The 54898-nt window shown below is 65.3% G+C and carries 59 protein-coding genes and 1 tRNA gene (1 of these 60 cut by a window edge); 41 read left to right on the top strand and 19 right to left on the bottom strand.

The genetic code is table 11. From position 1 onward, the window contains the following. From GQY20_RS09715 to GQY20_RS09620, 20 genes are all read left to right on the top strand, one after another. Positions 1 to 16: the 3' portion of a VOC family protein gene (locus GQY20_RS09715; RefSeq protein WP_157216895.1), read on the top strand. The gene continues 875 nt to the left of window position 1, outside the view; the window shows 16 of its 891 coding nt (coding positions 876–891); its start codon lies beyond the left edge, outside the window; its stop codon occupies positions 14 to 16. Beyond that, on the top strand, positions 13 to 894 hold the full coding sequence (locus tag GQY20_RS09710) for a CoA transferase subunit A (RefSeq protein WP_269769730.1): 882 nt from the start codon (positions 13 to 15) through the stop codon (positions 892 to 894). The genes GQY20_RS09715 and GQY20_RS09710 overlap by 4 nt, the downstream gene beginning before the upstream one ends. Positions 895 to 904: 10 nt before the next feature. Further along, positions 905 to 1702, top strand: coding sequence for a CoA-transferase subunit beta (locus GQY20_RS09705; RefSeq protein WP_157216893.1), 798 nt, complete (start codon positions 905 to 907; stop codon positions 1700 to 1702). Then, the gene (locus GQY20_RS09700; RefSeq protein ID WP_157216892.1) at positions 1699 to 2145 is read left to right on the top strand and encodes a Zn-ribbon domain-containing OB-fold protein; all 447 of its coding nucleotides are present in this window, start codon (positions 1699 to 1701) and stop codon (positions 2143 to 2145) included. The genes GQY20_RS09705 and GQY20_RS09700 overlap by 4 nt, the downstream gene beginning before the upstream one ends. Then, on the top strand, positions 2142 to 3323 hold the full coding sequence (locus GQY20_RS09695; protein ID WP_157216891.1) for a lipid-transfer protein: 1182 nt from the start codon (positions 2142 to 2144) through the stop codon (positions 3321 to 3323). Before GQY20_RS09700 ends, GQY20_RS09695 begins: the two co-directional genes overlap by 4 nt. A 127-nt stretch (positions 3324 to 3450) precedes the next feature. Continuing rightward, positions 3451 to 4536, top strand: coding sequence for an NAD(P)H-dependent flavin oxidoreductase (locus tag GQY20_RS09690; RefSeq protein ID WP_157216890.1), 1086 nt, complete (start codon positions 3451 to 3453; stop codon positions 4534 to 4536). Further along, on the top strand, positions 4537 to 5286 hold the full coding sequence (locus GQY20_RS09685; RefSeq protein ID WP_157216889.1) for an enoyl-CoA hydratase family protein: 750 nt from the start codon (positions 4537 to 4539) through the stop codon (positions 5284 to 5286). It abuts the gene before it with no gap. A gap of 3 nt (positions 5287 to 5289) precedes the next feature. Further along, entirely contained in the window at positions 5290 to 6441 is a 1152-nt protein-coding gene (locus tag GQY20_RS09680) for an acyl-CoA dehydrogenase family protein (protein WP_157216888.1), read from the top strand. An 11-nt stretch (positions 6442 to 6452) separates the two neighbouring features. After that, complete coding sequence (locus GQY20_RS09675) at positions 6453 to 7439, top strand: acyl-CoA dehydrogenase family protein (protein ID WP_157216887.1); 987 nt, start codon at positions 6453 to 6455, stop codon at positions 7437 to 7439. Further along, positions 7432 to 8583 (top strand): acetyl-CoA C-acetyltransferase, encoded by a 1152-nt coding sequence (locus tag GQY20_RS09670; protein WP_157216886.1) that lies wholly within the window; start codon positions 7432 to 7434, stop codon positions 8581 to 8583. The genes GQY20_RS09675 and GQY20_RS09670 overlap by 8 nt, the downstream gene beginning before the upstream one ends. A 169-nt stretch (positions 8584 to 8752) precedes the next feature. Beyond that, the gene (locus tag GQY20_RS09665; protein ID WP_157216885.1) at positions 8753 to 9406 is read left to right on the top strand and encodes an LbetaH domain-containing protein; all 654 of its coding nucleotides are present in this window, start codon (positions 8753 to 8755) and stop codon (positions 9404 to 9406) included. Then, complete coding sequence (locus tag GQY20_RS09660) at positions 9406 to 10323, top strand: SDR family oxidoreductase (RefSeq protein ID WP_157216884.1); 918 nt, start codon at positions 9406 to 9408, stop codon at positions 10321 to 10323. Before GQY20_RS09665 ends, GQY20_RS09660 begins: the two co-directional genes overlap by 1 nt. A 3-nt stretch (positions 10324 to 10326) precedes the next feature. Further along, positions 10327 to 11463: an acyl-CoA dehydrogenase family protein gene (locus GQY20_RS09655; protein ID WP_157216883.1), complete on the top strand. Its 1137-nt coding sequence runs from the start codon at positions 10327 to 10329 to the stop codon at positions 11461 to 11463. Continuing rightward, entirely contained in the window at positions 11464 to 12246 is a 783-nt protein-coding gene (locus GQY20_RS09650) for an SDR family oxidoreductase (RefSeq protein WP_157216882.1), read from the top strand. It begins immediately after the preceding gene. Between the two features lie 2 nt (positions 12247 to 12248). Next, positions 12249 to 12713 carry a MaoC family dehydratase gene (locus tag GQY20_RS09645; protein WP_157216881.1) on the top strand — a complete coding sequence of 155 codons (465 nt, stop codon included), beginning with the start codon at positions 12249 to 12251 and terminating at the stop codon, positions 12711 to 12713. Positions 12714 to 12717: 4 nt separating this feature from the next. Further along, a complete protein-coding gene (locus GQY20_RS09640) occupies positions 12718 to 13089 on the top strand; it encodes a nuclear transport factor 2 family protein (RefSeq protein WP_157216880.1) in 372 nt (123 codons plus the stop codon). 4 nt (positions 13090 to 13093) lie between these two features. Next, positions 13094 to 14296, top strand: a complete 1203-nt coding sequence (locus GQY20_RS09635) for a thiolase family protein (protein ID WP_157216879.1) — start codon at positions 13094 to 13096, stop codon at positions 14294 to 14296. 147 nt (positions 14297 to 14443) lie between these two features. Continuing rightward, complete coding sequence (locus tag GQY20_RS09630) at positions 14444 to 15199, top strand: SDR family NAD(P)-dependent oxidoreductase (RefSeq protein ID WP_157216878.1); 756 nt, start codon at positions 14444 to 14446, stop codon at positions 15197 to 15199. 200 nt (positions 15200 to 15399) lie between these two features. Then, positions 15400 to 15918 carry an Lrp/AsnC family transcriptional regulator gene (locus GQY20_RS09625; RefSeq protein WP_157216877.1) on the top strand — a complete coding sequence of 173 codons (519 nt, stop codon included), beginning with the start codon at positions 15400 to 15402 and terminating at the stop codon, positions 15916 to 15918. After that, a complete protein-coding gene (locus GQY20_RS09620; RefSeq protein ID WP_157216876.1) occupies positions 15915 to 16418 on the top strand; it encodes an Lrp/AsnC family transcriptional regulator in 504 nt (167 codons plus the stop codon). Before GQY20_RS09625 ends, GQY20_RS09620 begins: the two co-directional genes overlap by 4 nt. A 236-nt stretch (positions 16419 to 16654) precedes the next feature. Here the strand turns inward: GQY20_RS09620 and GQY20_RS09615 are convergent, their stop codons facing one another. Genes GQY20_RS09615 through GQY20_RS09580 form a run of 8 tightly spaced genes read right to left on the bottom strand, consistent with a single transcriptional unit; the run spans position 16655 to position 23384 of the window. Beyond that, entirely contained in the window at positions 16655 to 17014 is a 360-nt protein-coding gene (locus GQY20_RS09615; RefSeq protein ID WP_157216875.1) for an EthD domain-containing protein, read from the bottom strand. Next, positions 17011 to 18165, bottom strand: coding sequence for an acyl-CoA dehydrogenase family protein (locus GQY20_RS09610; protein ID WP_157216874.1), 1155 nt, complete (start codon positions 18163 to 18165; stop codon positions 17011 to 17013). Before GQY20_RS09610 ends, GQY20_RS09615 begins: the two co-directional genes overlap by 4 nt. 24 nt (positions 18166 to 18189) lie before the next feature. Then, a complete protein-coding gene (locus GQY20_RS09605) occupies positions 18190 to 19284 on the bottom strand; it encodes a DUF1214 domain-containing protein (protein WP_157216873.1) in 1095 nt (364 codons plus the stop codon). 17 nt (positions 19285 to 19301) lie between these two features. Beyond that, positions 19302 to 20081, bottom strand: coding sequence for an SDR family oxidoreductase (locus tag GQY20_RS09600; RefSeq protein WP_157216872.1), 780 nt, complete (start codon positions 20079 to 20081; stop codon positions 19302 to 19304). After that, positions 20071 to 21312 carry an NADH:flavin oxidoreductase gene (locus tag GQY20_RS09595; protein WP_157216871.1) on the bottom strand — a complete coding sequence of 414 codons (1242 nt, stop codon included), beginning with the start codon at positions 21310 to 21312 and terminating at the stop codon, positions 20071 to 20073. The genes GQY20_RS09600 and GQY20_RS09595 overlap by 11 nt, the downstream gene beginning before the upstream one ends. 2 nt (positions 21313 to 21314) lie before the next feature. Beyond that, positions 21315 to 21776, bottom strand: coding sequence for a nuclear transport factor 2 family protein (locus GQY20_RS09590; RefSeq protein ID WP_157216870.1), 462 nt, complete (start codon positions 21774 to 21776; stop codon positions 21315 to 21317). Positions 21777 to 21824: 48 nt separating this feature from the next. Next, positions 21825 to 22589 carry an SDR family NAD(P)-dependent oxidoreductase gene (locus tag GQY20_RS09585; protein WP_157216869.1) on the bottom strand — a complete coding sequence of 255 codons (765 nt, stop codon included), beginning with the start codon at positions 22587 to 22589 and terminating at the stop codon, positions 21825 to 21827. 3 nt (positions 22590 to 22592) lie between these two features. Further along, positions 22593 to 23384, bottom strand: a complete 792-nt coding sequence (locus GQY20_RS09580) for a glucose 1-dehydrogenase (protein ID WP_157216868.1) — start codon at positions 23382 to 23384, stop codon at positions 22593 to 22595. Positions 23385 to 23568: 184 nt separating this feature from the next. On the opposite strand from GQY20_RS09580, the gene GQY20_RS09575 reads away from it, so the two are divergent. Genes GQY20_RS09575 through GQY20_RS09560 form a run of 4 tightly spaced genes read left to right on the top strand, consistent with a single transcriptional unit; the run spans position 23569 to position 26781 of the window. Further along, positions 23569 to 24342 carry an SDR family NAD(P)-dependent oxidoreductase gene (locus GQY20_RS09575; RefSeq protein WP_157217310.1) on the top strand — a complete coding sequence of 258 codons (774 nt, stop codon included), beginning with the start codon at positions 23569 to 23571 and terminating at the stop codon, positions 24340 to 24342. Positions 24343 to 24356: 14 nt separating this feature from the next. Further along, entirely contained in the window at positions 24357 to 25532 is a 1176-nt protein-coding gene (locus GQY20_RS09570) for a sulfotransferase family protein (RefSeq protein WP_157216867.1), read from the top strand. Continuing rightward, entirely contained in the window at positions 25529 to 25978 is a 450-nt protein-coding gene (locus GQY20_RS09565) for a nuclear transport factor 2 family protein (RefSeq protein WP_157216866.1), read from the top strand. The genes GQY20_RS09570 and GQY20_RS09565 overlap by 4 nt, the downstream gene beginning before the upstream one ends. After that, positions 25975 to 26781, top strand: a complete 807-nt coding sequence (locus tag GQY20_RS09560) for an SDR family NAD(P)-dependent oxidoreductase (RefSeq protein ID WP_157216865.1) — start codon at positions 25975 to 25977, stop codon at positions 26779 to 26781. The genes GQY20_RS09565 and GQY20_RS09560 overlap by 4 nt, the downstream gene beginning before the upstream one ends. Before the next feature lie 153 nt (positions 26782 to 26934). Here GQY20_RS09560 and GQY20_RS09555 read toward each other — a convergent pair whose 3' ends face one another. The 3 genes from GQY20_RS09555 to GQY20_RS09545 are packed head-to-tail and all read right to left on the bottom strand — an operon-like array spanning position 26935 to position 28771. Continuing rightward, positions 26935 to 27474 (bottom strand): nuclear transport factor 2 family protein, encoded by a 540-nt coding sequence (locus GQY20_RS09555; protein ID WP_157216864.1) that lies wholly within the window; start codon positions 27472 to 27474, stop codon positions 26935 to 26937. Positions 27475 to 27500: 26 nt separating this feature from the next. After that, positions 27501 to 27998: an SRPBCC domain-containing protein gene (locus GQY20_RS09550; protein WP_157216863.1), complete on the bottom strand. Its 498-nt coding sequence runs from the start codon at positions 27996 to 27998 to the stop codon at positions 27501 to 27503. A 59-nt stretch (positions 27999 to 28057) separates the two neighbouring features. Further along, a complete protein-coding gene (locus GQY20_RS09545; RefSeq protein ID WP_157216862.1) occupies positions 28058 to 28771 on the bottom strand; it encodes an EthD domain-containing protein in 714 nt (237 codons plus the stop codon). A gap of 306 nt (positions 28772 to 29077) precedes the next feature. On the opposite strand from GQY20_RS09545, the gene GQY20_RS09540 reads away from it, so the two are divergent. After that, complete coding sequence (locus GQY20_RS09540; protein ID WP_232475979.1) at positions 29078 to 29839, top strand: helix-turn-helix domain-containing protein; 762 nt, start codon at positions 29078 to 29080, stop codon at positions 29837 to 29839. Here GQY20_RS09540 and GQY20_RS09535 read toward each other — a convergent pair. Together GQY20_RS09535 and GQY20_RS09530 are read right to left on the bottom strand one after the other, a co-directional pair. After that, the gene (locus tag GQY20_RS09535) at positions 29824 to 30375 is read right to left on the bottom strand and encodes an Lrp/AsnC family transcriptional regulator (RefSeq protein WP_157216860.1); all 552 of its coding nucleotides are present in this window, start codon (positions 30373 to 30375) and stop codon (positions 29824 to 29826) included. The two genes, GQY20_RS09540 and GQY20_RS09535, sit on opposite strands and share 16 nt — an antisense overlap. After that, complete coding sequence (locus GQY20_RS09530) at positions 30372 to 30845, bottom strand: Lrp/AsnC family transcriptional regulator (protein ID WP_157216859.1); 474 nt, start codon at positions 30843 to 30845, stop codon at positions 30372 to 30374. Before GQY20_RS09530 ends, GQY20_RS09535 begins: the two co-directional genes overlap by 4 nt. 169 nt (positions 30846 to 31014) lie before the next feature. On the opposite strand from GQY20_RS09530, the gene GQY20_RS09525 reads away from it, so the two are divergent. Then, complete coding sequence (locus GQY20_RS09525; protein ID WP_157216858.1) at positions 31015 to 31806, top strand: SDR family NAD(P)-dependent oxidoreductase; 792 nt, start codon at positions 31015 to 31017, stop codon at positions 31804 to 31806. A 60-nt stretch (positions 31807 to 31866) separates the two neighbouring features. After that, positions 31867 to 32679, top strand: a complete 813-nt coding sequence (locus GQY20_RS09520) for a kinase (RefSeq protein WP_157216857.1) — start codon at positions 31867 to 31869, stop codon at positions 32677 to 32679. 6 nt (positions 32680 to 32685) lie between these two features. Here GQY20_RS09520 and GQY20_RS09515 read toward each other — a convergent pair whose 3' ends face one another. Next, the gene (locus tag GQY20_RS09515) at positions 32686 to 33459 is read right to left on the bottom strand and encodes an SDR family NAD(P)-dependent oxidoreductase (protein WP_157216856.1); all 774 of its coding nucleotides are present in this window, start codon (positions 33457 to 33459) and stop codon (positions 32686 to 32688) included. A gap of 301 nt (positions 33460 to 33760) precedes the next feature. Between GQY20_RS09515 and GQY20_RS09510 the strand changes: the two genes are divergently transcribed. From GQY20_RS09510 to GQY20_RS09500, 3 genes are all read left to right on the top strand, one after another. After that, positions 33761 to 36265, top strand: a complete 2505-nt coding sequence (locus GQY20_RS09510) for a TonB-dependent receptor (protein ID WP_157216855.1) — start codon at positions 33761 to 33763, stop codon at positions 36263 to 36265. Between the two features lie 165 nt (positions 36266 to 36430). After that, positions 36431 to 36832 carry a VOC family protein gene (locus tag GQY20_RS09505; protein ID WP_157216854.1) on the top strand — a complete coding sequence of 134 codons (402 nt, stop codon included), beginning with the start codon at positions 36431 to 36433 and terminating at the stop codon, positions 36830 to 36832. A gap of 22 nt (positions 36833 to 36854) precedes the next feature. Beyond that, positions 36855 to 37625: a hypothetical protein gene (locus GQY20_RS09500; RefSeq protein ID WP_332836086.1), complete on the top strand. Its 771-nt coding sequence runs from the start codon at positions 36855 to 36857 to the stop codon at positions 37623 to 37625. A gap of 32 nt (positions 37626 to 37657) precedes the next feature. Here the strand turns inward: GQY20_RS09500 and GQY20_RS09495 are convergent, their stop codons facing one another. After that, the gene (locus GQY20_RS09495) at positions 37658 to 38341 is read right to left on the bottom strand and encodes a TetR/AcrR family transcriptional regulator (protein ID WP_157216853.1); all 684 of its coding nucleotides are present in this window, start codon (positions 38339 to 38341) and stop codon (positions 37658 to 37660) included. A 115-nt stretch (positions 38342 to 38456) separates the two neighbouring features. Here GQY20_RS09495 and GQY20_RS09490 point away from each other — a divergent pair, with 115 nt between their 5' ends. The 6 genes from GQY20_RS09490 to GQY20_RS09465 all read left to right on the top strand — a co-directional run bounded on the left by GQY20_RS09490 (position 38457) and on the right by GQY20_RS09465 (position 48173). Then, on the top strand, positions 38457 to 40199 hold the full coding sequence (locus GQY20_RS09490) for an N-acyl-D-amino-acid deacylase family protein (protein ID WP_157216852.1): 1743 nt from the start codon (positions 38457 to 38459) through the stop codon (positions 40197 to 40199). Positions 40200 to 40409: 210 nt separating this feature from the next. Continuing rightward, positions 40410 to 42737, top strand: coding sequence for a TonB-dependent receptor (locus tag GQY20_RS09485; protein WP_157216851.1), 2328 nt, complete (start codon positions 40410 to 40412; stop codon positions 42735 to 42737). 341 nt (positions 42738 to 43078) lie between these two features. After that, entirely contained in the window at positions 43079 to 45481 is a 2403-nt protein-coding gene (locus GQY20_RS09480; protein WP_157216850.1) for a TonB-dependent receptor, read from the top strand. A gap of 14 nt (positions 45482 to 45495) precedes the next feature. Continuing rightward, complete coding sequence (locus GQY20_RS09475; protein WP_157216849.1) at positions 45496 to 46395, top strand: SDR family NAD(P)-dependent oxidoreductase; 900 nt, start codon at positions 45496 to 45498, stop codon at positions 46393 to 46395. 51 nt (positions 46396 to 46446) lie between these two features. Continuing rightward, on the top strand, positions 46447 to 47208 hold the full coding sequence (locus GQY20_RS09470) for an SDR family NAD(P)-dependent oxidoreductase (protein ID WP_157216848.1): 762 nt from the start codon (positions 46447 to 46449) through the stop codon (positions 47206 to 47208). Continuing rightward, the gene (locus tag GQY20_RS09465) at positions 47205 to 48173 is read left to right on the top strand and encodes an alpha/beta hydrolase (RefSeq protein WP_157216847.1); all 969 of its coding nucleotides are present in this window, start codon (positions 47205 to 47207) and stop codon (positions 48171 to 48173) included. The genes GQY20_RS09470 and GQY20_RS09465 overlap by 4 nt, the downstream gene beginning before the upstream one ends. Positions 48174 to 48366: 193 nt before the next feature. On the opposite strand, the gene GQY20_RS09460 is transcribed toward GQY20_RS09465, so the two are convergent. Beyond that, on the bottom strand, positions 48367 to 48810 hold the full coding sequence (locus GQY20_RS09460; protein WP_157216846.1) for a nuclear transport factor 2 family protein: 444 nt from the start codon (positions 48808 to 48810) through the stop codon (positions 48367 to 48369). 79 nt (positions 48811 to 48889) lie between these two features. Here GQY20_RS09460 and GQY20_RS09455 point away from each other — a divergent pair, with 79 nt between their 5' ends. Both GQY20_RS09455 and GQY20_RS09450 read left to right on the top strand, forming a co-directional pair. Beyond that, positions 48890 to 49837, top strand: a complete 948-nt coding sequence (locus tag GQY20_RS09455; RefSeq protein WP_157216845.1) for a haloalkane dehalogenase — start codon at positions 48890 to 48892, stop codon at positions 49835 to 49837. Positions 49838 to 49993: 156 nt separating this feature from the next. Then, positions 49994 to 50887, top strand: a complete 894-nt coding sequence (locus GQY20_RS09450) for a Coq4 family protein (protein WP_157216844.1) — start codon at positions 49994 to 49996, stop codon at positions 50885 to 50887. 136 nt (positions 50888 to 51023) lie between these two features. On the opposite strand, the gene GQY20_RS09445 is transcribed toward GQY20_RS09450, so the two are convergent. Then, entirely contained in the window at positions 51024 to 51413 is a 390-nt protein-coding gene (locus GQY20_RS09445) for a glycine zipper 2TM domain-containing protein (protein WP_157216843.1), read from the bottom strand. Between the two features lie 215 nt (positions 51414 to 51628). Between GQY20_RS09445 and GQY20_RS09440 the strand changes: the two genes are divergently transcribed. After that, positions 51629 to 51889, top strand: coding sequence for a hypothetical protein (locus GQY20_RS09440; RefSeq protein ID WP_157216842.1), 261 nt, complete (start codon positions 51629 to 51631; stop codon positions 51887 to 51889). A gap of 7 nt (positions 51890 to 51896) precedes the next feature. On the opposite strand, the gene GQY20_RS09435 is transcribed toward GQY20_RS09440, so the two are convergent. Together GQY20_RS09435 and GQY20_RS09430 are read right to left on the bottom strand one after the other, a co-directional pair. Further along, positions 51897 to 52427, bottom strand: a complete 531-nt coding sequence (locus GQY20_RS09435; RefSeq protein WP_157216841.1) for a gamma carbonic anhydrase family protein — start codon at positions 52425 to 52427, stop codon at positions 51897 to 51899. Positions 52428 to 52564: 137 nt separating this feature from the next. Continuing rightward, a complete protein-coding gene (locus GQY20_RS09430) occupies positions 52565 to 53365 on the bottom strand; it encodes an SDR family NAD(P)-dependent oxidoreductase (protein ID WP_157217308.1) in 801 nt (266 codons plus the stop codon). 224 nt (positions 53366 to 53589) lie between these two features. Here GQY20_RS09430 and GQY20_RS09425 point away from each other — a divergent pair, with 224 nt between their 5' ends. Together GQY20_RS09425 and GQY20_RS09420 are read left to right on the top strand one after the other, a co-directional pair. Further along, complete coding sequence (locus tag GQY20_RS09425; RefSeq protein WP_157216840.1) at positions 53590 to 54249, top strand: TetR/AcrR family transcriptional regulator; 660 nt, start codon at positions 53590 to 53592, stop codon at positions 54247 to 54249. Between the two features lie 233 nt (positions 54250 to 54482). Next, positions 54483 to 54567, top strand: a tRNA-Leu gene (locus tag GQY20_RS09420). Positions 54568 to 54898: the final 331 nt, after the last annotated feature.

Below are 54898 nucleotides of genomic sequence, written 5' to 3'. Positions count from 1 at the left end.
GGATTTCGGCCAGTGACTTTCGACAAGCGCACGACCGCCGCGGACGTCGTCTCGCGGATCAAGGATGGGATGACGATCGGCATCGGCGGCTGGGGCCCGCGCCGCAAGCCGATGACGCTGGTGCGCGAGCTGCTGCGCAGCCCGGTGAAGGATCTCACCATCGTCGCCTATGGCGGCCCGGACGTCGGCATGCTGCTGGCCGCCGGGAAGGTGAAGAAGGTGATCTACGGCTTCGTGTCGCTCGACGCGATCCCGCTGGAGCCCTATTTCCGCAAGGCGCGCGAAGCCGGCGGCTTCGAGGTGCTCGAGCTCGACGAAGGCATGCTGCAATGGGGCCTCAAGGCCGCCGCGCTGCGCCTGCCCTTCCTGCCGACGCGCGTCGGCCTCGGCACCGACGTGTTCGTGCAGGGCAAGTTCAAGACCGTCACGTCGCCTTATGACGACGGCGAGGTGATGCTCGCCATGCCGGCGATCCCGCTCGACATGGCCCTGCTCCACGTCCATCGCGCCGACCGGATCGGCAACATTCAGGCGCTCGGCCCCGACACCTATTATGACGAATGGTTCGCCAAGGCGGCCAAGGAAGTCGCGGTGTCCGCCGAAGAGGTCGTCGAGCGGATGGATCATGCCTATCCGGAGGATGTGAAGGCGAACATCTTCGAGCGCTGCTTCGTGCAGCATGTCGTCGAGGCGCCGCTGGGCGCGCATCCGACCTCGATGCCGCCGAGCTACGGCTGGGACATGAAGGCGTTCAAGGCCTATGGCGCGACCGCGGGCGAGGAAGGCGGCTGGGCCAAGTACATGGCCGAGACGATCGGCCCCGACGAGGCGCATTATCTGGCGCAGATGGGCGGCGCGGACGCCGTCTCCAAGCTGCCGCTCCCGATCTTCTGAGGACGACGCGATGACGACACCGGACCACAGCCTTGCCGAATTGCTGATCGTCGCCTGCTCCGAGGTGTATCGCGGCAATGGCGAGATCGTCGCGACCGGCATCGGGCCGATCCCGCGGCTCGGCGCCAGCCTCGCCAAGATCACCCACAGCCCCGAGCTGATGATGACCGACGGCGAGGCCTTCCTCGTCGAGGATCCCGTGCCGATCGGCCCGCGCGACTATGACTCGCGCAAGCCCGCCGGCTACCTGCCCTTCTCGCGCTATTTCGACAGCGCGGTCTGGACCGGCCGGCGCCATGCGCTGGTCTCGCCGATCCAGATCGACCGCTTCGGCCAGATGAACCTGTCCTATGTCGGCGGCACGTTCGAGAAGCCGAAGGTGCAGATGCTCGGCGCGCGCGGCTTCCCGGGCAACACCATCCATCACATCAACTCGATGTTCATCCCGAACCATTCGAAGCGCATCTTCGTCGAAGGCGAGGTCACCTCGGTATCCAGCGTCGGCTATAATCCGGCGCGGCGGCTGCCGGGCGCGAACTTCAGCAGCGTCGACCTGCGCTTCATCGTCACCAATTTGTGCGTGATGGATTTCGGCGGACCGGACCATGCGATCCGTGTCGTCTCGCTGCACGACAGCGTGACCCTGGACGAAGTGCGCGAGGCGACCGGCTTCGAGCTGCTGGTCGAAGGCGATCTGCCGACCACCCAGGCGCCGACCGAGGAGCAGCTCGCGGTCATCGCCAAGCTGGATCCGCACAATATCCGTGCGACGATCATCAAGGACAATCCTCCGGGGAGGCGTGGATGAGCGACGAGCTTAAGCCGGTTCTCGAGGGCTTCTTCACGACAGGCGACAAGCCGGCGCTGCTCGGCTCGCGCTGCACCAAGTGCGGAACCTATTATTTCCCGAAGCTCGAGGGCTTCTGCCGCAATCCGGACTGCGACTGCTCGCAGTTCGAATCGGTCGAGCTTTCGCGGACCGGCACGCTCTGGTCGTTCACCAACGCCTGCTACAAGCCGCCCGAACCCTATGTCGCGGCGGAACCGTTCGAGCCCTATGCGATCGCGGCGGTCGAGCTCGACAAGGAGAAGATGGTCATCCTCGGCCAGGTCGTCGCCGGCGTCGGCGTGGATCAGCTCAAGGCCGGCCTGCCGATGGAGCTGGTGGTCGAAAGCATCCCCGACCTCGTCGAGCCGGCCGGCAAGCTCGTCTGGAAATGGAAGCCGATGACGGAAGGCGGCGCAGCATGACCCAGGAAATCGCGATCATCGGCGCGGGCATGCACCCCTGGGGTAAATGGGGCCGCAAGTTCGTCGAATATGGCGTCGAGGCGGCGCGCGAGGCGCTGGCCGACGCGGGCATCAACTGGCGCGACGTGGACTTCGTGTCCGGCGCGGCGACGATGCGCTGCGGCTATCCCGGCTATGTCGCAGGCGCGACCTTCGCGCAGGCGCTCGGCTGGCAGGGCGCCGAGGTGAACACCAGCTACGCCGCCTGCGCCTCCGGCTCGCAGGCGCTTGCCGCAGCGCGCGCCAAGATCCTGGCGGGTCAGGCCGAAGTCGCGCTGGTGATCGGCGCCGATACCACGCCCAAGGGCTTCCTCGCCCCGGCGAAGGGCGAGCGGCCGGACGACCCCGATTGGGTGCGTTTCAGGGTCGGCATCACCAACCCGACCTATTTCGCGCTCTACGCGCGCCGCCGGATGGAGATCTACGGCGACACGCAGGAAGATTTCGCGCGGGTGAAGGTGAAGAATGCCGCGCATGGCTTCACCAATCCCAAGGCGCGCTATCGCAAGCAGTTCACGATGGAAGACGTCGCCGGCTCGGCGATGGTCGCCGATCCGTTGCGGCTGATGGACGTGTGCGCCACGTCCGACGGCGGCGCCGCGCTGATCGTGTGCAGCCTCGATTATGCGAAGAAGATCGGCAAGGCGAACGCACCGCGCGTCGCCGCCATCTCGACGGTGACGCCGACCTTCGCGTCGGCGGTGATCGAGATGCCGGATCTTGCGACCGACAGCGCCGTGGTCGCGGATGCGCAGAGCTTCCGCGCGGCGCTGCCCAAGAAGGCCTATGAGGAAGCCGGCATCGGCCCCGAGGACGTCTCCGTTGCCGAAGTCTACGACCTCTCGACCGCGCTCGAGCTCGACTGGATGGAGGATCTCCAGCTCTGCGCGCGCGGCGATGCGGCCAAGCTGCTGCGGGACGGTGCGACGAAGATCGGCGGGCGCATTCCGGTCAATCCGTCAGGCGGCCTCGCCTGCTTCGGCGAAGCGGTACCGGCCCAGGCGATCGCGCAGGTCTGCGAACTCACCTGGCAGCTGCGCGGCCAGTCCGGCGATCGACAGGTGGAAGGCGCCAAGGTCGGCATCACCGCGAACCAGGGCCTGTTCGGCCATGGTTCCTCGGTGATCCTGAAGCGCTGATGAGCTGTGTCCTCCCTTTCCGTCATTCCAGCGGAAGCTGGGATCGCTCTCCATTAGAAGCCGGTCGCGTGTTGAAAGCGATCCCAGCTTTCGCTGGGATGACGGCATTTAGGTCTAGGTAACCACCATGTTCGATCCGCTCGATACCGCCCTCACCCGCCTGCTCGGCTGCCGCTATCCGATCGTCCAGACCGCGATGGGCTGGGTCGCGACGCCGCCGCTGGTGATCGCCACCAGCGAGGCGGGCGCGTTCGGCTTCCTCGCCGCCGGGGTAATGACGCCCGCCGAGGTGCGGGACGGCATCGCCGCGGTGCGCAAGGGGACGGCGAAGCCGTTCGGCATCAATTTCCACATGTTCCAGCCGGGCGCGGCGGAAATCGTGGAGATCATCATCCAGAATGCGGACCAGGTGCGCGCCGTCAGCTTCGGCCGCGGGCCGGATGCGAAGATGATCGCCCGCTTCAAGGATGCCGGCATCATCTGCATGCCGACGGTCGGCGCGGTGAAACATGCCCAGAAGATGGTGCAGCTCGGCGTCGACGCGGTCACGGTGCAGGGCGGCGAAGGCGGCGGCCATACCGGCTCGGTGGCGAGCACGATCCTGCTGCCGCAGGTGCTCGATGCGGTGAAGGTGCCGGTCGTCGCGGCCGGCGGTTTCGGCGACGGGCGCGGCCTGGCGGCGGCTCTGGCCTTCGGCGCGGTCGGCATCGCCATGGGCACGCGCTTCCTGATGACCCAGGAGAGCGCGCCGCCCGCGCACATCAAGGCACGCTATGTGAAGGCCGGCACGGACGACATCGTCGTCTCGACCAAGGTGGACGGCCTGCCGCAGCGGATGATCCGCAACAAGCTGCTCGACCGGATCGAGGCCGAGCATGGCCTCGGCATCTGGAAGCGCGGCATGGAGAGCGGCCTTGCCATGAAGAAGCAGAGCGGCGCCTCGTTCGGCGACCTGTTCAAGGCGGCGCAGGGCATGCGCAGCCATGGCGGGCTCACCATCGCCCAGGCGATGACCGCTGCCGCCGCCCCGATGATGATCCAGAAGGCGGTGGTCGAGGGCGATGCCGACAACGGCCTGATGGCGACGGGCCTCGTCGCCGGCCGCCTCACCGACCTGCCGACCTGCCAGGAGCTGATCCAGTCCATCATGTCGGAAGCGCGCGAACGCATCGCGGCGCTGACCGGCGCCACCGTCGTTTCGGGAGCCGCCTGAATGCCCATCAAGACCAGCATTTCCGATCGCATCGGCGAGATCGTCATCGATCATCCCCCGGTCAATGCGCTGGACAGCGAGGGCTGGAACGCCCTGCCCCGGATCATCACCGAGCTTGGCAACAACGAAGAGGTGCGCTGCATCCTCATTCGCGCCGAGGGCCGCGGCTTCTGCGGCGGCGTCGATATCAAGGAGATGCAGGCGCATCCCGAGCGGATCGTCTATCTGAACCGCGGCAACTACCTGACCTTCCGTGCGGTGCGCGCCTGCCCGGTGCCGGTGGTGACGGCGGTGCACGGCTTCGTGATCGGCGGTGGCATCGGCATCTGCGGCGCCTCCGACGTGGTGATCGCGGCCGAGGGCGCCTATTTCTCGCTGCCGGAGGTGGATCGCGGCGCGATGGGCGGCGCCAGTCACCTGCAGCGCATGTTCTCGATCCAGAAGGTGCGCGCCGCCTTCTTCACCGGCGGCAGGATCAGCGCCGAGGAAGCCTATCGGGTCGGCGCGGTCGAGAAGCTGGTGCCGCTCGACAAACTGGCCGAGGAGGCGCGCGCCTTCGCCGGCATCATCGCCTCCAAGTCGCGCACCGCGCTGCTGCTCGCCAAGGAAGCGCTGAACGGGCTCGAGCCGCGCGACGTGGACCAGGGCTATCGCTTCGAACAGGGCTTCACCCTGGAAATGTACATGCACGAGGACAGCCAGAAGGCGCGCGACGCGTTCGTCGAAACCAAGGGGGCGGCGAAGTACTGAGCCATGGATCTGGAATATACCCCCGAACAGAATGCCTTCCGCGCCGAAGTTCGCGCGTGGATGGAGGCCCATGTCCCCAAGACGCCGCTCAAGACGCTGGAAGGCCGCGAGGGCTATGACCAGCATGTCGAATGGGAGCGCGAGCTCGCCTCCGGCAATTGGGGCATGGTCACCTGGCCCGAGGCCTATGGCGGCCGCGGGCTCGATCTCATCCGCTGGCTGATCTTCGAAGAGGAATATTATCGCGCCGGCGCGCCGCTGCGCGCGAACCAGAACGGCATTTTCCTGCTCGGCCCGACGATCATGGAATATGGCACGGACGAGCAGAAGGCGCGCTTCCTGACGCCGATGGCCAAAGGCGAGGTGATCTGGGCGCAGGCATGGTCCGAGCCCAATGCCGGATCCGACATGGCGGCGATCCGCAGCCGCGCAGTGCGGGACGGCGACCATTACGTCATCTCGGGCCAGAAGACCTGGTCGAGCCGCGCCGCCTTCGCCGACTGGTGCTTCGGCATCTTCCGCACCGACAGCGAGAGCAAGCGGCACAAGGGCCTGTCCTTCATCCTGCTGCCGCTCGACTCGCCGGGCGTCACGATCCGGCCGATCCGCCAGCTTCACGGCGAAACCGGCTTTGCCGAGATATTCTTCGACGAGGTTCGCGTACCGGTCGAGAACCGGATCGCGGGCGAAGGCGAAGGCTGGAACGTCGCGATGGCGACGGCCGGCTTCGAGCGGGGGCTGATGCTGCGCTCGCCGGCGCGCTTCCAAGCTGCCGCCAAGCGGCTGGTCGCGCTTTACAAGGAACATGCGGCGACGGCCTCTCCGGCCGCGCACGAGGCCGTGCTGCAGGCCTGGATGGATGCGGAGGCCTATGCGCTCAACACCTATTCGGTGGCGGCGACGGTGATCGCGGGCGGCCATATCGGCGCCGAGGCGAGCCTGAACAAGATCTTCTGGTCGGAGCTCGACCGCGCGGCGCACCGGGCGGCGATGAGCCTGCTCGGTGCGACCGCCGAGTTGCGCACTCTGCCCGACGGCGCCGCGAATATCTGGCAGGAGGGCTACATATTCTCGCTCTCCGGCCCCATCTACGCAGGATCGAACGAGATCCAGCGCAACATCATCGCCGAGCGCCTGCTCGGCCTGCCGCGCTGAGGAGGGCGGGGATGGATTTCCGCTTTACCGAAGACCAGCTGAACCTGCGCGAGGCGATCCGCGACTATCTGACCGGCGAGCACACGCCGGAGGTGCTGCGCCGTCTGGACGTCGAGGGCGGCCGCGATGCCGCCATCTGGGACGGACTGATCGGCATGGGCATCGGCGGCCTGCTGGTGCCCGAGGCCGAGGGCGGCCTCGGCATGGGACTGATCGAGGCCGCGATCGTCGCGGTCGAGCTCGGCCGCGCCAATGTCTCCGAGCCGATCGCCGACACCGCGCTGGTCGCCACGCCGCTGCTCGGCAGCGATCAGCGGGCCGCCATCGCCGCCGGTGCGCTGAAGGTTGCGCTCGCCCATCCGATCAATCCGTGGATCGCCGATCTGGACAGCGCCGATATGGTGCTGGCCGGCGAAGCCGCCCTGCCCGCTCCGGAGGATCCGGCCCCGGTCGATACCGTCGATCCGCTGCGCCGGCTGTTCGCGCCGATCGAATGCGCCGCGGACGACCGGCTGCTCGACCGGGCCGCGCTGATCGCTGCCGCGCAGCTGATCGGGGGAGCCGAGCGGATGCTGGAGCTGGCGACCGACTATGCAAAGACGCGCGAGCAGTTCGGCCAGCCGATCGGCAGCTTCCAGGCGATCAAGCATCATCTCGCCACCGTCGCGGTGAAGCTGGAATTCGCCCGGCCAGTGCTGTGGCGCGCCGCCTATGCTGCGCAGCAGCGCGCAGCGCGGACGCCGATCCACATCAGCCACGCCAAGGTTGCCGCCACCGACGCCGCGATGCTGGCCGCCGAGACCGCCATCCAGGTGCATGGCGCGATGGGCTATACCTATGAGGTCGACCTGCATTTCTGGATGAAGCGCGCCTGGGCGCTGGCCGGAGCCTGGGGCGACCGTGCCTGGCACCAGCGCCGCATCGAAGCCGCCGTGATCGGCGGCGGCATGGCGATCGGCCCCGAAACAACCTTCGCAAGCGAGCTCAATCATGGCTGAAGCCTATATCGTCGATGCAATCCGCACCCCCACCGGCAAGAAGAAGGGCAGCCTCGCCGGTTGGCACCCGGCCGATCTTGGCGCTATCCCGATCAAGGCGATCGTCGAGCGCACCGGCATCGATCCGAACGCCGTGGACGACGTTGTGTGGGGCTGCGTCGACGCGATTGGCCCGCAGGCAGGCAATATCGGGCGCAGCGCCTGGCTGGCGGCCGGCTACCCCGAGGCGGTGCCCGGCGTCACCATCGATCGCCAGTGCGGCTCCTCGCAGCAGGCGATCCACTTCGCGGCACAGGGCGTGCTGAGCGGAACGCAGGATCTGGTGATCGCCGGCGGAGTGCAGAATATGAACGCCATCCCGATCTCGGCCGCGATGTTCGCGGGCCAGACCTATGGTTTCGAGACGCCCTTCTCCACCTCGCCGGCCTGGAACGCTCGCTACGGCAACGAAGAGGTCAACCAGATCTACGCCGCCGAGAAGATCGCCACCACCTGGGGCATCAGCCGCCACGACATGGAGGTGTTCGGCGCGGAGAGCAACGCGCGCGCCGAACGCGCGATCGACGAAGGCCGCTTCGACAGCCAGATCGTTCCGGTCGGCGACTTCAAGATGGACGAGACGGTCCGCCGCGGCACGACGCTGGAGGGCCTCGCCAACCTCAGGACGGTGCGCGAGGGCGGCATGATCACCGCCGGCGTCTCCAGCCAGATCTCCGATGCCGCGGCCGCGCTGCTGATCGCCAGCGAAAAGGCGGTGAAGGAGCACGGGCTGAAGCCGCGCGCGCGCATCCATCACCTGACGGTGCGCGGCGACAGCCCGATCTTCATGCTCACCGCACCGATCCCGGCCACGCGCCATGCCCTGGAGAAGACCGGCCTCAAGCTCTCGGACATCGACCTGGTCGAGATCAACGAGGCCTTCGCCAGCGTCGTGCTGGCCTGGGCCAAGGAGCTCGATGCCGATCTCTCCAAGGTCAACGTCAATGGCGGCGCGATCGCGCTCGGCCATCCGCTCGGCGCCACCGGCGCGAAGCTGATGACCACGCTGCTCTACGAGCTGGAGCGGACCGGCGGGCGCTATGGTCTGCAGACCATGTGCGAAGGCGGCGGCCTCGCCAATGTGACGATCATCGAGCGGCTCTGAGCGCGATGATCTGCACTTCCGTCATGCCGAACTTGTTTCGGCATCCACTCATCGGCAGGCATCTGCCGCGCGTGGAGGACGCTGCCGCTTCGGCAGCATCCGGAACGGACCAGGGGAATGACGCCCGGTGGATGCTGAAACAAGTTCAGCATGACGAGAGGGCCGCCTGATGCCCTGCTACGCCTATCAGGGGATCGTCCCGGTGGTGGACCCGACCAGCTATGTCCATCCGCTGGCATCGCTGATCGGCGACGTCATCATCGGCCCCGGCTGCTTCATCGCGCCGGGCGCCTCGCTGCGCGGCGATTTCGGACGGATCGTCGTAGAAGGCGACAGCAGCATACAGGATAGCTGCACCATCCATGCCTCGGCGGATCGGGACACGGTGATCGGACGGGGCGCCACGATCGGCCATGGATCGATCATCCATGGCGCAGTGATCGGCGAGAATGCGCTGGTCGGCATGAATGCGGTGGTGCTCGACAATGCCGAGATCGGGCCGGAAAATCTGGTGGCGGCGCTCGCGCTGGTGAAATCGGAAACGATCACTCCGCCGCGCAGCCTGGTTGCCGGCAATCCGGCCAAGGTGGTGCGTACGCTGGAGCCGAATCAGGTGACGTGGCGCAATGACGGCCATGGCGAATATCAGCGGCTGGCGCGCGAGGCGCTGACCGACTTCGTGGAAGTGGAGCCGCTGGCGGCGGTGGAGGCGAACCGGACGCGGCTGCGCTCCGAAGCCGTCGGCGTGCGGCTGAGCGGACCGACAGCCGAGCGGCGGGAAGCGCGCGCGGCGCAACAGATGCAAAAGGGAAGGCAAGACTGATGGCAGGTATCTGCGAGGGGCGCGTCGTAATCGTGACGGGCGCGGGCAACGGCCTCGGCCGTGCTTATGCTCTCGGCCTGGCGGCCGAGGGCGCCAAGGTCGTGGTCAACGATCTGGGCGTCGGCACCCATGGCGAGAGCGGCGAGACGATGGGCGCCGCCGAGAAGGTGGTGGCGGAAATCAAGGCGGCCGGCGGCGAAGCCGTCGCCAACACCGCCGACGTCGCCGACTGGGACGCGACCAAAGGGATGGTCGAACAGGCGATCGCGGCCTTCGGCCGCCTGGACGCGGTGGTGAACAATGCCGGCTTCGTGCGCGACCGCATGTTCGTTTCCTGCACGCCGGAGGAATGGGATGCGGTGACCCGCGTCCACCTGCGCGGCCATTTCTGCACCAGCCGCCATGCGGTCGATTATTGGCGCGCGCAGCAGAAGGCGGGCAATCCGATCGACGCGCGTATCATCAACACCAGCTCCGGCGCAGGCCTGCAGGGCAGCGTCGGCCAGAGCGCCTATTCGGCCGCCAAGGCCGGCATCGCGGCGCTCACGCTGGTGCAGGCAGCCGAGCTGGCGCGCTACGGCATCACCGCCAATGCGCTGGCGCCCAATGCGCGCACCCGCATGACGATGACGGCCTTCGCCGACACGATGACGTCCCAGCAGGACGCCGCCTTCGATCCCTATGCGCCGGAGAATACCGCGCCGCTCGTCGCGTGGCTGGTTTCCGAACAGTCGAAGAGCGTGACCGGCCAGGTGTTCGAGCCGTTCGGCAGCACCATCCGGATCAGCGAGGGCTGGACCGACGGACCGACCTCCGCCGATCTCGGCCGCCGGCTGGAGCCCGGCGAGGTGGGTGAGATCGTCGAGGCGCTGGTTGCGGGGCGCACGCCGGCCAAGCCCGTCTACGGCACCGCCTGAGCCATGTCCTTCGCGCTTACCGACGAGCAGATCGCGGTCCGCGAGGCGGCGCGCGACTATCTGCGCGACAACGCCGATTTCGAACGGCTGCGCAAGACGATCGAGAGCGAAGCCGGGTGGGACGAGGCGCTGTGGCAGGGCTTCGCGCAAGAGCTTGGCTTTGCCGGCCTCGGCATATCGGAGGCGGATGGCGGCATCGGCCTCGGCCCGATCGAGCAGGCGCTGATCCTCGAGGAACTGGGCCGCGTGCTCGCGCCGATCCCCTGGTTCGAGAGCGTGGTGCTCGCGGCCGGGACGATCGCCGAGGCGGGCAGCGAGGCCCAGCGGGCCACGCTGCTGCCCTCGATCGCCTCGGGCGAGACGATCGCGACGCTGGCGATGCGCGCGCCCTCGGGCGCGGCGCTGCCCGGCGGCATCGGCCCGCGGATCAGCGGCGGGCGGATCACGGGCGAGGCGCATTATGTGCCCTTCGGCCATGTCGCGCAGCTTTTCGTCGTCGCGGCGCGGAACGACGCGGGTGAAGGCTGGGACGGCATCTCGCTGGTCGCCGTCCCCGCCGACCAGCCCGGTGTCAGCATCGAGCGCGTGACCAGCCTCGACCTCACCCGTCCCTATGCGAAGATCCGCTTCGACAATGTCGCGGCGGATGCCGGCCCCGTGCTGGTAGGCGGCGGCGCCGCGCTGCGCCGCGCTCTGGCGGCCGCTTCCGGCCTGCTCGCGTCCGAACAGCTCGGCGGCGCGGTGCGCTCGCTCGACGAGACCGTCGCCTATTCCAAGGAGCGGGTGCAGTTCGGCCGGGTGATCGGCTCATTCCAGGCGATGAAGCATCGCATGGCGGACATGAAGCTGCTCGTCGACACGGCGCGCTCCGCCGCGGACTGGGCGGCGCGGGCGATCGCCGCGGGCGGGGATTTCAAGCTCGCCGCGGCGGGCGCGCGCAGCTATTGCAGCGACGCCTATCTGGCCTGCGCGGCCGATGCGATCCAGCTGCATGGCGGCATCGGCTTTACCTGGGAACATCACGCCCATCTTTTCTTCAAGCGCGCGCGGGCCTCGGCGACCCTGCTCGATCCGCCCGCGCAGCATCGCGAGACGATCGCCCGGGCGATCATCGACAAGGCAGATCCGGAGGCCGCCTGAATGAGCCGCACTATTCCCCCCTACCCCACCGGTCACAATCTCCTGGCCGGCAAGACCTGCGTCGTCACCGCCGCGGCCGGCACCGGCATCGGTTTCTCCGCGGCCAAGCGCGCCGCAGAGGAAGGCGCCACCGTGCTGATCAGCGATTTCCACGAACGGCGCCTCGGCGAAGCGGCCGATCGCATCGCGGAAGCCACCGGTCAGCGCCCGATCACCGCGATCTGCGACGTGACCAGCGAGGATGCCGTGCAGGCGCTGCGCGACACCGCGGTGCGCGAGCTCGGCCATGTCGACATATTGATCAACAATGCCGGCCTCGGCGGCACGGCGACCGTGGTCGAGATGACCGATGCCGAATGGTATCGCGTGATCGACGTGACGCTCACCTCGGTGCTGCGCATGAGCCGCGCCTTCCTGCCCCATATGTACGAGCGCAACACCGGCGCGATCGTCAACAACGCCTCGGTGCTCGGCTGGCGCGCGCAGCATGGCCAGGCCCATTATGCCGCGGCCAAGGCGGGCGTGATGGCCTTCACCCGCTGCTCGGCGATCGAGGCGGCGGAGCACAGCGTGCGGATCAACGCCGTGTCGCCCTCGATCGCGATGCACGCCTTCCTCGCCAAGGTGACGACGGACGAGCTGCTCGCCGAGCTGTCCGCGCGCGAGGCCTTCGGCCGCCCGGCCGAGGTGTGGGAGATCGCCAACGTCATGATCTTCCTGGCGAGCGACCTCGCCAGCTACATGACCGGCGAGGTCGTCTCCGTTTCCAGCCAGAGGGCCTGACCATGGTGGCGCCCGTCGTCTTCGCCAATCCGCGCGACCTCCTCGGCAGCGAGGGCACCAAGTTCGGCCCGACCGAATGGCTCCAGATCGAGCAGACGCGGATCGACCAGTTCGCCGATGCGACCGAGGATCATCAATGGATCCATGTCGATGCCGAGCGCGCCAAGGACGGCCCCTTCGGCAAGACGATCGCGCATGGCTACCTGACCCTCAGCCTTGCCAACAAGTTCCTGCCCGAGCTGGTCGACGTCCAGGGATTCAGCCACGGCGTCAACGTCGGCACCGACAAGACGCGCTTTCTGGCGCCCGTGCCCGTCGGCTCGCGCATCCGCGCGGTCGGCGAGATCGTCTCGGCCGAGGAGATCAAGGGCGCGATCCAGTCGATCGTGCGCATCACCATCGAACTCGAAGGATCGGACAAGCCGGCCTGCGTGGTCGATACGATCAACCGCTATTATCCGGAGTAAGTTCATGCCGCTTTCGCATCAGGACATCGAGGCCCGCGTGAAGGCCTATGTCGACGCCTTCAACTCCGGCAGCGCCGAGGCGGTGGCCAATCTGTTCGCGCCCGACGGGCTGCTCGAAGATCCCGTCGGCGGTGCCTCCGCACGCGGCCATGACGACATCCTCGCTTTCTATGCGCGCAGCATGGCGATGGGCGCCAAGCTCACGCTCAGCGCACCGATCACCAGCGCGGCAGATACCGGCGCCTTTGCCTTCTACGCGGCGGTGGGCGACATGCGCATCGACGTGATCGAACTTCAGCACTTCAATGCGGACGGCAAGATCACACATATGAAGGCGTATTTCTCCAACGAGAATATGCACAAGATCGGAGCCTGACCCCATGCGTGAAGCCGTCATCGTTTCCACCGCCCGCACCGGCATCGGCCGCGCCTATCGCGGCGCCTTCAACGACACCGAGGCGCCGGTGCTTTCGGGCCATGTCGTGCGCGAGGCGATCGCGCGCTCGGGGATCGATCCGCAGCGCATCGACGACATCTTCCTGGGCGTCGGCACCCAGTCCGGCACGCAAAGCTACAATATCGGCCGGCTGACCGCGGCGACCGCGGGCCTCGGCCAGGCCGTTCCCGGATTCGCGCTCGATCGCAAATGCGGCTCCGGCCTCACCGCGGTCGCACTCGCCGCGCGCTCGATCATCGCCGGCGATATCGATGCGGCGGTCGGCGCGGGCGTGGAATCGATCTCGCTCACGCTCACCAAGCATGCGTCCACCTATCGCAACCGCTCCCAGGCGGTGATCGCGGCCGAGCCGCATGCCTATATGCCGATGATCGAGACCGCCGAGATCGTCGCCGAACGCTACGGCATCAGCCGTGAGGCGCAGGACGAATTCTCCTATGTCAGCCAGCATCGCGCCGCCGCCGCGCAGGCCGCCGGCCGCTTCGCCGACGAGATCGTGCCGATCACCGTCCAGAAGGCGCTGTTCGACAAGGAAGGCAATGAGACCGGCAAGCAGGAGGTGACGCTCGACCGCGACGAGGGCGTCCGGGCCGACACCACGCTGGAAGGTCTCTCCGCGCTGAAGCCCGTCTACAAAAATGGCGAGGTGATCAAGGAAGGCCATCACATCACCGCCGGCAATGCCAGCCAGCTGTCGGACGGCGCCTCGGCGCAGGTGATCGTGGCACGCGACATCGCCGAGAAGGAAGGCCTGCCGATCCTCGGCGTCTATCGCGGCTTCCAGGTCGCGGGCTGCGCGCCGGAAGAGATGGGCATCGGCCCGGTCTTCGCGATCCCCAAGCTGCTCGCGCGCGCGGGCCTCACGATCGAAGACATCGATCTGTGGGAGATCAACGAGGCGTTCGCCAGCCAGGCGCTCTATTGCCGCGACAAGCTGGGCATCGATCCGGAGAAGCTCAACGTCAATGGCGGCGGCATCGCGCTCGGCCACCCGTTCGGCATGACCGGCAGCCGCATGGTCGGCACGGCGCTGCTCGAGGGCAAGCGCCGCGGGGCGCGCTATGTCGTCACCTCGATGTGCATCGCGGGCGGCATGGGCGCGGCGGGGTTGTTCGAATTGGTGTGATCAATGACCGAAGCCCTCTCCCTGATTGGGAGAGGGTTTGGGAGAGGGCAGTCGCGACGAGCTGAGAGCTCTGCTCTTGGTCTGACGCCCCTCTCCCCAGCCCTCTCCCCGGTGGGGAGAGGGAGCTAGGATAAGGGGAGAGAAGTCATGGCAGGCCTGCTCGAAGGACGTTCCACGATCGTGACCGGCGGTGCCAGCGGCATCGGCCGCGCGACCGCCCTCGCCTTTGCCGAGGAGGGCGCGAAGGTTGCCATCGCCGATACGGATCTGGCCGGCGCCGAGGAAACCGCCGAGATGATCCGCGCCAAGGGCGGCGAGGCCTATGCGGTCGAGTGCGACGTCACCGATCAGGCGGCGGTCGATGCTTTCGTCGATGGCGTCGCCGAGCGCTGGGGCGGGATCGATGCGGCGTTCAACAATGCCGGCATCTCGCCCGAGGACTTCACCGTGCCGTGGGGCGATCTCGGCCCCGCGGACCTCACCATGGACACCAATTACCGCGCCGTGCTGCTCTGCATGGCGGCGGAGCTGCGCCACATGGTCAAGGCCGGCAAGGGCTCGATCATCGGCACCTCCTCGATCGCCGGCCAGTCGGGCAATGGCGGTGCGGGCTATTGCGCCAGCAAGCATGCGGTGATCGGCCTCACCAAGTCCGCCGCCGTGAAATATGCGCCGATGGGCATCCGCGTGAACTGCGTCTGCCCCGGCGTGATCGAGACGGGGATGACCGCGCCGCTGATCGCCGATCCGCAGGCCAACGCCTTCCTGAAGACGCTGCAGCCGATGCCGCGCATCGGCCAGGCAAGCGAGATCGCCGACGCCGTCGTCTTCCTCGCCTCGGACAAGTCGAGCTTCATCACCGGTCATCCGCTGGTGGTCGACGGTGGCTGCCTGGCCCGCTGATTCTGCACCGGAGCCAAGTCCGAACGCCAAAATTCACAATGCACCGAAGGACCGCGAAACCCACGGTTTTCAGCGCTCTTCGGTGCAGTGTGGCCGGATCGATCATATCACCTGATTGTGATAGCTTGACGAAACGCCTCGAAGCTGTTCCCTGCGCGTGTCGAGTTTGGACGATCCGAAGGTGAGGGAGCAGCGCAAAATTGGCTGACGGAAGCGAAACGGAGCGCAAGGCCGGTGGCCGCGCGAACGGGCGGGACGAAGACGCCGATTTCACGCTGGACCGGATCGACGAAAAGATCATCGCCACGCTGCGCCAAAGCGGCCGGATCGCCAATCGCGATCTTGCGCGAATCGTCGAGGTCAACGAGGCGACGGTGCGCACGCGCCTGCGCCGGCTGGAAGAAAGCAACACCGTCCGAGTCGTCGCCATGCGCGATTTCAACGCGATGGGCTTCGACGCGCTTTCCGCCGTGGGCGTCCAGGTCAAAGGCCGGACGGCGGCGGATGTCGGCGCCGATCTCGCCAAGCTGGACGCGGTCGTCACGGTCAGCGTCGCGATCGGCACCTACGATCTCGAAATCCAGGTGATCGCCCGCGACCTCAGCGATCTCGATCGCATCCTCACCCACGAGATCGCGCACGTCCCCGGCGTCGAACGGCTGTTCCCGGGCCTTGCCCTCAAGGTTCTCAAATATAATCCCGAATGGTCGCCGCTATGAGCCGCATCACCCTCGACGAACTCGATCACCAGATCATCGAACGCCTCGGCAAGGACGCACGCGTCAGCAACCGGGAGATCGGGCGCGAATTCGGGCTGACCGAAGGCACCATCCGATCGCGGCTGAAGCGCCTGCTGGACAATAAGGTGATCCGCGTCGCCGCCATCACCAACACCAAGCGGCTGGTGAATCCGATTCTCGCCTATCTGTGGATCGAAGCGGATACGGCGGGCCACATCGAAGGACTGGCCTCGACGCTGGCCAAGCTGCCCGAGATCACCTTCGTCGCGACGATGCTTGGCCGTGCCGACGTGCTGGCGATGACGCTGGTGGAAAATGGCAACCAGTTGACCGAATTCCTGCACCAGACGATCGACAAGATCGATGGCGTCCGTCGCGTACGCTACAGCCTTGGCCAGAATTTCATCAAGCACGACTTCCGCTGGTGCGCGCTGGTGGAGGAAAATGGCGAGCGCCTCGTCGCAGAGGACATGGACTGATCGCGACCCGGGTGCGGGCAAATTTTGAATGTGCTGACTTTAGGGTGAAACGATCCTTAGAAGCCGTTCGGGCTGAACTTGTCGAAGCCGTCACTTTCTTAAGGGACGAAAAGAAGGGAGCACTTCGACAAGCTCAGTGCAAGCGGGTGAAAAGATGGCGCTATGCTTCAACCTAAGCTCATCGGCGCCCGCGGCTTCCGCCGGGGCGACGATGATCTCTATGAAGACATAGATGGTCAGCCCAGTTCGCTGATCCGTTCTTCCACAACGAACAGCCGCGTTTTGCCGCGATCGAGGAAATTCTTCTCGTCCGCCTCGATCTGTGTCCAGACTTCAGGCGTGGCGGTGACGGCCATGGCATGATCATAGGCGGCACGGTCGGGATACCAGAGTTCGGTCACTACATCGAAATCGAACGGCGCGGCCTCCGGAAAGACATAAGCCCCTTCGAAATCCGCGAAGTTGCGGCGATAGCCGCTGATCCCAGGCGTCAGCCTCAGGATCAGCGGCACATGGCGGTTTTCATAATAGTCGATGAACTGCTCGCGCGTCAGATCGGCGCGGCGCTTGAGCAGCGCGATGACCTTGAAGCTCACAGATCGCCCCGCGGCTCGCGTGGCAGACCCAGGCCACGCTCGGCGATGATGTTGCGCTGGATCTGGCTCGCGCCCGCATAGATGGTGTCGGCGCGCGAGGCGAGGTGCATGTGGGTGAGCTGATCGAAGCGATACTCGTCGGCATGGCCGATCTCGCCCGCCAGGCCCTGCACGTCCATCGCCAAGTCGCCGAGCGCACGGTGCCAGCGCGACCAGTAGAGCTTGGAGGTCAGCGCCTCCTCGCCCAGCTGTTCGGTGGATTCGTCGGACAGCGTCCTGATCAGGCCGTGCTTCATGATCTCGAGGCCGGTCCAGGCATCGGCGATACGCTGGCGGATCAGCGGATCCCGCGCCTTGCCATTGGCCTTGGCGGTGGCGATCAGGAGATCCAGTTCATTGGCGAAATGCATCTGCTGGACGACGGTGGAGACGCCCCGCTCGAAACCCAGCGTCGCCATCGCGATCGCCCAGCCCTGCCCCGGCGCGCCGACGATATTGTCGGCATCGGTCACGGCGCCGTCGAAGAACAGCTCGGCGAACTCCGCCTCGCCGGTCATCTGCCGGATCGGGCGCACGGTGATGCCCGGCTGGTCGAGCGGCACGAGCAGATAGGCGAGGCCCTTCGGCCCCTTGCTGCCTTCCTCGACGCGGGTCACGACGAACGCCCAATCCGAATACATGCCGAGCGAGGTCCAGATCTTCTGGCCGTCGATCACCCAGCGGCCATTTTCCAGCCGCGCGCGGGTGCGCACATTGGCAAGGTCCGATCCGGCATTAGGCTCGGAATAGCCCTGCGCCCAGAGCGCACGGCCTGCCGCGATATCGGGCAGGAAGCGCGCCTTCTGCTCGTCGGTGCCGAAGGCGATGATGGTCGGCCCCGCGAGTTCGACGCCGATATGGCCGACGCGCGACGGGGCCTTGGCCAACGCATATTCCTCGGCGAACGCCACCTGCTCGGCGATGCTCGCGCCGCGGCCGCCATAGGCCTTGGGCCAGCCGATGCAGCTCAGGCCGGCCGCGCCCAGCGCCTGCTCCCACTCGCGCCGCCGCGGGGGCGCCGTCGTGAAATCGGCAACGCCCTTCAGATCCGCGAATGGCCCGGACAGGGCCTCGGCAAGCCAGGCCCGCGCTTCTTCACGCAGGCCGCTCACGACTGCACCTGCCCGGACGAACGATCACCCATCAATCTTCACCACCTTCGTTTTCGGCACCGGATGCTCGCTGGCGCTCGTCCAGCGGAGCAGCATCGTGCCCTGGTCATGCCCGGCCTTGTCGACCCAATTGCCGTAGCCGGGATCCTTGTCGGCGAGGACGATCGTCACCGATCCGTCCGGATTCAGCTTCGCCGTATGCTTGTTCACATGCACCTTGTGGTGCCGGTAATCGAGCGACTCGAACCAGATATTGTCGACCTGGAAGTTCCAGAAGGTGCATTCGGGGACCGGCGTCTCGATCACCAGCGCCTCGCCCGGCGCCAGCTTCCAATAGCCATGCAGGTAGAAGATGGTCGGATCGCCGCCCGCCTTGTAGAACATCGTCTGGTCGGTGGTCTCCAGCTTGTTGAGCTGCTCGCCGACCAGCATGTCCGTCCAGCGCAGGAAGGTCTTGGCCGTGCCTTCGACGAAGGCGGCGGCGCGCTGGAATCCCTGTTCCAGCTTCTCGGCAGTCAGCGGCACCGGCGTCGGCTGCGGCGGATCGATCGCCTCGATCTTGATCTTGGCGGGTTCCTCATTGTCGCGGTCGAGGAAAGTCTGGCGGACCAGCAGCATGGAGCTGTCCTCGGCAAGGGGCAGCCAATTGCCGTTCGCCTTGTCCTTGCTCACGATGATCTCGAAGCTGCCGTCCGGGCCGAACTGCATGTCGGCGGAATCGAGCTCGCCGGTCGAGGCCATGGTGCCGTCGATCGCATAGCGATTGGCCTTGGTGCCGAAGCTCAGGATCGGCACGCTGTTGCGCTTGCCGGTGATGCGATAGCGGCGCGCGCCCGAGATGGACGCATTCATGTAGATGTTGTCGGGATTGTCCGCGCCGATCTTCGCCGTGGGATGGGAGGCCGCATAGAAGCCGGGGAAATCGGTGTCCGCTTCCTCCAGATGCATGTCGAGCGCGATCCGGGTCAGGCGGCTCAGATAACGATAGCCCTCGGCCTGGTCGATCGGCGTGCCGGCCAGATCATAGTTGAGCACCACCTGACCAATCGCATCCAGCCGCCGGCAGAAGTCGCTCCAGGCTTCGCCCGATGCGACGCGCTTTTCCGCTTCACTGCTCATAATCTCTCTCCTGCCGCTCAGGGCGCCATATATTGGCCGCCATTGACGTCGAGCGACGCCCCGGTGACCACCTTCGAAAAATCGGACACGAAGAACAGCACGGCCCGGGCGCAATCATCTTCCGGCGGAATGATGCCGATCGGAATGCGCGCCGTGATCTCCGCGATCACCTCGTCACGGTCCCTCCCCGCGGCCACTTCGCGATCGATATGGCCCCAGACCGGCGCGCCGCCGATCCAGCCCATGCGCGCGACGTTGACGCGGATGTTATGCTTGCCGAAATCCTTGGCCATGTGCCGGCTCAACGCATTCATGCCGCCCTTGCCGGTGGCATAGGCGCCCTCGCCCGGAAAGGGATTGACGGTCGACATGGTCGACACGTTGACGATCGCGCCGCCGCCCGCCTTCTGCATCGACGGCAGGCAGGCTTGCGCCATGCGCAACGCGCCCGCTGCATTGACGTTGAACACGGACGCAAACTCCTCGGCATCCGCGACATCGGTCGGCAGCCATGCGCCATGCGCATAGGCGCTGTTGACGAGGCCGGTGATCGGACCGAACGCCGCTTCGGTCGCCTCGGCCAGCGCGCGGCACTGGTCGGCGCTGGTGACGTCGGTCGGCACCGCCACTGCTTGGCCGCCCTTCGCCTTGATGTCGGCCGCCACCTCGTCGAGGAACGTCTTGTTGCGCGCGCCGAGGCCGACCTTGGCGCCTTCCGCCGCAGCGATGCGGGCCATTGCCTGGCCCATGCCCGGCCCCACGCCGCTGATCACGATCACTTTATCCTTAAGCAGCATGGCGAATGTCCTCTCCCGCGGGGATCTGGTTGAGCGCGACGTCGATCGGATTATCCACCACCGGGCAATAGGTGCCGGCGGGACCATACATCACCGCGACGCAGCGGTTGCAGGCCGTGCATTGTGAATGGTGGCTGCGATCGGCGCGGAACTTGTTGACGATGTCGGGATCGTGGACGAGCGCGCGCGCCATGACGACTGCGTCGAAGCCGGCATCCAGCGCCGTTTCCGCACCTTCGAGCGACTGGACGCCGCCGAGATAGCCGAGCTTCGTCGAAACCGCGGCACGCACCTTTTTGGCCGCATCCAGCAAATAGAGTTCGCGGAAAGCGAGATTTTTGGGGGTGGTCGCCTTCAGTAGCTTGAACTGCAGCTTGGCGAGCAGGCCGCCCTGCATCGCCGCCAGATCGTCATAGGGCATCGGGCTGCCGAAGATCTGCCACGACGCCTCGATGTTACGTCCGGCGGACAGCACCAGCATGTCTGCCCCAGCTGCCTCGAGCGCACGGGCGGTCACGATCGCATCGTCCACCGTCGCGCCCTTGGCGACACCATCCAGCAGGTTGATCTTGGCAAGCACCGCGATCCGGTCGCCTACCGCACGCTTCACCGCTGCGAGCACCTCGGCCGGATAACGGATACGGTTTGCGGCGGTGCCGCCATATTCGTCGGTGCGCTTGTTGGAGAGCGGCGAGACATATTGGTTGAGCAAATAGCCATGGCCCATGTGCAGCTCGACCGCGTCGAAGCCAGCCGCCACTGCCCGCTCCGCCGCGGCGACGAACTCGCCGACGATCTGGTCCATATCGGCGCGGGTCATCTGGCGCTGGAAGACGCGCCCCATCATCACGCCCATCTTGTCGATGCCGCCGCTCGACGACATCGCCCGCCGGGTGGACAGCTCCTTATGTTGGACGAAGCTGCCGCCATGGGTGATCTGCGCCGAAGCCTTCGCTCCTTCCGCATGGATCGCATCGGTAATCGCGCGATAATGCGGCACGGCGCGATCGTCGATCACGCCCTGTTCCGAGAAGGTGCGGCCGTCGCGGCTGATCGCGATATAGGCGAGGGTCGTCATGCCGGTGCCGCCCGCCGCGATCGCCCGATGCAATTCGAGCAGCGACCTGGTGGGCAGCGAGGCCTTGACCATCATCTCGTTCGCCCCGGACCGGATGAACCGGTTGCGCAAGCCGATCGGGCCGATCTGGACCGGGGAAAAGGCGTCGGCCATGCTCAGCCCTCGAGCGGCGGCGCTGGCGGCATGTCCGGCGGCACGTCCTTGAACCAGAAATTCTGCGCTTCCTCGACGCGGTGGGTGATACGCCAACCCTCGGGCGTGCGGACCAGCTTGTCGGCATAGACGCAGCCGCACAGGAAGACGTCGTTGCGCAGCTCGGGCCCGCACTGCATCGGATTGATCAGCATCACGCGCGAGCGCGCGGTATCGCCGTCGACGACGATGTCGGGCAGGCCGATCAAATGCTGCGTCTTGGGATAGCGGGAGAGCGACTCCTTCAGCCACGGCTTGATCTGGGGGAGACTGCCCTTCACCCCGCCCGCGGCAGTATAGTCGATCGCGGCGTCCGGCGTGAACACCTGGTCCAGCCGGTCGACATCCTTGTCGTCGATCGCGAAGACGTAGCGCGTCAGCAGCTTCTGGATTTCGAAGATGTCGGAAAGCTCCTGAACGTCCATGCCTCTCTCCTCGCTTTTATGATGATGGTTTGCGTGCCGGTCGGGGGCTCAGTCGAAATTCGCCTGGCCACCGTCCAGCGGAATGGTCGTACCGGTCAGATAGGAGAAAGCGGGCGTACACAAGGCCGCCACGGCCGCGCCGATATCCTCCTCGCATCGGCCGATCCGGCGTAGCGGGATCGTCTTGAAGAAGGCCGCCGCCTCGTCCGGCTTGGCCTCGAACCATGCCTTCAGCCCCGGCGAGTCGGCGTGGGGCGCGATGGTGAGCGCACGGATGCCGTCCTGGCCCCATTCGGCGGCGGCCGCACGGGTGAGCTGGCGGATCGCCTTCTTGACCGCGCCATAGCAGCCATAGCCGGACATGTCCCATCGCTCGGACGCCGAGGTGGCGAGATTGATGATCACGCCTTCGCCGGTGCGCTTCAGATAGGGATGGCAAGCCTTCATCAGCCGGAAGGTAGCGAGCGGGCCGGAATCGAAGCCCGCCTCGAACGCCTCGTCCTCGACCGCCAGCAACGGGCCGAGCGGCACCTCCTGGGCGTTGTTGACGAGGATGTCGACGCCGCCGAACGCGGCGACCACATCCGCGACCAGCTTTTCCAGCGAGGCCTTGTCCTTGACGTTGCACAGAAAGCTCTCGGCCTTCACGCCGAGCGCGCGCAATTCCTCCGCGACCTCGCCGATATTGCCGGGGCTGCGGCCCGATACGGCGATGTTCGCGCCGAGCTTCGCCAGCGCGATCGCGATGCCGCGGCCCACGCCCTGTCCGGCGCCCGTGATGAGCGCGACCTTACCTTCGAGTTGCTTGGTCATGAATCAGGCCACCGCGAGAGACGCCGGAGCGCCGGGAAGATGGGGTTCGAACCGGCCCGCGGTCCAGCCGCCATCGACCGCGATCTCCGCGCCGGAAATGTAGCTCGCCTCGTCGCTCGCGATGAACAGCGAGGCGCGGGCAATCTCTTCCGGTTCACCGATCCGCTGCAGCGGCACGGTGGTGTAGCGGCTGTTGAGCGACTCACCGACCTCGCCGGTAGGATTACCCATGTCGGTGTTCACGCCGCCCGGATGGATCGAGACCACGCGGATGCCCGACGGCCCGAGTTCATAGGCCAGCGACTTGCTCATGCCGCGCACGGCCCATTTGCTGGCGGTATAGGCGATGAGGCCGTTGCAGCCGCGCAGGCCATCGACCGACGAGATGTTGATGATCACACCGCGACCATTGGCCTTCAGGGCCGGAATCGCATGCTTCACGCCCATCAGCGTGCCGATCACGTTGATGTCGAGCACGCGCTCGGCATCTTCCTTGCGGATCTCGTCGACCGCGCCGAAATGGGTGATCGCGGCATTGTTGACGAGAATGTCGAGCTTGCCGAACTTGCCCGTCGCGGCGGCGACCACGCGCTGCCAATCCTCCTCCGAGCGCACGTCGAGCTTTTCGAAATGTGCAGCATCGCCGATCTCGGCGGCTACCGCGCGGCCCTTCTCCTCCAGCACGTCGCCCAGCACGACCTTCGCGCCTTCCGCCGCGAACAGGCGCGCCGTGGCGGCGCCCATGCCTTGAGCCGCACCGCTGATGATTGCTACTTTTCCGGCCAACCGAGCCATAAAGGAGTCTCTCCTGATTCGACCGGCTGTGGCACCGGTTTGCTACGCAACCTTGTGGACCCGCCCAGCGGCTGTCAAGGATATGCGTGTTGATTTCCGGTTTTCGTTCTGCAATTCAGCATCGATACTGGCGACCGGTTAGGCGCCTGCGGATATAAGATGTAGCATGGAGCAGGGGCATCTGGTGAGCGAGGCGCTTTTTCCCAAGGGGGCAGCCATTGTCTTCGGCGGCACAGGCGGCCTGGGCGCAGCATCCGCGCGCGAGCTTGCCCGCTCGGGCAGCGACCTTGCGCTATGCTACCGCTCGCGCAAGGAGCAGGCGGAAACGCTGGCGGAGGAATTCCGCGCTTTCGGCCGCACCGTCACTATCCACGCCGCGGATGCGACCGATGCGGACAGCATCGCCGCAGCACGCGATGCAGCACAGGCGGCGCATGGCAGGATCCACACGCTTGTCTGGGCGGCCGGCCCGCTCGTCGAGCAGCTCCATCTCTCGCGCACGCCTGCCGAGCATTGGAAACATGCGATCGACGTGGAGGTGCACGGTTTCTTCGCCGCCACCCAGGCGCTGATCCCCCATTTCCGCGAGCAGGGCGGCGGCTCCTTCGTGCATCTCGGCTCGGCCGGCCATCTGCGCTGGCCCGATCGCGACGGCCTGTCGGTCGCGCCCAAGGCCGCGAACGAGGCGCTGATCAAGGGCCTCGCGCGCGAGGAAGGCCGCTATGGCATCCGCGCGAACAGCGTGCTCGTCGGCGTGATCGATTCCGGCATGTTCCATGACCTGCTCGCCAAGGGCGCCTTCGACGAACGCTGGATCGCCGCGACCAAGAGCGCGCTGGCGATCAAGCGCTGGGGCGCGCCGGAGGAGATCGGCTATGCCGTGAGCTTCCTCGCATCCAATCGCGCACTTTACGTAACCGGACAACAAATCGCCGTCGCCGGCGGCTTCGGAATCTAAACGGAGAAGACCAAGTGGCTGATACCGCCCGCGTACCCGACAGCGACGTCCTGGCCGCCGAGGCCCGCAAGATCACCGGCCTCGACGATTTCGGCGATCCCTGGATCTTCGAAAATCTGAACGCCCTGATCCCGATCCTGAACAGCGAGGCGCGGCTGACCGAAGTCGGCGTGGGCGGCGCGGTCGCGATGATCACCACCGCACTCGTCAACCGCCTGCGCCATGTCGACCTGGTCAAGAAGCATCCTGAGATCCTCGACGAGGAAGTGGATGTCGCCGCGGTCGTCGTCGGCCTGCCGCGTACCGGCAGCACCATGCTGCACCGCATGCTCTCCTCCGCGCCTGGCATGACCGGCGTGAAATGGTGGGAATGCCAGAATTACGCCCCCTTCCCCAATGAGACGCTGGGCAATCCGGAGCCACGCCGCGAGGCCGCCTCGGCCTATCTCGCCTATATGCTCGAGCATGCGCCCGACCTGATGTCGATCCACCCGATGAGCATCGACCAGTCGGACGAGGAGCTGATCATCCTCGGCCTGCTCTTCTCGAGCACGATGATCGAGGGCATGTATTATGTCCCGACCTATGCGCGCTGGCTGATCGAGAACAGCCGCACCCGCTGCTACAAGGATCTCAAGCAGATCCTCCAATCGCTGCAGTGGCAGGACAAGAAGCGCAAGGGCGCCAAGTGGGTGCTCAAGACGCCGGGCCACCTGATGGCACTGGACGCGGTGCTGGAGACGTTTCCAGGCGCCAAGATCGTGATGACGCACCGCGATCCGGTGTCCACCGTGCCCTCCTATTGCAGCATGATGTACACGCTCTACGGCATGGGCGCCGAAGTCGATCGGAAGAGCGTCGGCGACTTCTGGGAGAAGCGCCTCGCCGAGCTCCTCACCCTGTTCATGGACATTCGCAAGAAGTCCGGCGACGCGAGCTTCATCGACGTGCGCTACACCGCACTCACCAAGACGCCGATCGAGGAAGGCAAGCGCGTACTGGCCGAGGCCGGCATCCCCGTGACGCCGGAAATCGAGGCCGGGATGAACGACTGGGTTGAGGCCAATCGCCGCGAGGACCGCGCGCCCCATCAATATACGCTCGAGGATTTCGGGCTGGACAAGGCCGACATCGAAGCCAAGTTCGCCGACTATCGCGCCACCTATCTGGACCAGGGCGTCAAGGCATGAGCCCGATCGACCGGCTGATCGCGATCGAGGAGATCAAGCGGCTGAAGGCGGAATATTTCCGCTGCACCGACGAGAAGGATTGGGAGACGCTGCCGGGCATCTTCACCGAGAATGCCGAAACCGACATGCGCGCGGCGGTGGAGCCGTATAATCCCGATCTGCTTTCGTACGATCCCAGGGCGTTCGCGAAGAACAACGGCATGGTCCTGGAAGGCGTGAAGACCGCGCACTTCGGCTATATGCCGGTGATCGACATAGTGAGCGAGACCGAGGCAGCCGGCAAATGGTCGATGGAGGACTGGCTCTGGGTGCCGGAGGGCAATCCGGTGATGCCGGCCGGGCGCATGCACGGCTGGGGCCATTATTATGACCGCTACAGCAAGGTGGACGGCCGCTGGCTGATCTCCGCCTCCAAGCTGCTGCGCGTCAAGATCGAATGGTCATGAGCGGCGGCGCTCCCCTCGCCGGCAAGCGCGCGCTCGTCACCGGATCGAGCGCGCCGCTCGGCGCCGGCATTGCCGCGCGATTGGCAGCGGACGGCGCCGAAGTCTGCCTGCACGGCCGGGATGCGGACCGGCTGGAGCAGGAGCGCCAGCGGATCGCGGCGACCGGCGCGCGCGTGCACGCCGTGCGGGGCAGCCTGTCGAGCGATGCCGAGGCTGCCGCGGTGGTCGATGCGGTGCAGGCCGCGATGGGCGGCGTCGACATCCTCGTCAACAATGCCGGCGGCGAATCCGCGGGCGGCGGGCGCACCGAATGGCTCGACGTCGATGCCGAGACATGGAACGCCACCTTCAACAGCAACGTCGCCTCGATGATCCGCATGATCCGGCCGTTCGTGCCGGGCATGAAGGAACGCGGCTGGGGCCGGCTGATCCAGCTCTCCAGCGTGTCGGTGGATACGCCGATGACGCTGATCCCGGACTATCAGGCGGCCAAGGCGGCGATCCGATCGCTGACGCGCAGCCTTGCGATGACGCTCGCCGGCACCGGCATCACCGCCAACAGCGTCAGCCCCGGGCTCACCCGCTCGCACGGGCCAGAGCGCTGGCTGCGCAGCATCGCCGGCGACATGGGCTGGCCCGAGGACTGGCCGTCGCTCAAGGCGGAGGTGGAACGCACGATGATCCGCAACTTCGCCGGCATGATCGGCGAGCCGGTGAACATCGCGCATGTCGTCGCCTTCCTGGCGGATCCGCGCGCGGACTTCGTGAACGCACAGGATATCGTCGCCGACGGAGGGCATTGAGAAACCTCATCCTCCCCCGAAGGGGGAGGGGGACCATGCGCAGCATGGTGGAGGGGTTCACGCCTGCCACAAGCGGTTCGCGCGCAGCGAGCGGGAGCCCCTCCACCGCGCTTCGCGCGGTCCCCCTCCCCCTTCGGGAGAGGATGAATGCTGCTAAACCCCGCGCCGGAGCAACCGAAAGAACTTATACGACGGATCCGCCTCGCCCGGCTTGCCGATATAGCTGCCCTCCAGGAAGGGATGGCCGATATCGATGATCGAGGGGTCGTGGATGTTGGCCCAGTCGGTCACGATCGCGTGGTGGAGATATTTCCACACGCCGTCGCGCTTCTCATATTTGTCGAAATAGCGGCCGCCGACGAGCACGTCGATCGAGCGATCCTCCAGCTTCACGCGGTGCATGGCGAGCAGATAGATCTCGCCCTCGGCATAATCGCCGTCCACAGCGATGTTCATCGTGGTGATATTGTGGTGAAGGATCTCCATCGGCGCCTGGATCTCGGGCAGCTTCTCGATGAAGTCCATCGCCGGGCCGCTCGACATGTGGCCGTGATCGTCGATCGCATCCTCATGATAGAGGGTGCGGATCTTCACATGGTCGTGGCGGTCGGAGGCGTTGCAATAGGCATAGACGAGGCTGCGTATCTCGTCCTTGTCGATAAGCAGCTGCAACTTGGCTTCGTCGATCGCCATAAGCGGACATCCTCCTCGTGAGACGGTTATGCTGCGGCTTTCCGCGCAGCATGGAAGGCTTCGGCCCGCGCCTTGAGCGCGAAGGCGGTATCGTCGAACGCGCGCTTCACCCACCCGGCGCAGAAGAACATGACATGCTTGCCATTCTCGCCGATGAAGGCATCGGTGGAATGATAGCGGCACGTGTCCGGCCCGAGCGCCTCGATCACCTGATCGCGCCGCGCGGGATAAGGCATGGCCTCGCTATAGGGGAGCTCCCAGGAGAGCAGCCTCTCCGGCTCGAACGCGCAGATATATTCGCAGCCCGGATAGACTTCGCCTGGGACGGTGTAGCTGTTGAGCTGCATATGCACCGGCGCGCCCATCTCGAGCGTGGATCGTGCCGAGAAGCAATAGGGGTTCCATTCCCCGTAGCGGGGCAGATCGGTGAGGATCTCCCACACCACGGAGGCCGGCGCCGCGATCTCGACGGTTTCCGACCGGACCGTGGTCGCGGGATCATATTCGGGCAGTTCGATCGGCATGTCTCGGCTTCCTCTTTCAATCGACGCGCCGCCCGCCGGCGCCGCGCTCCGTTCGACCATCACCCGCGCGGCAGCGGCTTCACGTCATATTGGCTGGTCGGCATGCAATCGACCGGCACGTCGCCGATGAAGCGCGCGCAGCTGTCCATCATCGCCTTGTAATTGGCCGCCTGCTTTTCGGGTTGGCCGGGCGCGTCATAATAGACGCCCTGATCGTTGAGCGCGGCATAAGGGAAGCATTCCTCGATGATCGCCACATAGCCGGCGGACTGTGCCGTCAAAGGACGCACGATCAGATTCTGGACATATTCGAACGTATCCTGCGTATCGATCGCCGGCGCGGTGTGCAGCCCCTGCCAGATGGCGCGCCATTCGGCATGTTCGAGATGGGCCGGCTTGGTGAGGAACACGATCTGCGAGAAACCCTCGGTCCGCTTGCCGGCTTCGGGCGGATAGCGATCGTTGGGCAGCGGATTGGACTCGGCCACCAGCCACGCCTCCCAGCGGCCGGCCTCGCCGATCAACGCGTCTATCGGCGCGCGCCAGGGATCATAGGCGGTGTCGACCCAGATCTGCACCACCGCCTCCATCTGCGGATCGGTCGCGACGAAGCGCGGGCTGTTGCCCCCGGAAACGGGCTCGTCCTGGATGTTGATGCGCAACGCCTTGACCAGTCCCGCGAGCTTGGGCGCTATCTCGTTCTTGAGGCGCGCGTTGAAGGACTCCCGCGTCTCGGCGGGATCGCGCCACAAGGCGTAGATCAGCTTTTCCATCGAACATCCTCACCCAGCTTGTGATTCTCCCCAGCTCTAGAGCAAGCCACATCGCTTGAGAATTACGCAGACCGTCAGACACATCGTTTTTGATGTCGGCAATGCGAAACACATGCCGCTTTTTATGCACGATTGCGGCGAGCGGAGATGGAAAAAAATCCGGCTGCCGGAGAACCGGCAGCCGGTGAGTGGAGGGATTGACGCCAGCAGGAGATGAAACATCCCCATGCCGAGCGATCGCCGTAAATTACGCTTGCAGGGCGGCGCCGTCACATCCAAACTCCGAGAATGGATCAGCAGACGACCATGAATAGCGCGCCTGATGAGATTGCAGGCGATGAGGGCAAGGCCATGCTGGCGGCATTGCGCCGGGCGCTGAAAGGCGCCGGCTGGACGCAGCTGAAGCTGGCCGAGGAATTCGGAGTCGCCAGCGCGACGATGAAGCGCTGGCTGCACGGGCGCGGCCTCTCCTTCCACACGCTCGAGCGGCTGTGCAGCTTCGCCGACATCACGATCGCGGACCTCGCCCAGGAAAGCCATGTCGCCGAACGCGAGCGCAACCAGCTCACCCTCGCCCAGGAGAAGGCGCTGACCGAGGATTCGGGTCTTTCTACGGTCTTCTTCCTGATCGTGAACGACTGGCCACCCGCCGAAGCGACCGAATATTTCAACATCCCGCAGGAAGACGTGGAACGCCACGTCAAGCGGTTGGAAAGGCTGGCGCTGATCGATCGCCGCTCCGGCGGGCGCGTCCGGGCCCGACTGGACCCAGCCTATGTCTGGCGGCGCGCGCCGATGCGGCGCCATTTCGACCGGGTGATGAAGCCTTATTTCCTCTCGATGGATTTCGGGCGTGCGGATGCGGTGTTCGGCGTCGAGACGATCAAGCTCTCTCCGCTCGGCCTCGCACGGCTGCGCGAGCGGATCGAGCAGTTCCGCACCGAATTGCGCGTGATGGCGCGGCAGGATCGCTTCGGGACCGTGCTCCCCGCCGACTGGTATGCGGTGCTCGCCGTCGCGCGGCCGATGAAGCCGGTGCTGTTCCCGGAGGATCAGTCCTCGGACTGATCCTCGTCCTCATCGTCGTCGCTATCCAGCTCTGCGTCCGCATCGGCGTCGACCGGCGCGCCAGTGTCGACGCTGAAGCCGATCTTGGCCATTCGCTCATTATATTTGATCGACTTGACCACGACCGACGTCTCGACCTGGGTGACGCCGGGCAGGACGAGAATCCGGTTGTTGGCGAGTTCGATCAGGCTCTCCAGCGTGGGGAAGAGACCAACGGCGAGCAGGTTGAACCGGCCGAGCGTGATGATCACGCTGCGCACCTCATCGATTTCGGCGATCGTCGCGGCGAGTTCGCGGGTCCGGCCGGTATCGTTGCGGATGCCGATGAAGGCCAGGGTCGGCCGGCCATGCTGGCGATTGTCGGTGATCGCGGTGAAGCGCAGCAGGCGGCGCTGCTGCAGCCGCTTGATGCGGGCACGGATCGTGCCTTCCACCAGCCCAAGCCGGCGGGCGATCGAGCGGTTGCTGAGCCGCGCATCCTCGCCCAGCAGATCGAGGATGCGGCGATCCAGATCGTCGAGTTCGACCAGGCTCATCGCGAAATCCCCACATCGAATTGATATTTGACGATATCGGCGGCGATGCCGACATCGATGCTGCGTATGCCGGGGATGCCTGCGATGCCGTCGATCACGCCGTTCGAAAGTTCGCCGAAATCATGCGCCGCGACGAGGATCTCGAGCTCGCGCGCGCCGGTGACGAGATGGACGGCGAAGACCTCCGGCAGCAATGCCAGCTCTCGCGCCACATCTTCCGCCGGGCGGCCATGGACCTCGACGCCTATGGCCAGCAGCACATCATAGCCATAGGCGGCGAAATCGGTGGCGGCGACGACGCGCAGGGCGCCCGTCGACGTCATGCGGGCGATGCGCGTGCCTACGGTCGCACGGGTGATGTTCAGCTTCCTGGCAATGTCGCGATTGGTGATGCGGCCATTGTCCTTGAGCAGCGCGACGATCGCCCGATCGACGTCGTCAAACTGATATACTGCCCCGTCCGCGACCATGAACCGTCCTTTTCCCTGCCCTTCCGTACGGCCACGCCGCCCCGCATGGCAAGCACGCTTCGAAGATCAACTCAAAGCTTCCAATTCGTATTCTTATTGACGTAATGATACGCATATGATCCAATAATGCAAAATATCATCTGCATATGGGCAAATGGGAGAGGCCTTGATGGGACGTCTGGAAAATCGGGTGGCGCTGGTCACCGGTGGCGGGGAAGGCATCGGCCGCGCAATCGCAAAGCTTTTCGCGGCCGAGGGCGCCGCGGTGGTCATCGCGGAGTATAATCGCGAAACCGGCGCCGCCGCCGCCGAGGCGATCCGCGAGGCCGGCGGCAAGGCCGAATTCATCGCGACCGACGTGAACGAGAAGGAGCAGCTGCTCGCCGCGGTCGATCTCGCGCTCAGCCGCTTCGGCTCGATCGATATCATCGTCAACAACGCCTATGGCGGCGGCCATCTGCGGCGCCTGGAAGACAAGCTGGACGAGGAATTCGATCACAGCGCGACGATGTCGGTAAAGGCGAGCTTCTGGGCGATGCGCGCCGCCTTCCCCCACATGAAAGCCAAGCATTGGGGCCGGATCATCAGCGTCTGCTCGCTGAACGGCGTCAACGCGCACATCTATTCGGCCGATTTCAACGCCGGCAAGGAAGGACTGCGCGCCCTGACGCGCACCGCCGCGCGCGAATGGGCGCAGCATGGCATCACCGCCAATATCATCTGCCCGGGCGCGGCGAGCAGCGCCTATCTGAAGTTCAAGGCCGCCAACCCGGACATGGCCGGCGCCATGGATGCGATGAACCCGATGGGCCGGATCGGCGACGTGGATACGGACATCGCTCCGGTCTGCCTGTTCCTCGCCAGCGAGGACAGCCGCTACATGACCGGCAACACATTGTTCGTCGACGGCGGCGGCCATATCAACGGCGTCGTCTGGGCGCCGGAGCCGGAATCGCTATAGCCCGCGCAGCACGGCGATTTCGCCTTGCGGCCCGGCCGGCGCAATGCTCTGTGCCGGGCCGTGACCGAAAGCGCTGCCCTCATCGCCGATCTTGCCGCCGAACGCCGCGTCATCGGCGCCCCACCGCATGTGCTCGGCCTTTGCGGTCCACAGGGTTCGGGCAAATCGACCGCCGCCGAAGCCGCCGTCCGCCTGCTCGCCGAACGCGGGCTGCGCGCGGCGGTGCTCTCGCTCGACGATCTCTATCTCGGCCGCGCGGAGCGGGCCGCGCTCGCCGCCGAAATCCACCCGCTCTTCGCCACGCGCGGCCCGCCGGGCACGCACGACGTGGCAGAAGGGGAGTGGATCATCGCGGCGCTGAAACGCGGCCACCCAGTTCGATTTCCCCGCTTCGACAAGATCGCGGACGATCGCCATGCCGAGCCGGCGCCATCCGTCGGCCCGCTGGACGTGCTGATCTTCGAAGGCTGGTGCATCGGAGCGGCGCCGCAGGACGAAGCGGATCTGGCACTACCGGTCAATGCGCTCGAAGCGGAATGCGATGCAGACGCCCTCTGGCGGCGCACGGTCAACCACCGACTCGCCACCGATTATCGCCCTTTGTTCGCCGCGCTCGACAGTCTCGTGCTGCTGCGCGCGCCGGCATTCGAAATCATCTTTCGCTGGCGCCTGGAGCAGGAGGAAACCAACCGGCTGCGCCACGACGCCCGCCACGGCGGCCGGCCGATGGATGCGGCGGCGATAGAGCGCTTCATCCGCCACTATGAGCGGCTGACTCGCCATATCGACGCCGAAATGCCGGCCCGCGCCGACCTGGTCATCCAACTCGACGAGGAGCGGCGTCCGATCGGCGCCCGGCACCGCGCCGGCTGAACGCGATCAGGACGGGACGTAAAGCTGCTGCACCTTGCCGCCGTCCACCGGCAGGCAGACGCCGGTTATGTAGGTGGATTCGTCCGACAGCAGAAAACGGATCGCCTGCGCGACCTCTTCCGGCCGGCCGCCGCGCCCCATCGGGATATTGGCGGACACCCGCGCATTACGCTCCGGATCGGCAGCCGCGAAGACTTCGGTGGCCGGAGTCATGATCTGCCCAGGCGCGATCACGTTGACGCGCACGCCGTGCGGCGCCGCCTCCATCGCCGCCACGGCGCTGAAATGGATCAGCGCAGCCTTGGAGGCGGAGTAGCTGGCCATCGCCGGCATGGCGAGCATGCCGTTCAGCGACGAAATGTTGACGATCGAACCGCGGCCTTGCGCGATCATCAGCTCCATCGCCGCCCGGGTGCCGACGAACACCGCGTCGGCATTCACCGCGAAATCATGCCGCCAATCCTCGAGCGTGAGGTCGGCGATCGTCTTGTAGGTGACGGCCATCGCATTGTTGACCAGCCCGTCCAGCCGGCCATGGCGCGCATGCACGCCGCGGATCAGCGCATCGAACGCGCGGGTATCGGACACGTCGAGCTGCAAGGCCTCGACCGAGCCGCCCGCCGCCTCGATCGCGGAGCGCGCCTCCTCGACCGGTCCGGCGCGCCGCGCGCACAGCACGACATGCGCGCCCTCTTGCGCGAGCAACATGCAGGCCGCGCGCCCGATACCTTCGCTGCCGCCCGTCACGATGATCACCCTGCCGGCCATCCTGCCCGTCATGCCTTCCCTCCTCCGCTTGTACGGCCGCGATGCCAATTCGTAATCATGGAGGCAAGTGGTTACGCATGATGCGCCGCGGGCAATCGACCTTTGTGGCCCGTTTCAGCAGCCGGACGCATATGGACGCGCTGCGGAACAGCGATGACAATCGCGCATACGGCTTTGTCAAACCGTGCCCCACATTACCGACGCGCATTTTTCTTTGATTTGCACCACGCATCGGTATATCAAGACAAACGACAGCCCAATGGCTGCGTATCAGCAAGAACGGCAAAGCCGCCCGACCAAGAGGGGATCCAGCATGCATTTCCGAAAAGCCGCCCGTGCGACTGCGAGCCTGCTCGCGCTGGGCATCGCTTTTTCCGGCCTCGACGCAACCCAGGCCGTTGCGCAGAATTCTACAGGCACTTCCGCGCAAAGCGAGGCCGATGGCGAAAGCCGCCTCGGCGACATCGTCGTGACCGCACGCCGCCGCGACGAATCACTGCAGAGCGTGCCGGTGTCGATCACCGCACTGACCGGCGATGCGCTGGCGGCCAAATCCATCGTCTCGGTGGACCAGCTCAGGAATTTCGCGCCGTCGCTCAACATTTCGGCGCAGGATCGCGGCGAAGCGACCTTCTATATTCGCGGCCAGGGCCCCGGCGTCGTCGGCGGCGGCCAGCGCAACTTCACCAGCGTCGCCACCTATTTCGCGGAAGTGCCCACGCCCATCGCCGGATCGGGTATGCTCTACGATCTGTCCAACGTGCAGGTGCTGAAGGGGCCGCAAGGCACGCTGTTCGGCCGCAACACGACGGGCGGTGCCGTGCTGTTCGAACCCAACAAGCCGACGCACAATCTCGAGGGCTATCTGAAATTCTCGGGTGGCAATTACCGTTATCGCGAAGTGGAAGCGGTACTGAACATCCCGCTGATCCAGGATGTGCTGGCCGTTCGCCTGGCCGGCGACGTGTCGCGCCGCCGCGGCTACACCACGAGCGTCATCACCGGCGAGCATCTCGATAGCCGCAACAACGACAGCTACCGCGTCTCGCTGCTGTTCACGCCGACGCCGGATATCGAGAACGTAACGATCGTCGACAGCAATTTCCGGGACAATACGGGGTCTGGCTTGCCGATCCGGCAGGTCTATCCGGGCGCGATCCTGGGTACGCTCGCCAATCCCATCCCCGAGAGCGTCCAAACTGCGCTAGGCATCTCATTGCCTTCCGAGTTTCTTTTGCGGGTATCAACTCCTGCAAACTCATCAATAGGCTGTCTTTCCGCGGCGCTGCCCGGCTGTGCCTCGGGTCCGTTCGGTAATGCCATTGCTGCATTCCAGGCCGCCGCGGCCGGATTGCAGGGTGGGAACCTTACGACGATGCAGGGCCTCGGCCTGTCCGGCTTCACGCCCGAACAATTCTATGCGGCACTGGCGCAGCAGCAGGCGCTCGGTCCGCGCAAGGTGCTGGAATCCAATTATCTGTTCCGCCGCAACCGCGATCTCGGCGTCACCAACAAGACGACGGCGCGAATCAGCGATACCATCACGCTCAAGAACATCTTCTCCTACCGGCGCGAGCGGACGGCGGAGACATCGAACATTTCCGGCCCGTTCAACTATATCTACAGCGTCTATCCCGCCGGCGAGGAACCCTATGTCCGCGGCTTCGAACAGTTCACCGAGGAGTTTCAGGTCCAGGGCAAGATGCCGGACATCGGCCTCGAATATGTGTTCGGCTACTATCACGAGCAGGCGAAGCCTGGCTTCTACCAAAGCTATCGCTCCTATGGTTTCGGCGAAATCACCAACACATCGCAAGATTATCGGGACAAGAGCGACGCGGTGTTTGGCCATGGTGAATTGAACATCACCTCGCGCCTGCAGATCAGCGGCGGGCTGCGTTATACATGGGACAGTCGTAAGGCCTCTTCGACAGTCACGCTCGATGACGGGAGTTGCCATCAAACCGACCCCGAGACCAAAGAACTAATCTGCCCGGCGACCGGAAAAGCGAAGTTCCACGCGCTGACCGGCGACGCCACCGTGCAATACAAACTGACGAGCCGGGCGCTGGTCTATGCCTCCTTCCGTCACGGCTACAAGAGCGGCGGCTTCAACCTGCCGGCCCCCACTGCCGATACCAAAACCTTCCAGCCCGAGAAGGTCAACGACATCGAAGTCGGCCTGAAGGCGGACTGGGATATCGGCGTGCCGCTACGGACCAACCTGGCCCTGTTCCGCGATAAATACAGCAACATCCAGATCTCGCTGCCGCTGTTCGTCAACGGCACCACCATCTCGGCGGTGCAAAATGCAGCGAGCGCGGTCAACAAGGGCATCGAGTTCGAAACGACGATCGTGCCGGTACGCGGCCTAAACCTCTCGGGCTATTTCTCCTATCTCTCGGCCAAGTGCCAGGTGGACGCGGGGACGGCCTGCCGCGTCGGACGGCAGATCGCCTATCAGCCCAAGTGGAAATGGGGCGTCAGCGGACAATATAAGCTGCCGATCGACGGCGCGGACGTCACGCTGAACGCGGATTATTCCTACACCGGAAAAGTCACCACGCCGGATCCCGACGCCAAGGCGGTCGGCCTTTCGGATACGCTGCCGAGCTACGGCATTCTCGGCGCGCGGATCGAATGGGCGAACGCCGTGGCGGATGGAATCGACCTTTCGGTGTTCGGTACCAACCTGACCAACAAGACCTACATCGTCGGCGGCTATTCGATCGCCTCCTTCCTGGGTGTGGAGCCCGTCCTCTATGGCGAGCCCCGCATGTACGGCGCCTCGATCCGCGTCCGCTTCGGCGGCAAATAATCCCTCCCGGGCGCGTTCCGGCGGCGGCCGGGACGCGCTCCCTGTTTTCCCTGTTCTGTGTTCGTGCGCCTTTTAGCTTCTGCCGCAATCCGATCCGCGCGGCGCCGTTTGACGCGCGAGCCGACCCAGCCTAGCCCTTTGCCGCTCATCATGGGAAGGCGCAGCATGGCAGGCATAGCGGGTTTCGATCATGTCGCGATCACCGTCGCCGATCTGGAGGCGACCTGCCGCTTCTATGACAGGCTGTTCGGCGCAGAGACCCATGTCGATCACAGCGTCGGCGGCCGCACGCTCGTCCGCCAGATCCGGCTCGGGGGCGCCATGCTGAGCGTGCACCAGGCGGGCAACGGCATCGATCTGGTGGCGCGCCGGCCGACCGAAGGCTCGGCCGACATCTGTTTCCGCTGGTCGGGAACCATAGCAAGCGCCGCCGCGAGGCTGGATGCAGAGGGCATCGCCCCCGTCGAAGGCCCGAGCCCGCGCCGGACCAGCGATGGAGTACCGAGCCAATCCCTCTATTTCCGCGATCTGGACGGAAATTTGATCGAGCTGATGGCGGCCGACTGAAAGCTCGGCGGAGCCGATGTCGTTGATTCTCGATGCCATCACTCAACATGAACAAATCTACAGCATAACGTCCTCAAGAAGAAGGACGAGCCAACCCTCCAATGCTGCGGAACCTTGGGTCGAGGGTAGCCGTTTACTGCGCCACCGAATGGATATCGGAGTGAGTACCATGTCTCGTTTAGGTCATGTCGCTCGCGGCATTGGTGTTTCTGCGCTGATGCTCGCCGCGAGTTCGCAGGCGTTCGCCGAAGGCAAAGCCGATCGTGCGCGCCAAGCGATCGCCCAGGCCCAGGGCAAAATCGAAGCAGCGCATATCGTCGGCACCGGCAGCGAAGTTCCCGCCATCCACGCGGAGGCGCTGGCCGCGCTCCGTGCCGCCAAGGAAGACCTGGCGTCCGGCCACAAGGAACGGGCGATTGCCGAAGCCAATCGCGCTTCCGCGCTTGCCGACACGGCAGTGGGCGAGGCGCAGGCCAATCGCGCTGCCGACGATCGCGCAGCGCGCGAGGATGCGGCAGCCACCGCCGCACAGGCACAGCAGGATGCCGCAGCGGCCAATGCCCGCGCCGCGGCGGCCGAGCAGGCAGCCTCCTCGGCTCAGGCCGACGCGGCTATGGCACGCAACGCGCCACCCGTCATGATCGCGCCAGCCCCCACGACCACGGTCACGACGCAGACCGAAAAGCGCACGGCGATCTCTTCGACGCCCAAGCGCCGGGTCGTCGTCCGCTCGGCACCGCGCACCGCGGCAGTCGAAAAGACCACGACGACGGTGACGACGTCACAGAATTGAACTCGCGGAAATGATGGCGGCGCCGGCCTGACTCAGGCCAGCGCCGCCACTCTTTTCACGACCCTGTCGACCAGCGCGTCCAGCCCCTCGCGCACGATCCGGTCGCTGTCGCCCAGCGCGATGAAGGGCAATGTCTCATCCACCAGCGCCCTTTCCTCCGGCGTGAGCAGAGGCAGCGAAGTTTCGAATGCGATGAGGTGCGACGGGCGCTGCAATTCCGAGTCGGCGATCATGTGGGTGCGCAGCAGGCCGACCGTGCCGGATAGGAACCAGGTCGAAATCTCGACGAGATCCGTGCCCCTCAAGCCCTGGTCATGCATCACCCTGAGCGGCGGCATCTGGATCTTGAACCAGGCCGGCGCAATCTCCTCCCCCCATCCCATCAGCCGCGTGAGCGACGGGCAGCGTTCGAACAGCATAGCCAGCGAATCCTGCCAGACGCGAAGTTGCTCCACCCAGGGAAGCGCCAGATCGGGATAGACGAATTCCGCGAAAATCCGATCCGAAAGCGCGCGCAGAAGCTGGTCGCGCGTAGGGAAGTAGCGATAAAGCGCGGTCGCGCTGACCGACAGATCCCGCGCCACCTGCGCCATCGAGAGATCCATCAGCGGATGGCGCTGCGTAAGATGGCTCAACGCCGCCTCGACGATCGCCTGTTCCGAGAGAATCGGCGGCCTTCCGCGCCCTGCCGACGCGCCTGCCTCCGTTACTGACATTCGTCCCCCTTGACGCGTTGGAGAATTAGTTTAGCCATATACACAAATAAGTCCGATCGCATTTGCGTAAAGAGGCTTTGTGATCGCAGCGCATGCTGAACCCGGGAGACGAACCATGACCAGCTACCTCATTCGCGGCGGAACGATCGTTGATGGCACGCTGAAACCCGCATACCAAGCCGACCTGCGTGTCGCGGGCGGCCGCATCGATGCAATCGGCCCCAACATCGCAGCCCAGGAAGGCGACGAGATCGTCGATGCCGCCGGCTGCTACGTGACGCCGGGCTTCATCGAGCCCCACACCCATTTCGATGCGACGATGTGGTGGCAGAACGATCTGAATCCCCTTCCCGGCTACGGCGCGACCACGATCGTGATGGGCAATTGCGGCTTTTCGGCCGCCCCGATCTCCGACGATCTGAAGGTACGCGACGAAATAGTCGGCATCTTCGCCTTTTTCGAGGATATCGACAAGCAGGCCTTCGTCAACGAGCTGCCGTGGGACTGGCGCAAATGGTCCGAATACAAGGCCTCGATGACGGCTAAGGTGAAGCTGCCGCTCAACTACGCTTCCTTCGTCGGCCATATTGCCATCCGCCTCGCCGTGATGGGGCTGGATGCGTGGACGCGCGCCGCGACCGACGAGGAAATCGCCCGTATGTGCGAGTTGCTCGACGACGCGTGCAAGGCGGGTGCGATGGGTCTTTCGACCAATCAGCTCGATTTCGACGGCGACGAGCGCCCGGTGCCGACCTTCGCGGCCGAGGACAAGGAATATCGCGCGCTCTTCGAGGTGCTGGACCGCAATCCGGGCTCGGTCTGCCAGGTGGTGATGGATACGTTCATCCGCCTCACCTGCCCCGCCGCGCTCGAGCGCTTCGCGCGCCTGACCGAGGGACTCAACGTCCGCGTCCAATGGGGCGGCCTGCCGACGCTCGAATTCCAGAAGCCGATCCTCGGCGACCTGCAGAAGCAGCATGAGCAGTTCAAGGCCGAAGGCCGCGATTTCTGGACGGCCTACACCCATGTTTCGCCGACCAACACGCTGTCGCTCACCAAATCGCTGATCTTCGCCCAATCCGGCGATTTCGTCTGGCACGAGGTGGTTGCGGCCGAGAGCTGGGAAGAAAAGGAGCGCCTCCTCGCCGATCCGGACTGGCGCGCCCGCGCCCGCGAGAGCTGGGACACCAAGGCCTGGGCGCATGCGCCGATGAACAACCCGGACCGGCTGCTCCTTCGCAACTCGGACAATGGCGTCGGCCCGATGAACCTGACCCTCGTCGACTATATGAAGATGACGGGCATCGAGCATCGTTCTGACGCCATGGCCGACTGGATCCTGCGCAACGGCGTGAAGTCCACCGTCCACATGGCGCCCTTCCCGATGAACGAAGAGGTGATCATCGAGCTGATCCGCGATCCCAAGTCGGTCGGCAACGTCTCCGACGCAGGCGCGCATGCGCAGATGTTCTGCGGGCCGGGCGAGAATATGCTGCTGTTCACTTATTATGTGCGGCAGGGCAAGATCACCATCGAGGAGGCGGTGCACGTCCAGACCGGCAAGCTGGCCGAGCATTTCAACCTCGCCGATCGCGGCGTCCTGCGCGTCGGTGCGCCGGCCGACATCACCGTGTTCAACATCAACGAGATCGAGCGGCGCGAGGAGCGCAAGATCTTCGACGCGCCTGACGGCATGGGCGGCATCACCTGGCGCTACACCCGCGATCCGGCGCCCATGCGCCTGACCCTGGTGAACGGCGTTCCGACGTTCGACCGGAACGGCGCCACCGGCACGCGGCCGGGCGAGTTCCTGGCGCCGTCCGCCGCCCCGGCTGCATTTGCGGAGGCTGCCGAATAGGCCAGCCTCACCCCTTCTTCGACTGACCCACGGGAGAGATGGGCCGCCCGACAGAGCGATGACGCCTGGGCGGCCCCAATGACATGCAACCAACGCAGCGTGGCTGAACATGGGGCGGGCCTTGGCTCGCTCCAGTGTCTTTGTGTCGCGATTTCCAGGTCGCCGGATCGGACATTCGGCTCGAAATCGCCCTAAGGGGAGAGATTACCCGTGCATCGCCTGAAGTTTTTCGCTGCCGTTCTCGGCAGCTCGACCTTTCTTGTGCCCGCCGCATTCGCACAAACCGCTACGCCGGCTCCCGACGGCGGCGGCCTTTCGGAGATCGTCGTCACCGCGCAGAAGCGCGAGCAGAATCTGCAGGACGTGCCGATCGCCATCACCGCGCTGAATTCGCAGGCGATCGCGAATGCCCGCGCGACCAGCATTGCCAATCTGAGCGGCGTCGCGCCGAACGTCACCGTCAACGACCAGGGCGATCCCAGCGCGCCGGCGATCACGATCCGCGGCATCGGCTGCTGCGCGACGCTGAACGCGGTCGATCCCAAGGTCGGCATCTATATCGACGGCGTCTATATCGGCCGAGCGACCGGCGGCCTGTTCGACCTGGCCGACATCGAGCGCGTCGAGATTCTGCGCGGGCCCCAGGGCACGTTGTTCGGCCGCAACGCGACGGCGGGCGCGATGAGCCTGATCACGCGCGAGCCGACCGGCAAGCTCGGCATCAAGCAGGACCTGTCCTACGGCAATTACAACGCCTTCCGCTCGCGCACGACGATCAACCTGCCCGCCTGGGGCCCGCTCAGCGTCTCGGCCACCTATCTGCACGATCAGGTGGACGGCTATGCCAGGAACGGCCTCGGCGGCATGACGATCGACTTCGGCCCGGCAACCGGCGGCCGCTATGGCAAGCTGACGGCCGCCAAGCGGCTCGGCGGCCATAATACTGATGCGGTGCGCATCGCCGCCCGCCTCGAAGCGACCGACGATCTGACGGTCGACTATAAGTTCGACTATACGGATTCGAACGCCACACCCGAGCCGTCGCAGGTGCTCGGCCTCGGCGACGCGGGTGCCGCGAGCCCCGACCTTGCGGGCCTGATCCTGGGCCAGTCCCTGCTCGGCGGTCACAACAATATCTTCACTCCGGCGAACAAGGCATCCAACACCGTCTATAATTTCAGCACGAACCAACATCTCCAGGTCGGCGGGCACAGCCTGACCCTGAACTGGAAGGCGAACGACACCGTCACGCTCAAGAGCATCACCGCCTATCGCTGGTACAAGCTCGATCCCAACGCGTTCGATCTGGCGGCGACCGGCGGCATGGTCGTCCCCGACGGCATGGGCGGCACGATACCGTTCGCCACCCTGCTCAGCGTGCGCCAGTCGAAGCAGCACCAGTTCAGCCAGGAGTTGCAGCTCAACATCTCGACCGACCATCTCGAGTTCGTCGCCGGCGGCTTCTATTTCAAGGAGCGCGCGCCCGCTTATGATCCGCTGTTCGGCTTCAGCCTGGCTGGCGCCCCGCAGCTGTTCCCGGGCAATGTCGCCTATACGGCGGGAAGCGGCATCACCAACTCGATCTCGAAGAACGAGTCCAAGGCGGTCTACGCGCAGGCCACCTATCATGTGACCGACCAGCTCGACGTCACCGGGGGCATCCGCGCCACGTGGGACAACCGCTTCGTCAACATCTCCAGTCTGCAATTCACGAATACGAATGTGGGGCTTGGCGAGCACACGTCGAACTTCAGCCACGTCGATTATACCGCCGTGCTGACGTACAAGCCGACGCGCGACATCACCGCCTATGCCAAGATCGCGACGGGCTACGTGTCGGGCGGCATCGTCGCCGGCCAGTCGTTCGAGCCGGAGACGCTGAAGAATTACGAGATCGGCATCAAGTCCGAGCTGTTCGATCGTCGGCTGCGCGCCAATATCGACGCCTACTATATGGATTATCGCAACCTGCAGGTGCAGACCTTCGGCGCGAACGGCCTCGTCTATGACAATGCCGGCAAGGCGAAGGTGAAGGGCGTCGAAGCCGAATTCGAGGCGGTGCCGGTGGACAAGCTGACGCTGGGCATGAACCTCGGCTACCAGCAGTTCATCTACAAGACCTACGTCACCGGCGGCGTCGACATCGGCGAGACCGGCCTGGATATCGCACGTCCGCGCGATACGCCGAAATGGAACCTCAAGCTGTCGGCCGATTATCGCTTCCCGGAATTCGGCAACGGCGCGGAGCCGTTCGCCCGGATAGATGCCCGCTACCGCTCGAAGGCGTTCGCGAACATCACGCCGGTCGGCGTCGCTTCGACCGAGGCGGTGACCAACATCGATCCCTACTGGATCGTCGATGGACGCGTGGGCGTGCGCTCGTTCGACCTCGGCCGGATCAAGGCCTCCGCTTCGGTCTGGGCGATGAACATGTTCAACAGCCGCAAGATCCTGTTCGCCAACAATCTGAGCACCGTGGTGGCGGCGACCTTCGTCCACCCGCGGACCTACGGCATGGACCTCTCGATCGATTTCTGATCGATGGCCCGACGGGGAACGGGGCCTGCTCCGTTCCCCGCACTGCAGCATTTCACGAGCGCCTTGTGCGCGCAAAATGTCACTATCCTGTCAAAAATGCTGCCGATATTCCCAAAATCGACAGGGAATCGCTACGCGTCGCGAAGAGAGCGATTGACTTTGGCGATATAATGAGCAGCATTCATTATATCGATTTCGGACTTGGGGTGGGGTCCGCCGATCTTCCTCCCCCTGTCCTCCACGAAGGAGAATCGAACCACCGATTGCCGGCATCCGAGATGGCAAAGCCACATGAGGCGGCCGGGCAATCATATAACTCATCTCAATGGGAGGGATGCCAGATGAAATGCACTTTCGCCGCCATGATCATGGCCGGCACGTCCGTCGTTGCCACCGGTACTGCGCTTGCGCAAAACACTGCACCTGCCGAGCAGGGCCTTCAGGACATCGTCGTCACCGCGCAGCGCAAGGAGGAAAACCTCCAGAAGATCCCGGTTGCCGTCACCGCGGTGACTTCAGCCCAACTCGAAAGCCTGCGCGTCACCAACGCCAAGAATCTCGCCGGCCTCGCGCCGAACCTGCAGATCAACACGCAGGGCGTGCAGTCCAACCCGACGATCACGATCCGCGGCATCTCCTCGGGCGTGTCGAACAACGGCGTCGATCCCAAGGTCGGCATCTATGTCGACGGCGTCTATATCGGCCGTACCGTCGGCTCGGTCTTCGACCTGGCGGATATCGAGCGCGTCGAGGTGCTGCGCGGCCCGCAAGGCACGCTGTTCGGCCGCAACGCCACCTCGGGCGCGATCAACATCACCACCGCAGTGCCGACCGGCAAGTTCGGCATCAAGGGCAATGTGTCCTACGGCAATTATGACGCCAAGCGCGCAAAAGTTACCGTGAACCTGCCGCAGTTCGGCCCCTTCTCCGTCAAGCTCAGCTATCTGCATGACGAGATCAAGGGCGACACGAAGAACCTGATCGGCGGCCAGACGATCGACATCTCACCGCGCGATCCCAGCTTCGGCACGCTGCGCTATGCGAAGCGGCTCGGCGGTCGCAACATCGACGCCTTCCAGGCAGCGGTGCGCGGCGAGTTCGGCAATCTGACGGCGGACTACAAGTTCGACTACACCGACTCCCGTCAGGTCGGTCGTGCCGTGCAGAATTTTGGAGCAGAAACCAACGCAACCGGTCCGCTGCTTAACCCGATCGCGCAATTCCAGGGCCCAGTGGACCTGACCGCGTTTGGACTCGGGGTTTATCCTGGTACTGGCGGCATCACGAACACCTCGACAACGCGTCTGAACGCCGTCGCCAACGCGACCAGTCAGGAGCATATCGTCACTCAAGGCCACAGCCTGACACTGACCTTGCCCGCCAACGACAACCTTACCGTCAAGAGCATCACCGCCTATCGTAAGTTCAAACAGGATCCGTCGATCTTCGATCTCTCTGGCACCGGTGGACTTTTGTTCTCCGCCAACCAGTTCTATTCGCTACTCGGTGGCAATATCCTCGGAGTCATCGCTCCCGGAAATCAACCGACGTCGAACGATCGCTTCTTCGCGCTGCTCACTGCGCGCAAGACGAGCCAAAAGCAGTTCAGCCAGGAAGTACAGTTTCAGCTGACGACCGATCCGTTCGACCTGACCGCCGGTCTCTTCTACTTCCACGAAAACTCTCCGGCGACCGATGTCCTCGGGGTGATGGTACCTACCGATGGCGGCGTCTATTCGGTTCTACCGGCTCTCGATTCGACCTTCGGCAACGGCGTGACCCGCACGCGTTCGATCAACGACTCCATGGCCGGTTACGCACAGGGTACGTGGCATGCGACCGATACGCTCGATATCACGGGCGGCCTGCGCTATACGATCGACGATCGCCACACCACGATCTACAGCATCAGCGGCGGCCAGGGCGTCGGCGTCGGACCCGGCAAATATCATGTCGAGTTCAAGAAGCTGAACTATACCGGTATCGTCACCTGGCGGCCGAACAATAAGACGACCGCCTACGCGAAGGTCTCGTCCGGCTATGTGGCCGGCGGCCTCCTGAGCGGCATCCCCTACAAGCCGGAAACGCTCACCGCCTATGAGCTCGGCCTCAAGGCGCAAGGCTGGAACAACCGCGTGCGCGGCAATCTGGCGCTGTTCTACAGCGACTATAAGGACCTGCAGATCCAGGACTTCCGCAACGGCGTGCAGACGTTCAACAATGCCGGCAAGGCCCACATCAAGGGCGTCGAGGCCGAAGTCGAGGTCAATCCGGTCAGCGGGCTGATCCTGAGCGGGAACGTCGGTTACTCCGACTTCAAGTTCAAGCAATATATCGTCGGCGGAGTCGACATCGCCGCGACCGCCTATCCGCCCTATGTTTCGAAGTGGACCGGACGAGCCAGCGCGCAATATTCGGCGCCGGAATTCTCGAACGGCAGCTACTTCTCGGCCCGGATCGACGCGAGCTACAAATCGGGTTACCGGCTCGTCGCCCAGCCCTATGTGCCGGCCGCCTACAACCCGGACATCAACGCCAACAACCAGCGCCCCGGCTACTGGCTGGTCGACGGCCGTGTCGGCCTGATGGACTTCCCGCTTGGCGGAGCGAAGGCATCGCTCTCCGCTTTCGGACAGAATCTCTTGAACAAGAACTACGTCTCGTTCGGCGCCCCCGTGCTGTTCCTCTCGGGCAGCTACGAGCGTGGCCGGACCTACGGCGTGGAACTCGGCTTCAACTTCTGACCGACGGTGCCCCGATGAGCGAGACAGGCAAGACACTTCAGAACAAGGTCGCTCTCGTCACCGGGGCAAGCAGGGGCATCGGCCGGGCGATCGCGCAGAGGCTGGCGGCGGCAGGTGCCACCGTCGTCGTCTCCGCGCGATCCAAGGCGGTGCCAGCGGCTGCGAAGCGCTTCGGCGCCGAGCAGGTCGTGCCCGGCACATTGGAAGAAACCGCCCAGCTGATCGAGCAGGCGGGCGGCACGGCCATCATCCTGCCGGCCGACATCGAAAACCCGTCCGAGCGGGACGGCCTGATCGATCGGGCCGTCACCGCCGCCGGGCGGATCGACATAGTGGTCAACAATGCGGGCTTTGCGGACTATGCCCGCATCGACGCCATGTCCGACGACACGTTCGAGCGGACCATCGCGCATTATCTGCGCACGCCCTTCATCCTCTCGCGCGCCGCCATCCCGCACATGAAGCGGCAGGGCGCGGGCTGGATCGTGAACATCGGCTCGGTGACGGCGCTGCCGCCGGGCAAGCCCTATCAGGATTATGCCAAGGCGGGCGGCGACACCGTCTATGCCGCGATCAAGGCCGCGCTGGACCGCTTCACCCAGGGGCTCGCCGCCGAGCTGCAGGACGACAATATCGCCGTCAACGTCGTGGCGCCCTCCACCGCGATCCGCACGCCGGGCGCCGACCAGCTCATCCCACAGGATTATCCAACCGAGGACGTGGCCTATCTGGCCGAGACCGTGCTCGCCATGTGCGAGCTGCCGGCCGCCGAACGCACCGGCCAGATCGGCTACAGCATGCACTGGCCCGCGCATCACAAGCGCACGGTGATGAGCCTCGACGGGAAGACGGCCCTGTCCCCGGCGGTCCCGCCGGCCTGGTCGCACCCGGCGATCGACCCATCCGGCGGCTGACCGCCGACAACCTGTCTTCCATTTTCACAAGCTCGAACACAGGAATTCATCATGCGCGGATTGGACGGAAAGGTCGCGGTGATCGCCGGCGGCGGCGGTATCGGTGCGGAGACGGCGCGGCGGCTGGCGAGCGAGGGCTGCAACGTCATGCTCGGCGACATCGCCATCGGTCCGGCCGAAGCAGCCGCGGCCGCAATCACGGCGGAAGGCGGCGCGACCTGCGTCGCCCATGCGTTCGACGCCTCGGACGATGCCTCGGTGAAGGCACTCGTCGATGCCGCGATCGCCCGCTTCGGCCGGGTCGACTTCATGCACGCCAATGCCGCGGACATGGTGTCGATCCGCAGCGACACCGACGCGCTGACCATCGACCTCGACGTCTATGACCGGACCATCCAGGTCAACCAGCGCGGCTATCTCTCCTGCACGCGCCACGCGCTGCCGCATCTGATCGCGAACCGCGGCGCGATCGTCTACACCAGCTCCTCCGCCGCCCATATGGGCGAGCCGGAGCGCGTGGCCTATGCGATGACCAAGGCCGCCGCAAACGCGCTGATGCGCCATGTCGCATCCCGCTGGGGCAAGGAAGGCGTGCGCGCCAATTCCATCTGCCCGGGCATGGTGCTCACCCAGCAAATCAAAGAACATATTCCGCAGGAATTCGTGGATCGAGTATTGCTGGCCCATCGCAGCTGGCGGCTGGGCGAGAGCGAGGATATCGCGGCGATGGTGGCAATGCTCTTCTCCAAGGATGGCGAGTGGATCACCGGACAAGTGATCGCGGTCGACGGCGGCGCCTCGATCCGGCCATGACCGGCATCATCCGCCTGCCTGCGCGGGACATCCCGCTTCCCGCCTCGATGAGCCCGGAAGCGCAGGCGCTGTTCGCGGCGATCGCCGACAGTCCGGCGCGGGGAGGAATGCCGGAGGGCAATGATCCCGTGGCGTGGAAACGCGCGATCGCCGAGGCGGAGGAGAGCGTCCTGCCGATGCTGCGGCCGCTCGACGCCCTTCCCGGCTTCGCTCGCGAGACCATCTCAGCAGGCGGCGTCACCACCTTTGTGGCGACGCCGGAGGGTGCGCCGGGCGATCGCGTCTATCTCGACATCCATGGCGGCGGCCTCGTGATGCTGGCGGGCGAGGCGACCCGGCTCATGGGCCTCATGATGGCCTCGCGCGTCGGCGTCGACACCTATTCGCCCGATTATCGCATGCCGCCGGATCATCCCTATCCGGCCGCGCTGGACGACTGCCTCACCGTCTACCGCCATCTGCTCGACCGCTATCCGCCGGAGCGCATCGTGGTCGGCGGCGCATCGGCCGGCGGCAATCTCGCCGCGGCGCTGGCGCTGCGGGCGCGGGACGAGGGGCTGCCGCTGCCGGCCGGGCTGGTGCTGCTGACGCCCGAGCTCGACCTCACCGAATCCGGCGACAGCTTCATCACGCTGCGCGGCATCGACGTGATGCTGCGCAGCCCGCTGATGCCGGCCAACCGGCTCTATGCAGCGGGCGAGGACCTCGCCCAACCCTATCTCTCGCCGCTGTTCGGCGATTTCGCCAAGGGCTTCCCGCCCACCCTGCTGCAGGCCGGCACGCGCGACCTGTTCCTCTCCAACGTGGTGCGCATGCACCGCGCCCTGCTGAAGGCCGGCGTGCCGGTGGAGATGCACATCTTCGAGGGCATGCCCCACGGAGGCTTCGGCGGCGCCCCCGAGGATCGCGATCTTGCCGAGACGGTGGGGCGGTTCGTGGCGGAGTGTTTCCGCAGAGAGGCCTGAATCAGGGGCGTCCCTCCGTCCCGTTCTCCGATAGTCCCAAACCACGGCGATCGTGACTCGATCCCGTTCAGGCTAAGCTCGTCGAAGTCCTTTCCTTGCTTTTAAGGGCGTGAATCAGAAGGGAGTGCTTCGACAGGCTCAGCACATACGGCAAGAAATGGGCCGCGATCTTCCCGGCTGGCAAGGTAAAGCGTTACGCCGTCGCCTCTTCGGGCGCGAGGAGCACCGAGAAATCGCCCTTGTGCATCGCCCAGCTGCAGTCGCGGCGCACGATCCGCCAGCCCTGCGGCTTGCGCTCCCAGCGATCGACATATTCGCCGTTGGTATCCAGATAGAGGTGGCTGCGCGCGCCCGCGCCCTGATGGCGGGCCTGGACATAGGCGCGGCTCACCGCGCTGTCCCCGTCCAGCTCGATCATCACGCTGCCGAGGAGATGCTGGGATGGGCCGCAGACATCGAGGAACTGGCGGAACTGATCGCGCATCGCATCGATCCCGTCCTGCTCGCGGCCGTCGCCATAGTTGAACGTCACCTCGTCCGCGAACACCTCCCCCACGCTCTCCCAGCGGCGGCCGTCGAGCATGCGGGCGAAGCGCCCGAGCTGGTCCATGATCGCCCACCGATCGCAGTCCGACATCGCCATCCTCCTTGTTCGCGCAGATGCTTATGCGTAATCAGATTGGCATAGCCATACGCAAACGGGAAGGGATTCTACCATGGAAGTACGGAAAGGCATATTGCGCACGCCGGACGAGCGCTTCGCCGATCTGCCGGACTTCCCGTTCGAGCCGCATTATGCGGAGGTTTCGAGCGCGCTCGGCCCGCTCCGCATGCATTATCTCGACGAAGGGCCGCGTGACGCGCCGGTCGTCCTGATGCTGCACGGCGAGCCGACCTGGAGCTTCCTCTACCGCAAGCTGATCGGACCTATCACCGCCGCCGGCTACCGCGCGGTAGCGCCGGACATGATCGGCTTCGGCCGGTCGGACAAACCGATGCGGCGGGAGGATTACGGCTTCGATCGCTTCACCGGCTGGATCCGCGAACTGGTGCAGGCGCTGGATCTCGATCGCATCATCCTCGTCTGCCAGGATTGGGGTGGCCCGATCGGGCTGCGGGTGCTCTCCGAAATGCCCGAACGCTTCGCGGGCGTGGTCACCGCCAACACGCTGCTGCAGAATTGCGAAGCCCCGCCGCGCGGCGTCTCCCCCTGGCCAGGCGAGACGATCGCGAACTGGATGGAAACATGTCGCACCGCCACCGATCTTCCCATCGGCCCGGTGATTGCCGCTACCTTCGTCACCGAGCCCGGTCCCGGCGTGATCGCCGCCTATGAGGCGCCTTTTCCCGACGCTCGCTACAAAGCGGGTCCATCCCAGATCACCTGCGGGATCCCTGTGGCCGAAGGCGACGAGGGGCTGGAGGCAAATCGCCGTGCGTGGACGGTGCTGGAGGGCTTCGAAAAGCCTTTCCTCACCGCCTATAGCGACAGCGATCCTTCGACCATTGCCTGGGAGACCGTCTTCCAAACGCGCGTTCCCGGCGCGAAGGGTCAGCCCCATAGCCGAATCGCCGGGGCCGGGCATTTCCTGCAGGAAGAGCAAGGCGAAGCCCTTGCCGGCGTCGTGCTCGATTTCCTGGAACGCAATCGCCTACGCAATTGACACAAATCCGGCACGTTGCTCCGGAATCGCGTCTGCCGGCTGCGCATGGGGCTTGCCGATCGCCAATTCGGAAATTAGTTTCGAAATTGGCTCCCGGCAGTGCAGGCCGCGTTCGGATTCGCGGCGGCGTCGGCCGGACGCATGGGAGAGACAGATATGGGCACTGAGATTGCATCGAAGGTCAGCGACGCCGACCTCGCTTACTACAATGGCAGCGGGCCGAAAATCACCACGGAGAGCTCGACCCTGATCAGCTCCTCGCCCTATCTGAACCATCCCGAGTTGCGCTCGCTGATCGCGCAGGAGATGCTGCGTCGCAACGGTGCGGATCTGCCCAATACCGCCTACATTCCGAATGTCGTGAAGATCATGATGGAGCTGGAGGATTATCCCAAGCTCATGCAGCTCTTCGAGGAAGAAAAGGCGCGCCTGCCGGAATTCAAGAACTGGCTGGAGGGCCGCAAGCTCTCGAACTTCACCGTGGACGAAGTGAAGGGCGGCGAGCCCGGCACGCTGCGCGCGGTGATCTACGATTTCCTGGCCCATAGCGGCTATAATATCGACCATTTCTATCAGGGCATGGAAATCCAGAGCGACTTCGACTTCTACCTGAAAGAGCGCACCCACACGCACGACATCGAGCATATGATCACCGGTTTCGAGACGGATCATTGCGGCGAGATCGCGCTGCTGGCGGCGAACCTGCGCGCCACCTGCAAATATTTCAAGCCGGAGCTCGCGGCCTTTTTCCTACGCACCATGTGCTATCTGCGCGCCAAGACCTATATGAAGAGCTCGCTCTTCTACCCTGAGAGCCTGGTGCTCGAGATGGAGGCCGAGGACATCGGCGCCGCGCAGGGCCGCAACTGGAAATATCCGCTCTTCCTCGTGCCCTATCGCGACTATCTCGATTGGAAGATCGTCGATCTGCGCGAGGAACTTGGTATCACCGCGGCCCCGCCGTCCGGCTACTGGAAGTACACCACGGCGCTCAGCGAAGATCCGCGCTCGGCCAATGACGATCACGGCCACGCCGTCGCCGCCGAATAAGCAGACCGGTTTTCGTCAGGCCGCCCCGGTGCCCCGTGCACCGGGGCGGTTCTTTTTTGGCGGGTAGCGGCGGCAAGACAAAGGGCCGGGCGCATGACGTGCCCGGCCCTTTGCAATCGCCAAAAAGCCCGAGCTGTCAGCGGCAGCGAACGTTCCCGCGATCGATCGAACGGCCGAGCACCGCGCCGCCGCCCGCGCCCAGCAACGTGCCGAGCGTATCGCCGCCGATCGCATTGCCCAGCAGGCCGCCGGCGATGCCGCCGATCACGAGGCCCGTCGTGCCGTCGTTCCGGCGGCAATAGTAGCGGCCGTCGCCGCCGCGATAGATGCGATCGTCACGGCCCAAGCGGCGCGCGCGATAATTGCCGCGATGATAGTGGCGAGCGGGATCCCAGCCGTCGTTCCGGTCGCCACGCCAGCCACGGTCACGGCGATCATGATCATGGGGTCGCGCAAGCGCCGCCTCCGGGGCCGCGGCCACGCCGATCAGGCACGCCATGAGCGCGGAAACGAGGAAGCCCTTCATGATCTGCTCCTTTCTTTGTCGTTCAACCCGGTCAGCACGCGACAATTCAAGTCACGCGATACGAACCCGTAACAATTCGCTTCGGCCCGGATGGTTCCACGAAAAATGAACTTCATGTCATCAACTCTGGAAAGGCCGGTCTTTCGTACGTTCCCCGTCCCGCCCAAACCGTGTAGCAGACCCAACTCCAATCGACGCCGACCAGGACTGCCGCCATGGATCTCGACACGCTGCTGCTCCACTATTTCGGCTCGGACGATCCCGAGACTCTCGACGAGGCGACGCTAGCCACCGGCAAGGAGAGGCTTGCGATCGATTTCGGCGTCGAGCAGGAGCCGGGCCGCCGCTTCGCGCTGTGGACGCTGATGGAAACCTTCGGCATCGCGCCGCCGCCAGCCGAAGCATTTGACGAACCGCGCCTGCGCCGCGCGGCGGAGGATTATCTGTCGGCGGCCTGGCGGATGGAGCGGGATTGAGCGGCGCTCAGCCGACGCGCTCGAGCCCTGCGGCATAGCGGGCGCGGCGATCGACATAGCCCGTTGCCGAAGCACGCAGACCGGCGATCTGCGCGTCGTCGAGCGTGCGCACCGCCTTGGCCGGCGCGCCGACGATCAGGCTGCCGGCTGGGAAGCTCTTGCCCTCGGTGACGAGCGCGTTGGCGCCGACCAGGCAATTGTCCCCGATCACAGCGCCGTTGAGCACGGTCGCCCCCATGCCGATCAGCACATTGTCGCCGACGGTGCAGCCGTGCAGGATGGCGTGATGGCCGATGGTGCAGCCGGCACCGATGGTCAGCGGGCTGTCCGGATCGGAATGCAACATCGCGCCATCCTGGATGTTCGTGCGATCGCCGATCAGGATCGGGGTATTGTCCGCGCGCACCACGGCCCCGAACCAGATCGTCGCCTCGCGGCCGAGATGCGCATCGCCGATCACATCGGCGGACGGCGCGATCCAGCTCGACCCATCTTCCGGCAAGATCGGTGACTTGCCATCGATAGCGTAGAGCGGCATCGGCTTTCCTCCTTCAGGGATTCGCCGCGACCCTAGCCACCGCGCGCCGGACCGCAAGAGAGCCCTTTGCCGTGTGCGAGCCGCCCATTCGGGATGCGCGAATAGCATCGCACCCAGCAAGGCTGAAAAAGGCCCGATCAGCCGCCGCCGTCGATCTGGATGTCGACGCCGTTGACGAAATCATTTTCGGGATGCGCCAGGAAGGCGATGGCCGAGGCAATATCCTCCGGCCGGCCCAGTCGCCCGCTGGCGCAGGGCACCAGCTTGCGCGCGGCCCATGCCTCGATATCGGCCCATTCCTCGGAGTCCAGCTTGCCCTTCGCCATGGCCCGCACCCAGCGCGTGTTGGTCTCGGTCAGCACGAAACCGGGGCTGATGCAGTTCACGGTCACGCCGCTGCGGATCAACGCCTTCATCAAGGTACGCGTCATGTTCCGGATCGCCGCCTTCGCGCCCTGATAATCCGGGATCTGCGCCATCGGGAAGGAGACGATGCCGCTGGACAGGAGGATGATGCGTCCCCACCCGCGCTCCTTCATCTCCGGCGCGAAGGCATGGGTGAGGCGCACCATCGAGCCGACATTGGAATCATAGGTCGCCAGCCAGTCCGCCGGCGAGGCGTCGAACCATCGGGCCAGGCCCTGCTGGGCGGAATCGCCGCCGGCATTGTTGACCAATATATCGATCGTGCCGACCGCAGCACGCGTCGTCGCGATCACCTCGGCCGCCTCGGCATCGCTCGAAAGGCTGCCGATCGCTACATGCGCCGCGCCCCCCGCAGACCGCACCATGTCCGCCGTCGCATGGGTGCGGTCGGCATTGCGGCCATGGACGACGAGGGTCGCCCCCATTCCCGCCAGGCGCACAGCGGTCGCCGCGCCGATCCCCCCGCTGGCGCCCGTCACGAGCGCCGTCTTTCCCGCCAAAGGCCCAGCCATCATCCCTCCCCGCCTTCCATGCAATCGTCTGCGGCGGCCGTGCTGCCCGGCCCGCATGTGCCAGGCCAGATCCGAAAGTGACAGGTGCCGGACATCGATCGGCAGGCCGGCACTTCGTGGCCCCATAATGCAGCCTGGCTCGGAACGACGATCGGATCCATGGCGTGACGACTGACGCCGGCGCCGGGCTTTCCCTGGTTTCACGCCCGTGCCATGCTGAGCCCATGACGATACAGAGCCAGCCGCGCACCGCCGGCATCAGCCGGTTCGCCGCGGCCCGCAAGGAGAATAATCTCGGCAATCTGCGCGAATCCGCGGAGGGGTTGCTGCGCGAGCGCGGCTATGTCGCCGTCTCGGTGGACGATATCGCCAAGGGCGCCGGAGTCACCCGCCGCACCTTCTACAAGCATTTCGACGGCAAGCTCGACATCGCCATGGATATCTTCGTCCGCCAGATGGAGAAATCCAGGCGGATGTGGGGATCCCTGACCGAGACCGACTTCCACGACGCGGACGCGGTGCTGGCGTGGGTCCACCGTCTCATCGACTATTATAACGGCAATCCGATCACCCGCATGATGCTGGAAGTCGGCGTGTTCGAGCCGGAAGCAACGGAGCGGCTCCAGTCGATCGCGCCGAGCCTGATGGGCGAACTCGGCAAGGACATTCCCGCCTTCGCGTTCACGGGGAATGCCGAAGAAAAGGAGCGCTGGGCCGAGGCCTGGATGCTCGTTATGCACATCATGAACAACGCCTTCATGCTCAGCGCGGGTTTTTCGTTGGTCGAGCCGGACATGGCAGCGCGCCTGCTCGCGCGGCAGCTCCATCGCTTCATCGAGGCCCATGACCTCACCCCTGCCGTGCAGCGCCGTCGCGCCGGCTGAACCGCACTCGCCAAACCTGGCGGTACGGGGGCGCTCCCGACCTTCGATCGCGAGCATTCATTGGCAATTTCAGGGGCCGCTTCATCTCGCAGGCGCCGGCCGAGCGCGAGCAGGAACTGGCGCAAGCCGCCAAACGATAGGCGCGGCGGCGCCGCAAACTCCTATCTGGAAATCGCCGGATCGCTCGCTTATAGCGGCGGCACGTCGATCGATGGCATCTTGCCCATCGGCATGCGGGCGTGGTGAAATTGGTAGACGCGCCGGACTCAAAATCCGGTTCCGCAAGGAGTGTCGGTTCGAGCCCGACCGCCCGCACCACTTTATGTTTGAGCCTCAGGCGCCGGCAGCGACATCCGTCGCTTTGGCTATCCTCGCATAAGCTCGGGCGGCCGGTCGGCCTTGCGAACCCTCATGGGTTCGGTGGTGGCGAGCCTCAGGCGCCGGCAGCGACGTCCGTCGCTTTGGCTATCCTCGCATAAGCTCCGGCGGCCGGTCGGCCTTGCGAACCCTCACGGGTTCGGTGGTGGCGAGCCTCAGGCGCCGGCAGCGACATCCGTCGCTTTGGCTATCCTCGCATAAGCTCGGGCGGCCGGTCGGCCTTGCGAACCCTCACGGGTTCGGTGGTGGCGAGCCTCAGGCGCCGGCAGCG

The organism is Flavisphingomonas formosensis, from assembly GCF_009755815.1.
GTDB classification, from domain to species: domain Bacteria; phylum Pseudomonadota; class Alphaproteobacteria; order Sphingomonadales; family Sphingomonadaceae; genus Flavisphingomonas; species Flavisphingomonas formosensis.
Note: the sequence above shows the minus strand (reverse complement) of the source record. Positions and strands in the feature narration are given on the sequence as shown.

What these genes read in the sequence shown, in the direction of transcription:
- GQY20_RS09705 (WP_157216893.1), top strand. Translation starts at nt 905, where the DNA reads ATGACGACACCGGACCACAGCCTTGCCGAATTGCTGATCGTCGCCTGC.
- GQY20_RS09700 (WP_157216892.1), top strand. Translation starts at nt 1,699, where the DNA reads ATGAGCGACGAGCTTAAGCCGGTTCTCGAGGGCTTCTTCACGACAGGC.
- GQY20_RS09695 (WP_157216891.1), top strand. Translation starts at nt 2,142, where the DNA reads ATGACCCAGGAAATCGCGATCATCGGCGCGGGCATGCACCCCTGGGGT.
- GQY20_RS09690 (WP_157216890.1), top strand. Translation starts at nt 3,451, where the DNA reads ATGTTCGATCCGCTCGATACCGCCCTCACCCGCCTGCTCGGCTGCCGC.
- GQY20_RS09685 (WP_157216889.1), top strand. Translation starts at nt 4,537, where the DNA reads ATGCCCATCAAGACCAGCATTTCCGATCGCATCGGCGAGATCGTCATC.
- GQY20_RS09680 (WP_157216888.1), top strand. Translation starts at nt 5,290, where the DNA reads ATGGATCTGGAATATACCCCCGAACAGAATGCCTTCCGCGCCGAAGTT.
- GQY20_RS09675 (WP_157216887.1), top strand. Translation starts at nt 6,453, where the DNA reads ATGGATTTCCGCTTTACCGAAGACCAGCTGAACCTGCGCGAGGCGATC.
- GQY20_RS09670 (WP_157216886.1), top strand. Translation starts at nt 7,432, where the DNA reads ATGGCTGAAGCCTATATCGTCGATGCAATCCGCACCCCCACCGGCAAG.
- GQY20_RS09665 (WP_157216885.1), top strand. Translation starts at nt 8,753, where the DNA reads ATGCCCTGCTACGCCTATCAGGGGATCGTCCCGGTGGTGGACCCGACC.
- GQY20_RS09660 (WP_157216884.1), top strand. Translation starts at nt 9,406, where the DNA reads ATGGCAGGTATCTGCGAGGGGCGCGTCGTAATCGTGACGGGCGCGGGC.
- GQY20_RS09655 (WP_157216883.1), top strand. Translation starts at nt 10,327, where the DNA reads ATGTCCTTCGCGCTTACCGACGAGCAGATCGCGGTCCGCGAGGCGGCG.
- GQY20_RS09650 (WP_157216882.1), top strand. Translation starts at nt 11,464, where the DNA reads ATGAGCCGCACTATTCCCCCCTACCCCACCGGTCACAATCTCCTGGCC.
- GQY20_RS09645 (WP_157216881.1), top strand. Translation starts at nt 12,249, where the DNA reads ATGGTGGCGCCCGTCGTCTTCGCCAATCCGCGCGACCTCCTCGGCAGC.
- GQY20_RS09640 (WP_157216880.1), top strand. Translation starts at nt 12,718, where the DNA reads ATGCCGCTTTCGCATCAGGACATCGAGGCCCGCGTGAAGGCCTATGTC.
- GQY20_RS09635 (WP_157216879.1), top strand. Translation starts at nt 13,094, where the DNA reads ATGCGTGAAGCCGTCATCGTTTCCACCGCCCGCACCGGCATCGGCCGC.
- GQY20_RS09630 (WP_157216878.1), top strand. Translation starts at nt 14,444, where the DNA reads ATGGCAGGCCTGCTCGAAGGACGTTCCACGATCGTGACCGGCGGTGCC.
- GQY20_RS09620 (WP_157216876.1), top strand. Translation starts at nt 15,915, where the DNA reads ATGAGCCGCATCACCCTCGACGAACTCGATCACCAGATCATCGAACGC.
- GQY20_RS09605 (WP_157216873.1), bottom strand. Translation starts at nt 19,284, where the DNA reads ATGAGCAGTGAAGCGGAAAAGCGCGTCGCATCGGGCGAAGCCTGGAGC.
- GQY20_RS09600 (WP_157216872.1), bottom strand. Translation starts at nt 20,081, where the DNA reads ATGCTGCTTAAGGATAAAGTGATCGTGATCAGCGGCGTGGGGCCGGGC.
- GQY20_RS09595 (WP_157216871.1), bottom strand. Translation starts at nt 21,312, where the DNA reads ATGGCCGACGCCTTTTCCCCGGTCCAGATCGGCCCGATCGGCTTGCGC.
- GQY20_RS09590 (WP_157216870.1), bottom strand. Translation starts at nt 21,776, where the DNA reads ATGGACGTTCAGGAGCTTTCCGACATCTTCGAAATCCAGAAGCTGCTG.
- GQY20_RS09585 (WP_157216869.1), bottom strand. Translation starts at nt 22,589, where the DNA reads ATGACCAAGCAACTCGAAGGTAAGGTCGCGCTCATCACGGGCGCCGGA.
- GQY20_RS09580 (WP_157216868.1), bottom strand. Translation starts at nt 23,384, where the DNA reads ATGGCTCGGTTGGCCGGAAAAGTAGCAATCATCAGCGGTGCGGCTCAA.
- GQY20_RS09565 (WP_157216866.1), top strand. Translation starts at nt 25,529, where the DNA reads ATGAGCCCGATCGACCGGCTGATCGCGATCGAGGAGATCAAGCGGCTG.
- GQY20_RS09560 (WP_157216865.1), top strand. Translation starts at nt 25,975, where the DNA reads ATGAGCGGCGGCGCTCCCCTCGCCGGCAAGCGCGCGCTCGTCACCGGA.
- GQY20_RS09555 (WP_157216864.1), bottom strand. Translation starts at nt 27,474, where the DNA reads ATGGCGATCGACGAAGCCAAGTTGCAGCTGCTTATCGACAAGGACGAG.
- GQY20_RS09550 (WP_157216863.1), bottom strand. Translation starts at nt 27,998, where the DNA reads ATGCCGATCGAACTGCCCGAATATGATCCCGCGACCACGGTCCGGTCG.
- GQY20_RS09545 (WP_157216862.1), bottom strand. Translation starts at nt 28,771, where the DNA reads ATGGAAAAGCTGATCTACGCCTTGTGGCGCGATCCCGCCGAGACGCGG.
- GQY20_RS09540 (WP_232475979.1), top strand. Translation starts at nt 29,078, where the DNA reads ATGAATAGCGCGCCTGATGAGATTGCAGGCGATGAGGGCAAGGCCATG.
- GQY20_RS09535 (WP_157216860.1), bottom strand. Translation starts at nt 30,375, where the DNA reads ATGAGCCTGGTCGAACTCGACGATCTGGATCGCCGCATCCTCGATCTG.
- GQY20_RS09530 (WP_157216859.1), bottom strand. Translation starts at nt 30,845, where the DNA reads ATGGTCGCGGACGGGGCAGTATATCAGTTTGACGACGTCGATCGGGCG.
- GQY20_RS09525 (WP_157216858.1), top strand. Translation starts at nt 31,015, where the DNA reads ATGGGACGTCTGGAAAATCGGGTGGCGCTGGTCACCGGTGGCGGGGAA.
- GQY20_RS09515 (WP_157216856.1), bottom strand. Translation starts at nt 33,459, where the DNA reads ATGACGGGCAGGATGGCCGGCAGGGTGATCATCGTGACGGGCGGCAGC.
- GQY20_RS09510 (WP_157216855.1), top strand. Translation starts at nt 33,761, where the DNA reads ATGCATTTCCGAAAAGCCGCCCGTGCGACTGCGAGCCTGCTCGCGCTG.
- GQY20_RS09505 (WP_157216854.1), top strand. Translation starts at nt 36,431, where the DNA reads ATGGCAGGCATAGCGGGTTTCGATCATGTCGCGATCACCGTCGCCGAT.
- GQY20_RS09495 (WP_157216853.1), bottom strand. Translation starts at nt 38,341, where the DNA reads ATGTCAGTAACGGAGGCAGGCGCGTCGGCAGGGCGCGGAAGGCCGCCG.
- GQY20_RS09490 (WP_157216852.1), top strand. Translation starts at nt 38,457, where the DNA reads ATGACCAGCTACCTCATTCGCGGCGGAACGATCGTTGATGGCACGCTG.
- GQY20_RS09480 (WP_157216850.1), top strand. Translation starts at nt 43,079, where the DNA reads ATGAAATGCACTTTCGCCGCCATGATCATGGCCGGCACGTCCGTCGTT.
- GQY20_RS09475 (WP_157216849.1), top strand. Translation starts at nt 45,496, where the DNA reads ATGAGCGAGACAGGCAAGACACTTCAGAACAAGGTCGCTCTCGTCACC.
- GQY20_RS09470 (WP_157216848.1), top strand. Translation starts at nt 46,447, where the DNA reads ATGCGCGGATTGGACGGAAAGGTCGCGGTGATCGCCGGCGGCGGCGGT.
- GQY20_RS09465 (WP_157216847.1), top strand. Translation starts at nt 47,205, where the DNA reads ATGACCGGCATCATCCGCCTGCCTGCGCGGGACATCCCGCTTCCCGCC.
- GQY20_RS09460 (WP_157216846.1), bottom strand. Translation starts at nt 48,810, where the DNA reads ATGTCGGACTGCGATCGGTGGGCGATCATGGACCAGCTCGGGCGCTTC.
- GQY20_RS09455 (WP_157216845.1), top strand. Translation starts at nt 48,890, where the DNA reads ATGGAAGTACGGAAAGGCATATTGCGCACGCCGGACGAGCGCTTCGCC.
- GQY20_RS09450 (WP_157216844.1), top strand. Translation starts at nt 49,994, where the DNA reads ATGGGCACTGAGATTGCATCGAAGGTCAGCGACGCCGACCTCGCTTAC.
- GQY20_RS09445 (WP_157216843.1), bottom strand. Translation starts at nt 51,413, where the DNA reads ATGAAGGGCTTCCTCGTTTCCGCGCTCATGGCGTGCCTGATCGGCGTG.
- GQY20_RS09440 (WP_157216842.1), top strand. Translation starts at nt 51,629, where the DNA reads ATGGATCTCGACACGCTGCTGCTCCACTATTTCGGCTCGGACGATCCC.
- GQY20_RS09435 (WP_157216841.1), bottom strand. Translation starts at nt 52,427, where the DNA reads ATGCCGCTCTACGCTATCGATGGCAAGTCACCGATCTTGCCGGAAGAT.
- GQY20_RS09430 (WP_157217308.1), bottom strand. Translation starts at nt 53,365, where the DNA reads ATGGCTGGGCCTTTGGCGGGAAAGACGGCGCTCGTGACGGGCGCCAGC.
- GQY20_RS09425 (WP_157216840.1), top strand. Translation starts at nt 53,590, where the DNA reads ATGACGATACAGAGCCAGCCGCGCACCGCCGGCATCAGCCGGTTCGCC.